At 63.6% G+C, this 56,978-nt stretch carries 49 protein-coding genes and 2 pseudogenes (1 of these 51 running past the window's edge); 31 read left to right on the top strand and 20 right to left on the bottom strand.

What is annotated here, in order from left to right; translation table 11 throughout:
* Positions 1 to 1,218 carry the 5' portion of a substrate-binding domain-containing protein gene (locus M5B96_RS10195; RefSeq protein WP_248796554.1) on the bottom strand. 117 nt of this gene lie to the left of the window's left edge, so only the first 1,218 of its 1,335 coding nucleotides appear in the window; the start codon lies at positions 1,216 to 1,218; the stop codon falls past the left edge of the window.
* A gap of 160 nt (positions 1,219 to 1,378) precedes the next feature.
* Entirely contained in the window at positions 1,379 to 2,191 is an 813-nt protein-coding gene (gene xthA / locus M5B96_RS10190) for an exodeoxyribonuclease III (RefSeq protein ID WP_248796553.1), read from the bottom strand.
* Positions 2,192 to 2,325: 134 nt separating this feature from the next.
* On the opposite strand from xthA, the gene M5B96_RS10185 reads away from it, so the two are divergent.
* The 3 genes from M5B96_RS10185 to M5B96_RS10175 all read left to right on the top strand — a co-directional run bounded on the left by M5B96_RS10185 (position 2,326) and on the right by M5B96_RS10175 (position 8,442).
* Complete coding sequence (locus M5B96_RS10185) at positions 2,326 to 2,976, top strand: GNAT family N-acetyltransferase (protein WP_248796552.1); 651 nt, start codon at positions 2,326 to 2,328, stop codon at positions 2,974 to 2,976.
* 70 nt (positions 2,977 to 3,046) lie between these two features.
* Positions 3,047 to 4,774: an autotransporter assembly complex protein TamA gene (locus M5B96_RS10180; protein ID WP_248796551.1), complete on the top strand. Its 1,728-nt coding sequence runs from the start codon at positions 3,047 to 3,049 to the stop codon at positions 4,772 to 4,774.
* Complete coding sequence (locus M5B96_RS10175; RefSeq protein ID WP_248796549.1) at positions 4,771 to 8,442, top strand: translocation/assembly module TamB domain-containing protein; 3,672 nt, start codon at positions 4,771 to 4,773, stop codon at positions 8,440 to 8,442. Before M5B96_RS10180 ends, M5B96_RS10175 begins: the two co-directional genes overlap by 4 nt.
* Positions 8,443 to 8,522: 80 nt before the next feature.
* On the opposite strand, the gene M5B96_RS10170 is transcribed toward M5B96_RS10175, so the two are convergent.
* A complete protein-coding gene (locus M5B96_RS10170; RefSeq protein WP_248796548.1) occupies positions 8,523 to 9,518 on the bottom strand; it encodes an aldo/keto reductase in 996 nt (331 codons plus the stop codon).
* Between the two features lie 105 nt (positions 9,519 to 9,623).
* Here M5B96_RS10170 and M5B96_RS10165 point away from each other — a divergent pair, with 105 nt between their 5' ends.
* Positions 9,624 to 10,535, top strand: a complete 912-nt coding sequence (locus M5B96_RS10165; RefSeq protein WP_248796547.1) for a LysR family transcriptional regulator — start codon at positions 9,624 to 9,626, stop codon at positions 10,533 to 10,535.
* A gap of 34 nt (positions 10,536 to 10,569) precedes the next feature.
* Here M5B96_RS10165 and M5B96_RS10160 read toward each other — a convergent pair whose 3' ends face one another.
* Positions 10,570 to 10,728: a hypothetical protein gene (locus tag M5B96_RS10160; protein WP_248796546.1), complete on the bottom strand. Its 159-nt coding sequence runs from the start codon at positions 10,726 to 10,728 to the stop codon at positions 10,570 to 10,572.
* Positions 10,729 to 10,895: 167 nt separating this feature from the next.
* Between M5B96_RS10160 and M5B96_RS10155 the strand changes: the two genes are divergently transcribed.
* On the top strand, positions 10,896 to 11,084 hold the full coding sequence (locus tag M5B96_RS10155) for a hypothetical protein (RefSeq protein WP_130907255.1): 189 nt from the start codon (positions 10,896 to 10,898) through the stop codon (positions 11,082 to 11,084).
* A 2-nt stretch (positions 11,085 to 11,086) separates the two neighbouring features.
* On the opposite strand, the gene M5B96_RS10150 is transcribed toward M5B96_RS10155, so the two are convergent.
* Entirely contained in the window at positions 11,087 to 11,494 is a 408-nt protein-coding gene (locus tag M5B96_RS10150; protein WP_248796545.1) for a fe2+ zn2+ uptake regulation protein, read from the bottom strand.
* Between the two features lie 288 nt (positions 11,495 to 11,782).
* Between M5B96_RS10150 and M5B96_RS10145 the strand changes: the two genes are divergently transcribed.
* Positions 11,783 to 14,107 carry an acylase gene (locus tag M5B96_RS10145; RefSeq protein ID WP_248796544.1) on the top strand — a complete coding sequence of 775 codons (2,325 nt, stop codon included), beginning with the start codon at positions 11,783 to 11,785 and terminating at the stop codon, positions 14,105 to 14,107.
* 94 nt (positions 14,108 to 14,201) lie between these two features.
* On the opposite strand, the gene M5B96_RS10140 is transcribed toward M5B96_RS10145, so the two are convergent.
* Positions 14,202 to 15,200, bottom strand: coding sequence for a FecR family protein (locus tag M5B96_RS10140; protein WP_248796543.1), 999 nt, complete (start codon positions 15,198 to 15,200; stop codon positions 14,202 to 14,204).
* Between the two features lie 232 nt (positions 15,201 to 15,432).
* Between M5B96_RS10140 and M5B96_RS10135 the strand changes: the two genes are divergently transcribed.
* The 6 genes from M5B96_RS10135 to zapE all read left to right on the top strand — a co-directional run bounded on the left by M5B96_RS10135 (position 15,433) and on the right by zapE (position 20,514).
* The gene (locus M5B96_RS10135; protein ID WP_248796542.1) at positions 15,433 to 16,359 is read left to right on the top strand and encodes a carbon-nitrogen hydrolase family protein; all 927 of its coding nucleotides are present in this window, start codon (positions 15,433 to 15,435) and stop codon (positions 16,357 to 16,359) included.
* A gap of 190 nt (positions 16,360 to 16,549) precedes the next feature.
* Positions 16,550 to 17,323 carry an OmpA family protein gene (locus M5B96_RS10130; protein WP_248796541.1) on the top strand — a complete coding sequence of 258 codons (774 nt, stop codon included), beginning with the start codon at positions 16,550 to 16,552 and terminating at the stop codon, positions 17,321 to 17,323.
* A gap of 15 nt (positions 17,324 to 17,338) precedes the next feature.
* Positions 17,339 to 17,980, top strand: coding sequence for a hypothetical protein (locus tag M5B96_RS10125; protein WP_248796540.1), 642 nt, complete (start codon positions 17,339 to 17,341; stop codon positions 17,978 to 17,980).
* Positions 17,981 to 18,220: 240 nt separating this feature from the next.
* Positions 18,221 to 18,937, top strand: coding sequence for a helix-turn-helix transcriptional regulator (locus tag M5B96_RS10120; RefSeq protein WP_248796539.1), 717 nt, complete (start codon positions 18,221 to 18,223; stop codon positions 18,935 to 18,937).
* A 55-nt stretch (positions 18,938 to 18,992) separates the two neighbouring features.
* A complete protein-coding gene (locus M5B96_RS10115) occupies positions 18,993 to 19,334 on the top strand; it encodes a nuclear transport factor 2 family protein (protein WP_248796537.1) in 342 nt (113 codons plus the stop codon).
* A 49-nt stretch (positions 19,335 to 19,383) separates the two neighbouring features.
* Positions 19,384 to 20,514, top strand: a complete 1,131-nt coding sequence (gene zapE, locus M5B96_RS10110; RefSeq protein WP_248796536.1) for a cell division protein ZapE — start codon at positions 19,384 to 19,386, stop codon at positions 20,512 to 20,514.
* On the opposite strand, the gene M5B96_RS10105 is transcribed toward zapE, so the two are convergent.
* Positions 20,486 to 21,739 (bottom strand): MgtC/SapB family protein, encoded by a 1,254-nt coding sequence (locus M5B96_RS10105; protein ID WP_248796534.1) that lies wholly within the window; start codon positions 21,737 to 21,739, stop codon positions 20,486 to 20,488. The genes zapE and M5B96_RS10105 overlap by 29 nt on opposite strands.
* 262 nt (positions 21,740 to 22,001) lie before the next feature.
* Here M5B96_RS10105 and M5B96_RS10100 point away from each other — a divergent pair, with 262 nt between their 5' ends.
* A complete protein-coding gene (locus M5B96_RS10100) occupies positions 22,002 to 22,916 on the top strand; it encodes a universal stress protein (protein WP_248796533.1) in 915 nt (304 codons plus the stop codon).
* 60 nt (positions 22,917 to 22,976) lie between these two features.
* On the opposite strand, the gene M5B96_RS10095 is transcribed toward M5B96_RS10100, so the two are convergent.
* A complete protein-coding gene (locus tag M5B96_RS10095) occupies positions 22,977 to 23,540 on the bottom strand; it encodes a GNAT family N-acetyltransferase (RefSeq protein ID WP_248796532.1) in 564 nt (187 codons plus the stop codon).
* A gap of 111 nt (positions 23,541 to 23,651) precedes the next feature.
* Positions 23,652 to 24,413, bottom strand: coding sequence for a fumarate/nitrate reduction transcriptional regulator Fnr (gene fnr / locus M5B96_RS10090; protein WP_412548597.1), 762 nt, complete (start codon positions 24,411 to 24,413; stop codon positions 23,652 to 23,654).
* 184 nt (positions 24,414 to 24,597) lie between these two features.
* On the opposite strand from fnr, the gene M5B96_RS10085 reads away from it, so the two are divergent.
* The 3 genes from M5B96_RS10085 (at position 24,598) to M5B96_RS10075 (ending at position 27,642) form a co-directional block, all read left to right on the top strand.
* Positions 24,598 to 25,500: a universal stress protein gene (locus M5B96_RS10085; protein ID WP_248796530.1), complete on the top strand. Its 903-nt coding sequence runs from the start codon at positions 24,598 to 24,600 to the stop codon at positions 25,498 to 25,500.
* Positions 25,501 to 25,774: 274 nt separating this feature from the next.
* Entirely contained in the window at positions 25,775 to 26,695 is a 921-nt protein-coding gene (locus M5B96_RS10080; protein ID WP_248796528.1) for a universal stress protein, read from the top strand.
* Positions 26,696 to 26,754: 59 nt separating this feature from the next.
* On the top strand, positions 26,755 to 27,642 hold the full coding sequence (locus tag M5B96_RS10075; protein ID WP_248796527.1) for a universal stress protein: 888 nt from the start codon (positions 26,755 to 26,757) through the stop codon (positions 27,640 to 27,642).
* A gap of 74 nt (positions 27,643 to 27,716) precedes the next feature.
* Here the strand turns inward: M5B96_RS10075 and M5B96_RS10070 are convergent, their stop codons facing one another.
* Positions 27,717 to 29,192, bottom strand: a complete 1,476-nt coding sequence (locus tag M5B96_RS10070; protein ID WP_248796526.1) for a basic amino acid/polyamine antiporter — start codon at positions 29,190 to 29,192, stop codon at positions 27,717 to 27,719.
* A gap of 265 nt (positions 29,193 to 29,457) precedes the next feature.
* On the opposite strand from M5B96_RS10070, the gene M5B96_RS10065 reads away from it, so the two are divergent.
* The 8 genes from M5B96_RS10065 to nudC all read left to right on the top strand — a co-directional run bounded on the left by M5B96_RS10065 (position 29,458) and on the right by nudC (position 40,342).
* Positions 29,458 to 29,949, top strand: coding sequence for a GNAT family N-acetyltransferase (locus M5B96_RS10065; RefSeq protein WP_248796525.1), 492 nt, complete (start codon positions 29,458 to 29,460; stop codon positions 29,947 to 29,949).
* Positions 29,950 to 30,056: 107 nt separating this feature from the next.
* A complete protein-coding gene (locus M5B96_RS10060; protein ID WP_248796524.1) occupies positions 30,057 to 30,212 on the top strand; it encodes a hypothetical protein in 156 nt (51 codons plus the stop codon).
* 98 nt (positions 30,213 to 30,310) lie between these two features.
* Positions 30,311 to 35,098, top strand: coding sequence for a hypothetical protein (locus M5B96_RS10055; protein WP_248796523.1), 4,788 nt, complete (start codon positions 30,311 to 30,313; stop codon positions 35,096 to 35,098).
* Positions 35,099 to 35,213: 115 nt separating this feature from the next.
* The gene (gene gnd, locus M5B96_RS10050; RefSeq protein ID WP_248796522.1) at positions 35,214 to 36,194 is read left to right on the top strand and encodes a phosphogluconate dehydrogenase (NAD(+)-dependent, decarboxylating); all 981 of its coding nucleotides are present in this window, start codon (positions 35,214 to 35,216) and stop codon (positions 36,192 to 36,194) included.
* Positions 36,191 to 37,714: a glucose-6-phosphate dehydrogenase gene (gene zwf / locus M5B96_RS10045; protein WP_248796521.1), complete on the top strand. Its 1,524-nt coding sequence runs from the start codon at positions 36,191 to 36,193 to the stop codon at positions 37,712 to 37,714. The genes gnd and zwf overlap by 4 nt, the downstream gene beginning before the upstream one ends.
* Positions 37,711 to 38,535 carry an HAD family hydrolase gene (locus tag M5B96_RS10040; RefSeq protein ID WP_248796520.1) on the top strand — a complete coding sequence of 275 codons (825 nt, stop codon included), beginning with the start codon at positions 37,711 to 37,713 and terminating at the stop codon, positions 38,533 to 38,535. The genes zwf and M5B96_RS10040 overlap by 4 nt, the downstream gene beginning before the upstream one ends.
* 143 nt (positions 38,536 to 38,678) lie before the next feature.
* Positions 38,679 to 39,491: a crotonase/enoyl-CoA hydratase family protein gene (locus M5B96_RS10035; RefSeq protein ID WP_248796519.1), complete on the top strand. Its 813-nt coding sequence runs from the start codon at positions 38,679 to 38,681 to the stop codon at positions 39,489 to 39,491.
* A 20-nt stretch (positions 39,492 to 39,511) separates the two neighbouring features.
* The gene (gene nudC, locus M5B96_RS10030; protein WP_248796518.1) at positions 39,512 to 40,342 is read left to right on the top strand and encodes an NAD(+) diphosphatase; all 831 of its coding nucleotides are present in this window, start codon (positions 39,512 to 39,514) and stop codon (positions 40,340 to 40,342) included.
* Positions 40,343 to 40,632: 290 nt separating this feature from the next.
* Here the strand turns inward: nudC and M5B96_RS10025 are convergent, their stop codons facing one another.
* Together M5B96_RS10025 and M5B96_RS32710 are read right to left on the bottom strand one after the other, a co-directional pair.
* The gene (locus M5B96_RS10025) at positions 40,633 to 41,412 is read right to left on the bottom strand and encodes a TSUP family transporter (protein ID WP_248796517.1); all 780 of its coding nucleotides are present in this window, start codon (positions 41,410 to 41,412) and stop codon (positions 40,633 to 40,635) included.
* 85 nt (positions 41,413 to 41,497) lie between these two features.
* Positions 41,498 to 42,353: pseudogene (locus M5B96_RS32710) on the bottom strand (hypothetical protein).
* A 238-nt stretch (positions 42,354 to 42,591) separates the two neighbouring features.
* Here M5B96_RS32710 and sfnG point away from each other — a divergent pair.
* A pseudogene (gene sfnG, locus M5B96_RS10010) lies at positions 42,592 to 43,539 on the top strand (dimethylsulfone monooxygenase SfnG); the annotation flags it as partial.
* A gap of 14 nt (positions 43,540 to 43,553) precedes the next feature.
* On the opposite strand, the gene soxR reads toward sfnG, so the two are convergent.
* Positions 43,554 to 44,015, bottom strand: a complete 462-nt coding sequence (gene soxR / locus M5B96_RS10005; protein ID WP_318654832.1) for a redox-sensitive transcriptional activator SoxR — start codon at positions 44,013 to 44,015, stop codon at positions 43,554 to 43,556.
* A 94-nt stretch (positions 44,016 to 44,109) separates the two neighbouring features.
* On the opposite strand from soxR, the gene M5B96_RS10000 reads away from it, so the two are divergent.
* A complete protein-coding gene (locus M5B96_RS10000) occupies positions 44,110 to 44,469 on the top strand; it encodes an antibiotic biosynthesis monooxygenase (RefSeq protein ID WP_248796815.1) in 360 nt (119 codons plus the stop codon).
* Here the strand turns inward: M5B96_RS10000 and M5B96_RS09995 are convergent.
* From M5B96_RS09995 to msuE, 4 genes are all read right to left on the bottom strand, one after another.
* Positions 44,466 to 45,569 carry a sigma-54 interaction domain-containing protein gene (locus tag M5B96_RS09995; RefSeq protein ID WP_248796516.1) on the bottom strand — a complete coding sequence of 368 codons (1,104 nt, stop codon included), beginning with the start codon at positions 45,567 to 45,569 and terminating at the stop codon, positions 44,466 to 44,468. The genes M5B96_RS10000 and M5B96_RS09995 overlap by 4 nt on opposite strands.
* Positions 45,570 to 45,577: 8 nt before the next feature.
* A complete protein-coding gene (locus M5B96_RS09990; protein WP_248796814.1) occupies positions 45,578 to 46,792 on the bottom strand; it encodes an acyl-CoA dehydrogenase family protein in 1,215 nt (404 codons plus the stop codon).
* Between the two features lie 99 nt (positions 46,793 to 46,891).
* Positions 46,892 to 48,037 carry an FMNH2-dependent alkanesulfonate monooxygenase gene (gene ssuD / locus M5B96_RS09985; protein ID WP_248796515.1) on the bottom strand — a complete coding sequence of 382 codons (1,146 nt, stop codon included), beginning with the start codon at positions 48,035 to 48,037 and terminating at the stop codon, positions 46,892 to 46,894.
* Between the two features lie 9 nt (positions 48,038 to 48,046).
* Positions 48,047 to 48,610: an FMN reductase gene (gene msuE, locus M5B96_RS09980; RefSeq protein WP_248796514.1), complete on the bottom strand. Its 564-nt coding sequence runs from the start codon at positions 48,608 to 48,610 to the stop codon at positions 48,047 to 48,049.
* A 399-nt stretch (positions 48,611 to 49,009) separates the two neighbouring features.
* Between msuE and M5B96_RS09975 the strand changes: the two genes are divergently transcribed.
* From M5B96_RS09975 to M5B96_RS09960, 4 genes are all read left to right on the top strand, one after another.
* On the top strand, positions 49,010 to 49,279 hold the full coding sequence (locus M5B96_RS09975; RefSeq protein ID WP_248796513.1) for a hypothetical protein: 270 nt from the start codon (positions 49,010 to 49,012) through the stop codon (positions 49,277 to 49,279).
* 105 nt (positions 49,280 to 49,384) lie between these two features.
* Positions 49,385 to 50,011, top strand: a complete 627-nt coding sequence (locus M5B96_RS09970; protein ID WP_248796512.1) for a LysE family translocator — start codon at positions 49,385 to 49,387, stop codon at positions 50,009 to 50,011.
* A 236-nt stretch (positions 50,012 to 50,247) separates the two neighbouring features.
* Positions 50,248 to 51,417, top strand: a complete 1,170-nt coding sequence (locus M5B96_RS09965; protein ID WP_248796511.1) for a cysteine desulfurase family protein — start codon at positions 50,248 to 50,250, stop codon at positions 51,415 to 51,417.
* A 46-nt stretch (positions 51,418 to 51,463) separates the two neighbouring features.
* On the top strand, positions 51,464 to 53,272 hold the full coding sequence (locus M5B96_RS09960) for an aminopeptidase P family protein (RefSeq protein ID WP_248796510.1): 1,809 nt from the start codon (positions 51,464 to 51,466) through the stop codon (positions 53,270 to 53,272).
* 51 nt (positions 53,273 to 53,323) lie between these two features.
* Here M5B96_RS09960 and M5B96_RS09955 read toward each other — a convergent pair whose 3' ends face one another.
* A complete protein-coding gene (locus M5B96_RS09955; protein WP_248796509.1) occupies positions 53,324 to 54,211 on the bottom strand; it encodes a LysR family transcriptional regulator in 888 nt (295 codons plus the stop codon).
* A gap of 113 nt (positions 54,212 to 54,324) precedes the next feature.
* On the opposite strand from M5B96_RS09955, the gene M5B96_RS09950 reads away from it, so the two are divergent.
* Positions 54,325 to 55,323, top strand: a complete 999-nt coding sequence (locus tag M5B96_RS09950) for a zinc-dependent alcohol dehydrogenase family protein (protein ID WP_248796508.1) — start codon at positions 54,325 to 54,327, stop codon at positions 55,321 to 55,323.
* A gap of 98 nt (positions 55,324 to 55,421) precedes the next feature.
* On the opposite strand, the gene M5B96_RS09945 is transcribed toward M5B96_RS09950, so the two are convergent.
* Together M5B96_RS09945 and rhtA are read right to left on the bottom strand one after the other, a co-directional pair.
* Positions 55,422 to 55,745, bottom strand: coding sequence for a hypothetical protein (locus tag M5B96_RS09945; RefSeq protein ID WP_248796507.1), 324 nt, complete (start codon positions 55,743 to 55,745; stop codon positions 55,422 to 55,424).
* Positions 55,746 to 55,911: 166 nt separating this feature from the next.
* Entirely contained in the window at positions 55,912 to 56,799 is an 888-nt protein-coding gene (gene rhtA / locus M5B96_RS09940; RefSeq protein ID WP_248796506.1) for a threonine/homoserine exporter RhtA, read from the bottom strand.
* Between the last annotated feature and the right edge of the window lie 179 nt (positions 56,800 to 56,978).

The following is a 56,978-nucleotide window of genomic DNA, read 5'->3' as shown; positions in this document are numbered from 1 at the left end:
CACCAGTTCCCGCCGTACCGCCATGGCCCGCAGCTTGGACAGCAGGGCGGCGCGGGCCGGGTCGTTCTTGGCGTCGCCAAAGCCCACCAGGGTCACCTGTTTGTTCAGCTTGCCCTCGGTGTGCAGGTAATCCAGGACCCGCAGCACATCCTGGCGGGCCTTGTTGTCCAGGCTGGCGCTGCCTTCCTCGAAGCGAAAATTCACTGATAGCCGCTGTGCCTCCCTGGCCAATGCCTGGTATTCCTCCGACATCTCCGGGCCGGGCGTCACCGGCATGGCTTGCACGGTCTGCGCGACAAAACCGTTTCCGGCGACAATCGCCTGGCCCGCCGGGCTTTGCGCGAAACGTACCAGGGACGCGGCCCAGGGATTCTGGCGGTTCGGCGGCAGGTAGAAGAACAGTCGTCGCGACAACGGATAATCCTCGGTGGCGATCAGGCTGGCGAGGGGCAGCATCGCTTGCGAATCACCGTCGACAATGGCCACGGCCTTGGCCTGGCGGACGTAGGGCAGGCCGATAAAGCCGATCCCCTGGTGATCCTGGCTGACCGCATCGGACAGCTGTTCGCTGGATTCGAAACGCCTGGTGCCGGCGGCCAGGGACTTGCCGTGCCGTGCCAGGACCAGGTCCTTGAAGGTGTCCCAGGTCCCGGATTTTTCATCACGGGCGTAGAGGTGAATGGCGCCGCCGATCCCGCCCAGTTCTTCCCAGGTTTTCACTTCACCGGAAAAGATTCGCGCCAGGTCGTCGGTGTTCAGGCGGGTCAGCGGGTTTTGCGGGTGCAGGATGATCGCCACGCCGTCGATGGCGATCACTTGCTCGGCGTCGGGGCTTTTCAGGTCGCCTAGGCCGGCAAGGTCTGTCAGTTCAGCGTCCTTGATCGGGCGTGAGGCGGCGGCGAGGTCCGCGGTGCCGGCTTTCAGGGCGCTGAAACCGGTGCTGGACCCATGGGCGGCGACTTCGACCCGCACCCGGCGGCCTTGCTCGGTGGTGGCGAGCACGCGCTGCTCATTGTCCTTGCCGGTATTGGCCAGGTGTACGCCATGCAGGCCTTGCTCCTCGAGCCAGCCCTTGACCAGGGCCGGCCCGAGGTCGGCGCCGATGGTGTTGGAACCCTGGATGCGCAGGGTCGGGCCGTCGTCGGGCGGCTCGGGCAGGGCCGCCAGGGTCAGGGCGGGCAGGCCGCAGAGGATCAACAGTGAGAGCGCGCGCAGCATGGGGCCTGCACCTTTAATGGGCCGAAGTGCTGCAAGAATAAGTCAGTCGGGTTACAGCTAAATGACAGGGTGGGGTGAGCAGTCTGTAGCGGTGCTGGTGTTTGTTCTGGCCTCTTCGCGGAGCTTGCCCGCGAAGAGGCCCTCAAGCCCGAACGCCGGATCAGCCCAGTTCCAGCCAGATCGGCGCATGGTCGGAAGGCTTTTCCATGCCGCGCAATTCATAGTCGACCCCGCCGGCCTTGACCCGTGGCAGCAAACCGTTCGAGGCCAGGATCACGTCGATCCGCAACCCGCGCTTGGGCTCGTCTTCGAAACCACGGCTGCGATAATCGAACCAGCTGAAACGGTCGTTCACCTCGGGGTACAGGTGCCGGAAGCTGTCCACCAACCCCCAGTTCTTCAAACGGGCCAGCCATTCGCGCTCTTCCGGCAGGAAGCTGCACTTGCCGGTTTTCAGCCAGCGCTTGGCGTTGTCGGCACCGATGCCGATATCGCAGTCCTCCGGGGAGATATTGATATCGCCCATCACCACCAGCGGCTGGTCATGTTGGAAGCGGCTTTCCAGCAGATGTTGCAGGTCTTGGTAGAAGCGCTCCTTGGCCGGGAACTTGGTCGGATGGTCGCGGCTTTCGCCCTGGGGGAAGTAGCCATTCATGATGGTCACCGGCGTGCCGTTTTCATCGGCGAAGCTGCCCCAGATAAAACGCTTCTGGGCTTCCTCATCGTCGCCGTCGAACCCCTTGTGCAGGCTCAGTGGCGCCTGGCGCGACAGCAGCGCGACGCCGTAATGGCCTTTCTGGCCATGGAAATGCACGTGGTAACCCAGGGCTTCGACTTCGGCCTGGGGGAACTGGTCGTCGGAGACCTTGGTTTCCTGCAGGCCGATGACGTCCGGTTGGTGTTTCTCGATCAGCGCCGCCAGCTGATGGGGCCGGGCGCGCAGGCCGTTGATATTGAACGAGACGATTTTCATGGGCGGCAATCCTGGCAAAACAGCGATGCTAGCCGACAAGTCCGGCGACGGCCAGCGTGGCGGGAGTACCGATGCACTGCTAACGTTCTCTCAGATCGTTGCGGCAGGCGCCGCGGCCAGGGAGGTTGACCTTCATGCCGGATATGCCAGAGATCACTGCCCAGATCCATCTGCTCGACAGTGGTTATTCACGCGAAGCACGTTCCCTGCTGTACCAGGCCTATCGGCATGAACCGACCTTCGCCTATCTGTTCGAGGCCGAACGCCCGGGCTACGAACAGCGGGTCCGGGCCACGGTGCGCGAGCGGGTCAAGCAGCATTTTCTCGAGGACCTGCCGGCCATCGGGCTGTTGGTCAACGACCGCCTGATCGGCATCGCGCTGATCGCCCCGCCACAACGTCGCCTGGACATTACCGAAAGCTGGGCCTGGCGCATGCGCATGGTGCTGAGCACCGGTTTTCGCTGTACCCGGCGTTACCTGGAGTACCAGCAGGCGGTGCTGGCCTGTCTGCCGTCGGATTCGGTGCATGTGCTGCCGTTGCTGGGCGTCCATCCGCAGTTCCAGGGCCAGCAGTATGGCGAGCAACTGCTGACGGCGGTGCACAACTGGTGCGCCGAGGACCCGCATTCCCAAGGCGTGGTGCTCGATAGCGGTAACCCGCGCTACCTGGAGTTCTACAAGCGCCAGGGCTACGAGGACATCGGCGAGGTGGCGGTGGGACCGATCCGCGAGCACGTGTTTTATCACGCCAACCCACAAGTGTTACAAACAGCAATGGCTTGACTGTCGAACTTTCCGGTCGGTTTCGCGTTCTATGACGGCCCTAACCCAGCCCGTGATAGCATCCGCGCCTATGATGTTTTCCATAAGATTGACCGGCGGTTTGCTCTTGCTTTGTTGCAGCATGGCGGCCCTGGCGCAAAGCGAACTCGATGTACGGGTCAAGCCGGCGAATGACGAGTTGAAGGCCAATGTGGAGGGCTACATTGGCAGTCTCGGTAATCGTGGCGAAAATGCCCTGCGGCGTTTCAGCCGCGGCGCGCAGGAGCAGGCGCGCAAGGCCGCCCAGGCGCTCGGCTATTATCAGCCGCGGATCGAGAGCGAAGTCGAAGCCGGCAAGACCCCCAGGCTGATCCTCACCATCGACCCCGGCGAACCGGTGCACTTGCGCAACGTCACCGTGCGCATCGACGGTCCCGCCGCCAACCTCAAGGCCTTCCGGGTGCCCAGGAGCGACACCCTGAAACCCGGGGCCGTGCTCAACCATGGGCACTACGAGGACGCCAAGCGCCTGATCCTCAACCAGGCCTCGCGCTACGGATTTTTCAGCGGACGCTTTACCCGCCAGCAGTTGCTCGTCGATCCCCAGGCGGGTGTCGCCGATATCGAGCTGATCTATGACAGCGGTCCGCGTTACTCCCTGGGCCCGGTGCATTTCGCCGGCGACACGCCCTTCGACGAGGACCTGCTGCATCGCATGGTGCCGTTCAAGGCCGGTACCCCTTACGATTCCGAACTGATCGCCGAGCTCAACCAGGCCCTGCAATCGAGCGGCTACTTCGAAGGCGTGCGGGTCGACGCGGCACCGATGGCGGCGAAGGACCAGGTGATCCCGGTGGCGGTCCAGCTCGACACTCGCAAGCCGCGTACCATGGGCCTGGGCCTGGGTTATTCGACCGACGTCGGACCCCGCGTCAAGGCCAACTGGACCCGCCACTGGGTCAATGCCCAGGGCGACAGCTACGGTATCGAAAGCGAGATTTCCGCCCCGCGGCAAAACATCGGCATCTGGTATGACCGGCCGCTGGACCCGCCGCTCACGGACAAGCTGCGCTGGGCGGCCGGCTACCAGTATGAAGAAATTGCCAACACCGACAGCCTGAGTAAATTGCTCACCGTCGGCCCGGAATGGCACAGCAAGTTGCCCAGCGGGTGGCAGCGGGTGATCTCGCTCAAGTGGCAGCACGAGGAATATCGCCTCGGCGAGGATACCGGCATGAGCACCTTGCTGATGCCGGGCGTCAATTACTCCTATCTGCGCAGCGACAATCGCATCGATCCACATAACGGCTATCGCCTGGAGTTCGACGGCAAGGTCGCCAAGGAGGGCCTGGCCTCGGACAATAACCTGTTGTACGGCACGGCCACCCTCAAGGGCTTGACCACGGTGCGGGATAACCATCGCTTCCTTGGCCGGATCCAGTTCGGTGGCAGCGCCACCAACGGCTATCGGAACGTGCCGCCGTCCCTGCGTTTCTTCGCCGGTGGCGACCAGAGCGTGCGCGGCTACGACTACCAGAGCCTGTCGCCGGAAAACGCCGAGGGTGACCGCGTCGGTGGGCGCTATATGGTGGCCGGCAGCCTTGAATACCAATATTCCATTGCCGAGAAATGGCGGCTCGCGACTTTCGTCGACCAGGGCAACTCGTTCAACACCCTGGACTTGCCAAGCCTCAAGACCGGCGTCGGCATCGGCCTGCGCTGGGTCTCGCCGGTGGGGCCGATCCGCCTCGACCTGGCCCATGCGCTGGACGATCCCGGCGGTATCCGTTTGCACTTTTCCATGGGGCCTGAGTTGTGAAGCGTGGTTTGAAAATACTCGGCCTGGCGGTTGTCCTGCTGATCCTGTTGTTGCTGGTGTCGCTGGGTCTGCTGCTGGGGACCCAGGCCGGCAGTCGGTGGGCGTTGGCGCAAGTCCCGGGCTTGAGCGTGGAAAATTTCCAGGGCCAGTTGGGGAGGCGCTGGAGTGCCGATCATCTGCTCTGGCAACAGGCCGGCAATCGGGTTGAATTGCAGCAGCCGCGCTTCAATTGGTCGCCGCTGTGCCTGACGCACTTTGTGTTGTGCATCGATCAACTGGAAGTCGAGCGGGTCGACCTGCGCTTCGAACCGGGTGCGCCTGCCGAGAGCGGGCCGCTGAGTCTGCCGACACTGAAACTGCCGCTGGCGATCGAGTTGCGCCAGGTGCGTATCGGCAGCCTGTGGCTCGATGGCAGCGAGCAGCTCAAGGAACTGCAACTGGCCGCGCACTGGACCGCGACGGGCTTGCAGATCGATACCCTGCACTTGCAGTACGACGACCTGCGCCTGGACCTGTCCGGGCTGCTGCAACCGAGCGGCGACTGGCCGCTGACGGCCGAGGGCAAGCTGCTGTTGCCGGCCCCGGGCGCTGTGCCCTGGGCCCTGGCACTGGAGGTGCGCGGCGATCTGCTCAAGACCCTCAAGCTCAAGGCCAACAGCAGCGGTTATCTGCAGGGCCAGCTAACCGGCGAACTGGAGGCCCTGGCCGAGCACTTGCCGGCCCGGGTGCGGATCAGCGCCGATGCTTTCAAGGCCAGCGCCGAGCTGCCGGACACCCTGCAACTCAATCAACTGGAACTCACCGGCGGCGGCAACCTGAAAGACGGTTACCAGCTCCAGGGCAAGGCCGTGCTGCCGGCCGAGCAAGGTCCGGTCGAGCTGAACCTGCGAGGTCGGGTCGATGCCCAGGGCGCGCAGATCGCCGCGCTGGACCTGACGGCCGATGCCAGGCAGCGCCTGAAACTCAGCGCCGAGCTGGACTGGCAGAAGGGCTTCAGTGCCGACGCCAAGGTCGACTGGCTGGACTTCCCCTGGCATCGCCTGTACCCGTCGATCGAGGAACCGGTGGTCAAGGCGCGGACCCTGGTCGGCGAAGTGCATTACCGCGACGGCAACTACCTGGGCTACGTCCAGGCCGATCTCGACGGTCCGGCGGGCAAGTTCAGCCTGTTGACGCCGTTCAGCGGCGACCTGAAGCAGGTCGCCCTGCCACAGCTCGAACTGACGGCGGGGCAGGGCAAGGCCAGCGGGCACCTGAACCTGCGGTTCGCCGATGGTCTTGCCTGGGACACCGCGTTGGACCTCAGTGCCCTCAACCCGGCGTACTGGTTGGCGGAGTTGCCCGGGACTTTGGCCGGGCCGCTACGCAGCAAGGGCGAGTTGAAGAACCAGCAGTTGAACCTGGAAGCCACTGTCGACCTCAAGGGCAAACTGCGCGGGCAACCGGCGCTGCTCCAGGCCAAGGCCGGCGGCCAGGGCGGGCAATGGACCCTTGGCGCCCTGGACATCCGCCTCGGCGACAACCGCATCCAGGGCCGCGGCAGCCTGCAACAACGCCTGGCCGGGCAGCTCGATCTCAACCTGCCACGCCTGGGCCAGCTCTGGCCGCGGTTGCGCGGGCAACTCAAGGGCCGGGTCGATCTTGCCGGCAGCCTCAAGGCGCCGCAAGGCAAGGTCAGCCTGCACGGGCAGCAACTGCTGTTCGCCGATAACCGTCTGCAGGCCCTCAGCCTCGAGGCCGATCTCGACAGCACCCAGCGTGGACGGCTCGACCTCAAGGGCGACGGTATCCAGGTCGGCGACACCGCCCTGGGTAGCCTGGCGTTGCACGGGCAGGGCGATCTCAAGCGCCAGCAAGCGCAACTCGATCTGCAAGGTCCGCTGCTGAAGCTGGCCCTGGGCCTGGAGGGCGTGCTCGACAACGGCAACTGGCGCGGGCGCCTGGTCTCCGGCGAGGTACAGAGCGGCGGCCAGGACTGGAAGCTGCAGAGTCCGGCCAAACTCGAATACCTCGCCGATGGCCGGCTGAACTTCGGTAGCCACTGCTGGTTGTCGGGGCCGGCCAGCCTGTGTGGCGAGGACCAGCGGCTGATGCCCGAGCCGCGCTTGCGTTATCACCTCAAGCAGTTTCCCCTGGAAAGCCTGGGGCAATGGTTGCCCCGCGACTTCGCCTGGCAGGGCCGACTGAATGCCGACCTGCAACTGGACCTGCCGGCCAGCGGCCCCAAGGGCCAGATCATGATCGATGCCAGTGGTGGCACCCTGCGTATTCGCGAACGGCGCAAATGGCTGGATTTCCCCTACGAGACCCTCAGGCTGAGCAGCAACCTGAGCCCGCGGCGGGTCGACACGCTCCTGGATTTTCACGGTGGCAAGCTCGGCGAGCTGGTGCTCCAGGCGCAGATCAATCCCCTGGCGAAGAACAAACCCCTGAGCGGCGACTTCCGCCTCAGCGGCCTTGATCTCAGCGTCGCCCGGCCATTCGTGAGAAAGGTCGAGACCCTGGCCGGGCGCCTGGATGGCAGCGGACGCTTGTCCGGCGGCTTGCTGGCGCCCAAGGTCAACGGCAACCTGACGCTGAGCGGCGGCGAGGTTTCCGGGGCGGAAGTGCCGACCACGGTCAAGGACCTGCGGGTACAGGCGCAGATAGCCGGGGAAACCGTCCAGCTCAACGGTAGTTGGACCGGCGGCGACGCCGGGCATGGCAATTTGACCGGGCACATCGACTGGACCAATGCGCTACAGCTGGAGTTGGCGATCAAGGGCTCGCAGTTGCCGGTCAGCGTCGAGCCGTATGCGACGCTGGAAGTCGCGCCGGACCTGAGGGTGTCGATGCACGGCGAGCAACTGGCGATTGCCGGCAAGGTCCATGTGCCCAAGGGCGCGATCGTCGTGCGCGAGCTACCGCCATCGACGGTCAAGGTCTCGGACGACACGGTGATCGTCGGCCAGCAGAGCGTGGAGGGCAAGACGCCGCTGGCGATGTCCATGGATATCGAGGTGCTGGTGGGCGAGGACAAGCTCAGCTTCAACGGCTTTGGCTTGAGCGCCGATTTGCAGGGGCAGGTGCATATCGGTGACAACCTCGACACCCGTGGCGAGTTGCGCCTGAATGACGGGCGCTACAACGCCTATGGCCAGCGCCTGACCATCCGCCGGGCGCGGTTGCTGTTCGCCGGGCCGATTGACCAGCCTTACCTGGATATCGAGGCGATTCGCCAGACCGGTGACGTGATCGCCGGTATTCGCCTGAGCGGCAGCGCTGAGCAGCCGACCACGCAGATCTTCTCGGAGCCGGCCATGAGCCAGGAGCAGGCGTTGTCCTACCTGGTACTGGGGCGACCGTTGAGCACCACCGGCGAAGACAGCAATATGCTGGCCCAGGCGGCGTTGGGCTTGGGTTTGATGGGTAGTTCCGGATTGACCGGTGACCTGGCGAAGAACCTGGGTATCGAGGACTTTGCCCTCGATACCCAGGGCAGCGGCAGCACCACGTCGGTAGTGGCCAGCGGCAAGATCACCGAGAAGCTGAGCTTGCGTTATGGGGTGGGGGTGTTCGAACCGGCCAATACCATCGCCTTGCGCTATCTGTTGAGCAAGCGCGTGTATCTGGAGGCGGCGAGTGGCGTGGCCAGCTCCCTGGATATTTTCTACAAGCGCGATTTTTGAGAAGCAGCGCCGGAGGAAGCTCCGCTCCCACATCAGGTGTTCCGTTGTGTTCTCGGGATCAGGCGGCGGCAGCCGAGTCTTCAACGATTAAGGCCCTGCATCACCGCTTCCGGATAGCGCAGCCCGGCCGTCGCACCCGCTGGGAAAATCGCCTCCAGGGCCTGCAACTCGGCGGGGCTCAATTTCACCTGCAGCGCCGCGACGTTCTCTTCCAGGTATTTGCGCTGCTTGGTCCCGGGAATCGGGATCAGGTAGTCGCCCTGGGCCAGGACCCAGGCCAGCGCCAGTTGCCCGGCCGTCACGCCTTTTTCCGCGGCCAACGCCTGCACCTGTTCCACCAGCCGCAGGTTACGGGCGAAGTTCTCGCCCTGGAAACGCGGACTGAAACGGCGATAGTCGTCGGCGGCGAAATCCTCCGGGCTCTTCAGCGCGCCGGTCAGGAAACCGCGACCCAACGGGCTGTAGGGCACAAAGGCGATCCCCAGGCGCTGGCAGGCGGCCAGGCAGCCGTTGTCCTCCTGGTCACGGCTCCACAATGAGTATTCGCTTTGCAGGGCGCTGATCGGATGCACCCGATGCGCGCGCTCCAGGGTTTCGGCCGAGGCCTCGCTCAAGCCCAGGTAACGGACCTTGCCGGCCTTGACCAGCTCGGCCATGGCGCCGACGGTTTCCTCGATGGTCACCTGCGGGTCGATGCGGTGCTGGTAGTACAGGTCCAGGGTTTCCACGCCGAGGCGCTTGAGGGTGCCGTCGATGGCCGTGCGAATGTACTCCGGCTTGCCACTGACCCCCCGGTACGCCGGGTTGGCCGGGTCGCGCAGGATGCCGAACTTGCTGGCCAGGAACACCTGCTCGCGTTTGCCGGCAATCGCCCGGCCGATCAGTTCTTCGTTGCTGTGGGGGCCATATATGTCGGCGGTGTCGAGCAGCGTTACGCCCAGCTCCAGGGCCCGATGCAGGGTCGCGATGGCTTCGCGGGTGTCGCTGCCGGTGGTGTAGAAATCGGTCATGCCCATGCAGCCGAGGCCGATGGCGGAGACCTGTGGACCGTTCTTGCCGAGTTGACGGGTGTGCATGGTGTGGCTCCTGTGGGATTTGCGACAGTGTGGACCTCGACAAAAGCGTGATAAACCAGCTAAAAGCACTATCACTATTCGTAAATTCCAAATAATGGAGGGCCGATGGATCGCTTCAACGCCATGCGGGTCTTTACCCGGATCGTCGAACTGGGCGGTTTCGCCAAGGCCGCCGACAGCCTGCAACTGCCTCGCGCTTCGGTGACAGTGCTGGTCAAGCAACTGGAAGCGCATCTGGGCGTGCAGTTGCTGCACCGCACCACCCGCCAGGTCAGTACCACCCTCGATGGCGCGGCCTATTACCAGCGCTGCGTGCGGTTGCTGGCGGACCTTGAGGAAACCGAGGCGGTGTTTTCCACGGCCCGGCAGAATCCGCGCGGTACCCTGCGGGTCGATATGCCGGCGGGTATCGGACGCTTGATCGTGATCCCGGTATTGCCTGAGTTCACCGAGCGTTATCCGCTGATCGAGCTGGAAATCGGCCTGAACGACCGGCCGGTGGACCTGATCCGCGACGGTATCGATTGCGTGCTGCGCGGTGGCCTGGCCCTCGACGATTCGCTGGTGGCGCGGCCGTTGGTGCTGGTCGAACAAGTGACCTGTGCCAGCCCGGCCTATATCGAACGCATGGGCATGCCGACTTCACTGGCGGACCTGGCGGGGCATCGGATGGTCGAGTATTTTTCCAGTGTGACTGGCAAGCGCTTCGGGCTGGAGTTCCAGCAGGGCGGGAAATTGCAGGCGATCGACCTGCCCAAGCATCTCTCGGTGAGCAGTGCCGACGGTTACCTGGCAGCCTGTGAGGCTGGCTATGGGCTGGTGCAGATTCCCTATTACCACGTGACCGAACAACTGCGCAGTGGTCAGTTGTGCGAAGTGTTGCGCGATTATCCCGCGCCCGGATTACCGTTGAACGCAATGTATCCGCCGCACCGACAGATGTCGGCGCGGGTACGGGTGTTTGTCGATTGGCTGGTGGAGATCTGTACCCGACCGGGTACCGGGTTTCGGCGCTGAGGGGACGGCTGATCACCATCCCCGACAGCCGTGATCAGCGGCGGTAGTAGTGCTCACCACCATAGTAACGATGGTCACCATCATAGTAACGATGGTCATGATCGTGCCAGCCGCCACCATGGGGAAAGATGATGCAACCGCTCAGGGACAGAATGATCAGCAGGGGAATCAGCAGTGTGATTCGACGAAACATGGATAGATCCTCATGGGTGAAGCCGGGAAGCTAAAACATTTCCGCGGCTGTAATATGAGACCCCGTTTGTGTCGTTTCATTCATCGACCTTTGTAGGTCATTGGTATGTATTCTGATACAAGCTGGATACATTGACCGCTTCAGGCTTTAACTTTCAGGAATACCCAATGACTCAATCGCAGCGTCTGAAATACTCGATTCTGATTTCCCTGGTGGTGCTGGGGATCATGTTCGGCCTGTCCTATCTGCAAAACACCGGGGTCATCAGCGAGAAGTTGTTCCAGTACATCGCCATTGGCGTGGCGGTGGTCGTGGTGGTGATCAACGGTGTGATGCGGCGCAAGGTCAAGCCCTGAACTCAGTTGCCGAGGTCCGCGGCCTGCGGTGTGGCGTCCTGTGACTCGAGGATCGCGGCCGCATCCGCGTGCAGGCTGTAGCTCTTGTCCGCGTTGAGCACCACGACACCCTCGCTGCACAGGCGCTTGAGCACCTCGCGCACGCTGAGGAAGGACAAGGGAATGCCCAGCTCCAGCAAGTGACTGTGAACCCCGCGCACACCCAGCCGACGATCGTCTTCACCGGCACTCAACAGTGCATCGATGACTTTGAGCCGGATCAGGCTGGTGCGCAAACCGAAGTGTTTGAGCAACTGACGGATGCGGTTATTGCCGCCGCGTTCGGCAGGTTTGGCCAACATGGCGCCCGAGCTGTAGGAAGGATCGCGTTGCAAAGAATTACCGTCCGTTGACCTGTGCTGGTCGTACATGCAAAAACTCCTTTTCAGAGCCTGATCAGGAATGTGATGTCAGCTCTCGTTGATAAGAACGAGCGAGACGGATAAATCATGAAGCCTCGAATGTAGAAAATTTGTCGGTATCAAGTCGCAGACAAGTGATAGCACCTGTATAGGGCTAAATTTTCATGTTCAGGCTCGTCTTTATGGGCAGGCATCGGCCCTCCCTGGTTTATTTCGCACGGTGGCCGCTTTTCCGGGCTGCCGCTGCGCTGTCGCATGCAAGGTCGCCTGGTGTTCGATATTCCATCAGGAGTCAGTGTGATTATTTCCCGCTCGCTATCCAGGTTGTGCCTGGCGACGTTGCTGATCGGCCTCGGTACTCATGCCATGGCCCGCGAGGGCGGCGAATCGAGTCGCGCCCTGAGCGCCGAGATCCGCCGCACCAGCTTCGGCGTGCCACATATCCGCGCCAGTAACGAACGCGGGCTGGGTTACGGCATCGGTTATGCCTATGCCGAGGACAATCTGTGCCTGCTGGCCAACGAAATCGTTACGGTCAATGGCGAGCGTTCGCGCTACTTCGGCCCCGGGCAGATGACCTTCGAGCAGCGCGACAACCTTACCAGCGACCTGTTCTTCAACTGGCTCAATGCGCCCCGGGCGGTGGACGCTTTCTGGCAGGCGCAGACCCCGCAGGTCGTGCAGTTGATCGAGGGTTATGTCGCCGGCTACAACCGCCAACTCAGCGAGCGCCAGGCCAAGGGCTTGCCGGAGCAATGCCGGGCGGATTGGCTACGTCCGATCACGCCCCGCGACCTGGTCAAGCTGACCCGGCGCTTGCTGGTGGAAGGCGGTGCCGGGCAGTTCGCCGAAGCCCTGGTCGCCGCCACGCCACCGCGCCAGGCCGCCCAGGTATCGAATGCGTCGTTCCAACTGGCGGCCGAACGCCTGCAACGTTTCGCCCTGGAGCGTGGCAGCAACGCGGTGGCGGTCGGCGGCGAGCGTTCGTTCAATGGCCGTGGACTGCTGCTGGGCAACCCGCATTTTCCCTGGGTCGGTGGCCTGCGCTTCTACCAGATGCACCTGACCATTCCCGGCCAGCTCGATGTCATGGGCGCGGCCTTGCCGGGCTTGCCGATGATCAATATCGGCTTCAACCGGCACCTGGCCTGGACCCACACGGTGGATACGTCCAGGCATTTCACCCTCTACCGGCTGCAACTCGATCCCAAGGATCCGACCCGTTACCTGCTCGATGGCCAGTCCACGGCGCTGGACAAGCGCCTGGTCCAGGTCGAGGTCAAGCAGGCCGATGGCGCCACCCGGACGGTTGAGCGGGTGCTCTACAGCTCGGTGTTCGGGCCGCTCGTGCAATGGCCCGGCAAGCTCGACTGGAACCGTGACGTGGCGTTCAGCCTGCGGGATGCCAACCAGGACAACGATCGGGTGTTGCAGCAGTGGTATGCGATGAACCATGCCGACAACCTCAAGGCATTGCAGGCGTCGGTGCAGCGGCTCCAGGGCATTCCCTGGGTCAATACCCTGGCCGCGGATGACCAGGGACGGGCGCTGTACCTGAACCTGTCGGTGGTGCCTTATGTGGATGCGGCCAAGCTGGCCCTGTGCGGCGATCCGCGAGGTAACGGGCCGCTGGTGGTGCTCGACGGTTCGCGCAGTGCCTGCGCCTGGAGCGTGGCGGCGAATGCCGCGCAGAAGGGCATCTTTCCGGCGGAGCAGCTGCCACAACTGGAGCGTGGCGACTATCTGCAGAACTCCAACGATTCGGCCTGGATGGCCAATCCGCGGGCGCCGCTCAAGGGCTTTTCGCCCTTGGTCAGTCGTGAGGGCGAACCCCTCGGGCCACGGGCGCGCTTTGCCCTCGAACGCCTGGCGCGGCTGGACCGGCCCGCGGCGATCAAGGTCGCGGACCTGCAAGCGATGGTGATGGACGATCAGGTCTACCTGGCCGGCCTGGTGCTACCGGACCTGTTGCGCTTCTGCGCGGGCGAGCAGGGCAGCGATGCCCTGGCGTTGGCACCAGTGTGTGCCAGCCTAAAGGGCTGGGATGCCCATGCGAACCTGCAAAGCGGCCTGGGCATGGTGCATTTCCAGAACATCATGGCGCGCTTGGCCGAAGGGGAAAACTTCTGGCGGGTCAGGTTCGACCCGGCGGATCCGCAGCACACTCCACGTGGCCTGGCCTTCGAGCAGATCAAGGTGGCCAGGGCGCTGCGCGCGGCGATGCAGGCGTCGCTGGAGCAAGTGAAGGCGGCGGGCCTGACGGCCGATAGTCACTGGGGCGATGTGCAACAGGTCAGCCGGGGCGGGCAGCCGGTCCCGGTGCACGGCGGCCCGGCGACCCTCGGTGTGTACAACGCGATCCAGAGCGTGCCGGGGCAGGGCGGCAAGCGCGAAGTGGTGGGCGGCACCAGCTATCTGCAAGTGGTGAGTTTTGACGACAAGGGGCCGCAGGCCCTGGGATTGCTGGCGTTTTCGCTGTCCACTGACCCGACGTCGGCGCATTTCCGCGACCAGACCGAAGCGTTCTCGAAGAAGCAGTGGAGTGTGCTGCCGTTTACCGAGCAGCAGATCAAGGCCGATGCCGAGTATCGCGTGCAGGTGATTCGCGAGCCGCAACAGTAACACTTGTGGCGTCCCGACAAGCCCGCTCGCCACAAAACCGCGTCCGGCGACACATTTCCCTGGCTGAACGGTATCAGCATCACAGGTAGGCCGATCAGCCCTTTGGGGTGTCTCGGGGAATCGCGTTGATCACCGCCTGGCCTTCCTTGTTCTGCGTCAGGTACACCGGCAGTACCTTGGGCAGCGAGGTCAGCAGCCGTTGCACTTCTCCGGTGCTGTAGATCCCACCGATGCGAATCGACCCGGTGGCATTGTCGGCCAGCAGTGCCGGACGTTCCAGGTAGCGGTTGATCAACGGCAGGGCGTCGCTCAGCGGCAGGTTGTCGAGGACCAGCTTGCCGTTGCGCCAGGCCAGGTCGGCGTCTTGCGCATGGGTCTGGCTGATCTGCGGTTCGTAATCGCCGGATTTGTAGCGTGCCTGCATGCCCGGGTCGAGGCGATAGCCGTCACCGGGATGGGCACTGCTGCTGACCAGCACCGAGCCTTGCAGCAAGGTCACGCGGACCTGGTCCTGATACATCCAGACATTGAAGCGGGTCCCGGTGACCTGTACCTGGCCCTCGGCGGCTTTCACCACGAAGGGATGCCCGGCGTCGTGGCGCACCTCGAAATAGGCCTCGCCCTTTTTCAAGGTCACCCGGCGTTGATCCTTGTAGTTGCTGTAGGTCAACTGCGTCCCCAGGTTCAACTCCACCTGGCTGCCGTCGGCGAGGGTGACCTGGCGCAACTGGTTCGAAGTCTCGAAGCTCTGGTAGGTGCTCGGAATCCAACCGAGGCTCCAGCCCAGGTAACCGGCGACGGGCAGCGCCAGCAGGCCGATGGTCGCGGCCATGGCGTAGCGTTGCCAGCCACGCCGCTGGGGGGCCGGGGCGAGCACCCGGGGCGTGGCGACCGGTGGTAGCTGATCGGCCACGTCCCAGATTTCCAGCATGGCTTCGTATTCGAAGGCATGCAGCGGGTCGGCCTTGAGCCAGGCGGCGAAGGCCTCGCGTTCGGCGCCGGTGCAATCCTCTTCATGCAAGCGCATGCACCAATGCGCGGCTGCGTCGGTGATGGCGTCGTACTCGGCTTCTGAAAGGATCGGTTCGCTCATGAATTCTTCCCTGGTTTCGGCCATTCTAACCTTCGGCAGTCCCTGTCGAGAACAGCAGATAGCAAATGCCTATCAATTCGCGGGGGTATACAAGGCTGCCAAAACCTTGGCCGGGTAGGGCGTTATTGAAGATGATATTTATGTAGTTCATATCACTCAGTTCTGAAGGTGGCTTTATGCATGATGCCGAGCGCCATGACAATCGGCACCACACCTTCATGGAGTTCACGTCATGCCCAAGTCCATCGTTGCCGCGTTGCAAATCGGTTCCCTGCCAGGCGGCAAGGGAGACACCCTGGAACAGATCCTCGGTTACGAGCGCTCGATCATCGAGTCCGGCGCCTGCCTGGTGGTGATGCCCGAAGCCTTGCTGGGCGGCTACCCCAAGGGTGAAACCTTCGGCACCCAGTTGGGTTATCGACTGCCCGAGGGGCGCGAGGCCTTCGCCCGTTATCACGACAACGCCATCGACGTGCCGGGCGCCGAGACCGACGCCCTGGCGCAGTTGTCCGCCCGCACGGGGGCGAGCCTGGTGCTCGGGGTCATCGAGCGCGCGGGGCACACCCTGTATTGCACGGTGTTGTTCTTCGAGCCCCAGGGCGGCTTGGTGGCCAAGCACCGCAAGTTGATGCCCACCGGTACCGAACGGCTGATCTGGGCCAAGGGCGACGGCTCGACCCTGCCGGTGGTAGAGGGCAAGGCCGGGCGGATCGGTTCGGCAGTGTGCTGGGAAAACTACATGCCGCTGTTGCGCACGGCGATGTACGCCAAGGGCGTGGAAGTCTGGTGTGCGCCAACGGTGGATGAGCGGGAGATGTGGCAGGTCACGATGCGCCATATCGCCTGTGAAGGCCGTTGCTTCGTGGTCACGGCCTGCCAGGTCCAGCCTTCGCCAGAGGCATTGGGCATCGAGGTGGCCAACTGGCCGGCGCAGCGGCCGTTGATCAACGGTGGCAGCCTGATTGTCGGGCCGATGGGCGAGGTGCTGGCCGGGCCGCTGGTCGGTGAGGCCGGCCTGCTGACCGCGCAGATCGACACCGAGCAACTGGTCCGCGCCCGCTATGACTTCGACGTCACCGGCCATTACGCCCGCCCGGACGTGTTCGAGTTGCAGGTGGACGAGCGCGCCAAGCCTGGAGTGCGTTTTATCCAGGATTGATCAGTGCCACTCCACGCGGCGCCCGACGGTCGTCAGGACCTCGGCTCCGTGTCGAGTGGCATATTTTTTTGACTCTTTTGCTTAGAGTCGCCGTTATATTGACGCTTCGCCACTATTACCTACACTTTACTATCACCTGCTACAGCATTTTTCGCAGTCCGTTGGTTTTTCTACGTTAAGGAGAAGACAAATGGCTCGCTCGAAAAAATGGTGGTGGGGTTTACCGTTACTTGCTTTGCTGTGGTTGGCCGCTCTTTGGATAACAACGCCTGAAGTCGAACAGGATTTGCAGACCCGCGTGGGGAGTGCCATTGATAGTGCTCCCGTTGCTGTCGCAGGACGTGACGTGACCCTGCCCAATGCAACATCAAAAATCCGTGACACGGCCGATCGAACCCCTGGTGTCAGACAGGTGATCGGCACCCTCGGCGATCAGCCCGTGACGCCGGTCGATAGCGATATCGGCCGCACTCCCGAAGTTGTCCCGGCCGCGCCGCCGGCACCGACACCCAAGGCTGTCGAGGAACCCCAGGTCAATCCACAGGGTTCGGCCGCTGTTGTTGATGCCAAGGCCTGCGAACAACAGTTTGTCGCGGCGTTGAATCAATACAAAGTGCTGTTCGATACGGCCCAGGACATTCTCTCAGCGGCCTCGCAAACAGCGCTGGATGCCTTGGTGGCTACCGCCAAACAGTGTCCCGACGAACAGTTCGAAGTCGATGGCTACACCGACAACACCGGCACGGCGGACTTCAACCTGGCACTTTCCACGCGTCGGGCCGAAGCCGTGGTCAGCTATCTGGCGCAACATGGCGTGACCCCGGAACACCTGAAAGCCGCGGGATTTGGCCAGGCTAATCCGGTGGCGTCCAACGATACGCCGGAAGGTCAGGCACAAAATCGTCGGATAGAAATAAAGGTAGTGGATGACAACACTGTGAGCGCCCCGACTGAGGCTAAATAACCAGGAGCAACCATCATGAGTTATTTACTTGAACAGTATTGGGGCTGGATGCTGCTGGCCGGGATTCTCGGTTTGCTGGTGGGCTGGCTCGCCAGTCAGACCGCGCCGCATGTCCGCTGGGTTGCCGGCTGGTTGCATGCGGCGTTATGGATCTTTGCCGTCGGCGTGGTTGTCGCCCTGCTCAAGTTGTTACCGGGACGTGCCGGGTTATGGCTGGAAAGTGCCTTGCTGTTGTTCGCGGCTTACCTGGTCGGTTGCTGGCTCGGTGCCTGGATTCGCGCCATGCTGGCGGCCGATGCCGCCACCAGCGCCGCCGGTTCGAGTCCGGCAACCCGCGCGGCGGTCACCGATGCCGCTGGTATAGGCAGCCGTCCGCTGGTCATGGAAAGACCCACGGGGACGCTCGATAACCTGAAGTTGATTTCCGGGGTGGGCCATAAAAATGAAGCCGTGTTGCACGAACTGGGCATTTACAGATTTTCCCAGATCGCCCAATGGACGGATCCGCAAGTGCACTGGATAGAGCATTACTTCAGCTTTCCAGGGCGGGTCGAGCGCGAGGACTGGCGAGGTCAGGCACGGATACTGGCGCAAGGCATTGAAACCGAGTTTGCCAAGCGGGTGAGAAGGGGCGAGGTCGATACTTCCGAAGATTGATGCCCCGAAGCCCCTGTAGATACCGGCTTGCCGGCGCTGACGTCGGCATAGACAGCGCAAGACTCAAGGGTCTCCGCGCCGGCAATCGAGCGCCGGCCGGCGGCTCCCGCAGGTTGTGCGCCCGGCCTTGATCAGGGTGAAAGTCGTCAAGCGGGTTTCCCGGATCGTTGCGCTCCTGACAATTGCTGACAGGAGGCTCTGCTAAGCTGCACGCCTCCATCCCGCCAGAGCTCGTCCAGCGTGTCCCGCACTTCGCGTCTACTGACCCTGCTCCAAGTATTGCGCGCCAAGAGCCGTCCGACCACCGCCGCGGCGCTGGCTTGCGAGCTGGAGATTTCCGAGCGCACGGTCTATCGCGATATCGCCGAGCTCACCGCCCTCGGCGCGCCGATCCAGGGCGAGGCGGGGGTCGGCTACGTCTTGCGCAGCGGTTTGTTCCTGCCGCCGCTGATGCTCAATGCCGACGAAACCGAGGCCATTGTGCTCGGCCTGCAATATGTCGATCAACGCGCTGACGAGGTGCTGGGCAAGGCCGCCGCCGATGCCTTGGCCAAGATCGCCGCGGTGCTGGCGCCGGCCGCCCGGGAGGCCCTGCGCAATCCGACCGTGCTGCCGGGGCCGCGCGGGTATGGTTATCCGGACAATGCGGTGTCGTTGAATGTGTTTCGCCAGGCCATTGCCGACCAGGCCAAGCTGCACATCGACTACGCCGACGTGAACAAGGTCCCCAGCCAGCGCCTGATCTGGCCTTTGGCCCTGGGCTTCATGAACTCGGCGCGGGTGGTGGTCGCCTGGTGCGAGTTGCGCCAGGCCTTCCGGACCTTTCGCACCGATCGTATCGCCTCGGCCCGGGAGCAGGGCGAGCGTTATCCGGGTCGGCGCAGCGACCTGCTGCGGCAATGGCGCAAGCTGTTCGACCAGGATGAACACGAGCGTTTCACTCCTGACAAGAACTGACGGACGGGTGTTCTAGGATGGCTCCACCTTCCACCAGCAAGGAGCTGTGAACAGCATGACCACTCAAACTTCGTTGCTCGCCCCGGCCATCGAAGCCTATATCAGCGCCGCCAATGCCCGCGACAGTTCGGCGGTGGCGAGTTTCTTCGCCGAGGACGCGAATGTCTTCGACGAAGGTCATCACCGCGTCGGTACCCTCGCCATCGCCCAGTGGATGGATGAAACCGCGCGCAAATACCGGCCACGGGTCGAAGTCCTGGACGTGGCGCAACGCACCGGCAAAGTGCTGGTCAAGCAAAGGGTCTCGGGGACCTTTCCCGGTGGCTCGGTGGAGTTGCGCTACGTATTCCGGCTCGACGCGCAGGGCAAGATCGCCCGGCTGGATATTTCCCTCTAGGACAAGCTGGCATACTGCACGGCCCCCGGTTGCGAGCCTGCACGACGCCATGACTGTCGATTCTCCCCTGAGTGCCTACCGCGCGGCTGTCGAGCAGCGCGGTTTTCTCCATGACCAGGCCCAATGGCTGGCGGTGCAGGCCTTGCAGCGCTGTCATGAGGCGTTGCACCAGGGCCGGGTGCCCAAGGGCGTTTACCTCTGGGGACCGGTCGGGCGCGGCAAGACCTGGTTGATGGATCAATTCCAGCAGACCTTGCGCGTGCCGTCGCGGCGCCAGCATTTCCATCACTTCATGGGCTGGGTGCACCAGCGCTCGTTCCAACTGAGCGGCATCGCCGACCCGCTGCGGGCCCTGGCCCGAGAGCTGGCCGCGGAGATCCGGGTGCTGTGTTTCGATGAGCTGTTCGTCAGCGATATCGGCGATGCGATCATCCTCGGGCGGCTGTTCCAGGTGATGTTCGACGAGGGCGTGGTGATTGTCGCCACGTCCAACCAGCCACCGCGCAAGCTCTATGCCGATGGCTTCAACCGCGAACGTTTCCTGCCGGCGATCGCCGCCATCGAGCAGCACATGGAGGTGGTGGATGTCGATGGCGGCGAGGATCATCGATTGCATCCGGGGGCCGGAGTACAGCGTTACTGGGTTGACCCCGAGGGGCGGTCGGCGGCGTTTGCCGAAGCGTTCAAGGCGTTGAGCGTCGGGCAGCCGCTGTCTGCCGAGCCGGTTGCCATGGGCTATCGGACTTTGCCCGTGGTGCAGGCGTCGCCGAGCGTACTCTGGTGCCGTTATGCCGAGCTGTGCGAGCAACCGCTGGCGGCCATGGATTTCATGGCGCTGTGTGACCGCTATACGGCGATTTTCCTCAGCGAGGTGCCCAACCTCAGTGCCCGCCAGCGTCCCGGGCGGATCGCCCGTGGCACCGAGGATGCGGCACAACGTGTCGCTGCCGGCGACCGCGAGTTGCCGCAACTGTCGGTACATGACGATAGCGTACGGCGCTTCATTGCCCTGGTGGACGAGTGCTACGACCGCAAGGTGCCGTTGTACATCGCCGCCCAGGTGCCGCTGGATGAGCTGTACACCGAAGGTTACCTGGCGTTTCCGTTTCGCCGCACCCTCAGCCGTTTGCGCGAGATGCAGTTGCAGCGCTTCACCCCGGTATCAGCCAGCCCTGAATAAGCGCGCCGGCCCACAAGGCCAGCAGGATCAGCAGCTGGGCCGGCACCACCCGGCGGGCGAAGGCCGTGCCGCCACTGGACCAGGCCATGACACATTTGGACAGGGTGTTGGTACCGAAGGCCGCCAGAATCGGCCACCGGGCGCTTTCGGCCAACAGTTGGCCGGATTTGACCAGCGCGGCCACCGAGGCCGAGGCCGAGTGGACATCGGCCAGGCCGCCGAGCATCGAGGCGGCAAACAATCCGGAGATACCAAATCGGGCCTGCAGGGCGCTGGTCACGAAAAACAGGCTTGAGATGCCGGTTGCGACCATCAGCGTCAATTTGAGGTTGAAGGCATGCCCGACATTTATCGGCTGGCCGATCTGCGTGTCGCTGGGTTTCATCAGCCGCAGTGCATAGGACAAGGTCACCGCGCTGCCCAGCAGGAAGGGTAACCAGAGCCGGACAAGAGTGGTCGGGCTGATGGCGCTCAACACCAGGCTGAGCAAGATGGTGGTGGCCAGGTTCGAGAGGATCGCCGCAGTGGCGACCTGTTGCATGAGCTCGGGTTGCTGGCGCGCGCGGCTGCCCATGGCGGCGATGGTCGCGGTACCCGATACAAAGCCGGAGGCGATTGCGGCCAGGCTCAGCCCATACCGGGCACCCAGCAGCCGGATGGCGACATGTCCCAGGGCACTGACACCCATGATCAGTACCGTCAGCAGACAGATCGAGCGGGGGTTGATGGCCTGATAAGGCCCGATGAAGGCGTCGGGAACCAGGGGCATGATGACCAGGGCCGCGGTGGCCAGGATCAGCCCATCCTTGACTTCGGTTTCGCTCAGTTGATTCAGGGCGAAGCGGTGCAAGCTCTGGCGGAAATTCAGCAGCAGGGTCAGAACCACCGCCAGGGCCACCGCCAGCCCCGCCTTGTTGTTGCACAAAGCGCCCAGGAGCAGGACCAGCAGCAGGGCGACCCCGGTGGTCATGCCGGGGTCCTCGCTGCGCCGTTTGAAGTAGGCCATGCTGGCGAGCATCGCCAGGGCCAGGGTCAGGGCGCTGAGCAGCAAGGGGCCGCCGAGCAGCAGGCCGACATAACCGAGCAGGGAGGTCAGGGCGAAGGTGCGCAGGCCGGCGAAGCGGCGGTCCGCGCCCTCGCCTTTCTTGCGTTCGCGCTCGAAGCCGACCAGCAGGCCCAGGCCGAGGGCCGAGGCCAGGTTGGTGGTGTGAGTCAAGGTTTCCATACTGCGGACCCCTGTGTGTCAGCTCAGGGTGGGGGCTGTCGGACATCGGGCGTTTGATATTCATCAAGGCGGTTGCAGGACCAGGTCGATTTTGGCTCGTCTTGTCAGTCCGAAGGACCACCTTGACGTAAATCAAACCGGTAAAGCAGGGGGGCTCCATCATGAATGCAATGTCCCGATCTGCCGATGACGGCGAGATTTGCCCGGTGCTCTTCAACCAGTGCCACTGTGGGCTGGGAACCTGTTGCTCCAGAGGTGCGCCATGTCCGACTACCGCCGTATTCTTTTGCTGGCTCCCGCCGAGATGAACCGCAGCCCCGCCTTCGAGCGGGCCACCGAGCTGGCCCTGTCCACCGGGGCCGCCTTGCATATCCTGGCGTTCGATTATGTGCCGACCCTTGACGTGGCCACGCTGTTCGACCAGAAAGCCATGACCCAGGCCCGCGAAGGCTACCTCGACCTGCATCGCCGCTGGCTGCATCAGGAGGCGGATCGCCTGCGCGGCCACGGCCTGGATGTGAGTTGCAATATTTTCTGGCGCCATCATCCGTTGCAACCGATCATCGAGTACGTTCGTGACCTGGGCATCGACCTGCTGATCAAGGATGTCCATCTGGAGTCGGGGCTCAAACGCCTGTTCGCCACCCCGCTGGATTGGCAGCTGTTGCGCGATTGCCCGGTTCCCGTGCATCTGGTGACCGGTGGTTCCCGGTCGTTGCCGCACCATGTCCTGGTGGCGGTGGATCTAGGCGGGGAAAGGGCCGAAGAGTGCTTCAACGACAGGCTGGTCCAGGCCGGGCAGGCGTTTGCCCGGCAATGCGCGGCGACGTTCAGCCTGGTGCATGTGCATGACAAGTCCCGCTCCTATATCCACGAGATGGGCTGGGGCACCTTGCCGATGGCCGAGGGCCTGGAAATGGCCAGCCGTGCCAATGAGCAGCAGGGATTCAAGGCCCTGGCGGAGCGCAACGGGGTCGAGAAGAACCAGCGGCATTTCCTCACGGGGGCGGTGATCGAGAGCCTTGGCGCTTTCGTCGAGCACAACGCGGTGGATGTCATGGTGATGGGCACCCGCCACTCCCACGGCCTGGACAGTATCCTCGGCAGCACGGCGGAAAATGTCCTGTATCGCAGTACGTGCAGTCTCCTGACCCTGAGTCCGGAGTGCCAGGGCTGAAAAAAAAGCCCCTGGCGCGGACCGGAAAATACGCTCCGCGCCAGGGGCTCTCGTTCAGTCTTACAGCGACAGCCGATGAATGACCTGGGTCGCGTCGTCGGGGTCGCGTTCGCGGCTGAAGTGCAGGTCGTCGGCCAGTTGGCGCATGTGCACGTTGGACGCACTGTCGATGGAGTACATCTGGGTAAAGTTGTTTTTCCGCGCCGCTTCGATCAGATGCTTCATCAGGAGCGTGCCCAGGCCGCGGTGTTGCCAGTCATCGGCGATGGTAATGGCACACTCGCATTCGTGCTCGGCGCCCGAGGCGGCATAACGGCTGATCCCCACTTCACGCAGCTGGCCATTGTCATGGACCAGGGCCACGTAGGCCACGCGGTTGTGGGTGTCGACATTCATCAGTTGGTTCATCAGGACCGGGCTGGGATCGACGATTTCGCCGAGAAAGCGCTGGTGGCGCGATTCCGGGGACAGTCGCTGGATAAAGGCTTTTTCCCGCTCGCGGTCCTCGGCCCGCAGTGGCCGGATCAGGACATGGGTACCGTCCTGCAGGCTTTCGATCCAGTGTTCGCCTGTCACCGAGGAAAAGTCGGGCAGGTTCAGGATGGGGCTATTGAGGTCGGGCATGATCAGAACTCCTCGAACAGGTATGGTCGTGGGCCGGTATCGGTGTTCTGTTTTTACGCCACGGCGGGTGCCCGCGTTTGATTCAAGTCAAGCACGGGCATAACTGCCCGGTTACAGCGGGTTAGCGTGCTGGCCACAACCGGCGATCAGCGCCTTCAAGCCTATCGGGTCAAGGATCTTTACTTCCCGTGCGTGCACTTCCAGCAGATTCAGCTCCCGCAGCCGGGCGATCCCGCGGCTGATGGTTTCCAGGCGCAGGCCCAGGTAGGAACCGATTTCTTCGCGGCGCATGCGCAGGATGAAGCTGTATGGCGAGTAACCGCGCAGGGACAAGCGTTGCGAGAGGTTGAGGAAGAACGCCGCGAGGCGCTCGTCCGAGTTCATATTGCCCATCATCAACAGCAAACTGTGGTCCCTGACGATTTCCCGACTCATCAGTTTGTTCAGGTTGTGCTGCAGGGAGGGCAAGTCCCGGGACAAGCGTTCCAGCTGCGAGAAATGGATCGGGCAGACTTCGCTGTCCTCCAGCGCCACCGCGTTGCAGGCGTGGCGGTCTTCGCTGATGGCGTCCATGCCGAGCATTTCCCCAGTCATTTGAAAGCCGGTGACCTGCTCGCGGCCATCCTCCGAGGTCAGGGTGGTCTTGAAAAAGCCCAGGCGTACGGCATACAGGGCGTGCAGCGGATCGCCCTGGCGGTAGAGGGTGTTACCTTTCTTGATCTTGACGCGCTGGACGATCAGGTCGTCCAGGCGTTTGACTTCGGAGTCGTTCAAACCCAGGGGCAGGCACAGTTCCAGAACGCTGCAATTGGCGCAGGCGGATTTCAGGCCCAAGGGTTTGAGATTGAGCTTGAGTTTTTCGCTATTGTCCACGGGAGTTCCTCTGTGTCGGCGGTTAGAGGGCATCCAAATCGGAGAGGAACACCGATAAAACAGGTGCCTGTAGGCTCAGGTTAGCAGGTGTAGCGGGTTCTTTGAGATAAATCAAGCGCGTGGCTCGGCAGCGGAGCGAAGGTAAAACGTGGATTGTCCATCGTCCCCCCTTGGAGCCCGCGTCATGAGCAACTATCAACGTATTCTACTGATCACCGATACCCACTGCCAAGCGACTCCCGCCCTGCATCGCGCGGCTACCCTGGCGCGAGCCTGCAAGGCGGGGGTGCACCTGGTGCTCTTCGACTTTGTCGAGTCCATCGCGGCGATGACCCTGTTCAACCACGGCGCCGGCACCCTGGCCCGGGAAGGTTACCTGGACAAAAAGCGTGAAAAACTCGCCGAACTGGCTCACAGCCTCACCAACCAGGGGTTGGAGGTCAGTTACGACGTGGTCTGGTCGCAACATCCGCATGCGGCCATTCGCGACTACGTCAAGGACATCGAAGTCGACCTGGTGGTCAAGGACCTGCAGGTCGAGTCGCAACTCAAGTGTGCACTGCTCGGCCCCACCGACTGGCATCTGGTGCGCCAGTGCAGCAAACCGGTGATGCTGGTCCGCCACGATGCGCCGCCGCGGCCGAAGAATTTCGTCGCGGCGGTGGCCCTGGAGAATATCGGCGACGGCGAGACCACCCGCGACGACCAGGTGATTCAGCTGGCCGGCGAACTGGCGATGATCTGCGACGCGGACCTGGAACTGTTGCATGCCTGCGATATTCTCGCCGGTTATGAGTTGATGCAGGAATACCCATGGGATTCGGATGCCGCGGTAGCCTTGCAGAAATTGCGCAGCCAGGCCTTCGACGACCTGGCCAGGGCACATCAGGTACCCGGTCGCCGCCGCCATTTCCTGTTGGGGCAGGCGATCCAGCGGGTGGAGGAATTTGTCCGCGAACGTGAGGTCGATACCCTGGTCATTGGCCGCTCCCAGGCCGATGCCTTTCCCTGGCTGGGCAGCTTTGCCGAATCGCTGTTGTCACAGCCCCCTTGTTCCGTACTGACCCTCGGTACCGACTCGCTGTGAGCCTTGCATCCCGCGCCCGCCGACCGGAGCGCCCCGGCGGCGGGCGATGTTTCGGCGGGCCTTGATCGGGTCGACGCCGATGAGGCTGCTGGCGATCATTGGCGAGCACGCGGGCAAGCCATCGGCGCTTGATGTAAATCAAGGACCTGCCGGCCGGGCACCGCAGAATTGAAGCTGACCGATTCTTTTTCGGGTGGCCACCTTCAATCCTTGCCTTGTGAAGTCGGCGCCCGCTATCCGGTGCGCTCTACAGGGCGTGCCTTGGAGGTGTCCCTTGTCTTCACGTCCACGCTTACTGCTGGTTGCACCGGCCGAGATGACCCACAGCCCGGCCTTCGACCGCGCCGTGGCGCTGGCCAAGGCGATGAACGCCACGCTGAGCCTGGTGGCCTTCGTTTATCTCGATGTGTTGCAGCAGCTCGATCTGCTTGACGCCGACCGCCAGGAGGAGATTCGCGAGGTCTATCTGCAGCGCTATCGCCAATGGCTGGAGCAGGAGGCCGAGGTCATGCGTGGCGAGGGGCTCGAGGTGACGACCGAGGTCAAGTGGGACTTGCCGTCGCTGAATGCCTTGTCCGCTTATGTCCGTTCGCAGCATCCCGATCTGCTGATCAAGGATGCCCATCAGGAGTCGGCCCTCAAGCGGATTTTCTTCACGCCCCTGGACTGGCGTTTACTCTGCGACAGCCGGGCACCGATCCACCTGGTCACCGCCCAGGGCATGCCCATGCCGCGCAAGGTGCTGGCCTGCGTCGACGTGCTGCGCGACGACGCGGCGACGCGCGAGCTCAATGACCGCATCATCGACCAGGCCGCCCGCTTCGCCGCGCACTGCAAATGCCCGTTGCACCTGCTCGGGGTGTATGACTGGACGGCCCTGTATGTCGCCGATATCGGCATCGGCAAGGTGCCGGTTTCGGTCAGCCCCAGCTATGACGAGCGCAAGCTGAAATTCCTCCACCTGGCCGACAAACATGCCCTGCACAAGGACAACCGGCATTTCATCGTCGGTACTCCGGGAAAGGCCATTGTCGAGTTTGTCGGCCAGGATGTCTTTGACGTGCTGGTCATCGGCACCGTGACCCACCGTTCGTTCAACAAGCTGTTGGGCAGCACCACCGAAAGCCTGTTGTATCAACCGCCCTGCAGCCTGCTGGTGATCAAGCCGCTCGAACTGCCGGATTTCGCCCAGTAAATCGATGCACGACGAGCGGCTTTACGGCGCTCCGAATATTCTGTCCGTGGAGGTCTTTCATGAGTCAATACCAGCGTCTGTTGCTGATCACCGATCAGCACCTGCCCCATTCCCCGGCGGCCAGGCGGGCCGCAGCCCTGGCGGCGGCCAGCGGCGCGGCCTTGCATATCACCGCGCTGGTCCAGCCGCCTCCGCGGGTTCATCTGATCGAGGCGAGCATGGATCAACCGGCTCGCGCCGCCTACATGGACAAATACCGGGTCTGGCTGGAAGGCGCGACCGAGAGCTTGCGTAGCAGTGGTCTGCAACTGACCACCGAAGCGCTGTGGACCACCCAGCCCTTGCGCGACATCCTGATCCACGCCCGCGAGATCAAGCCCGACCTGTTGATCAAGGATGTTTATCTGGAGCCGTTGCTGCGCCGGGTCTTCACCACACCGCTGGACTGGCAGTTGCTGCAGGACAGCCCGGTGCCGGTGCACCTGGTCAACCAGATCGCCTCGGCATTGCCTCGGCGCGTGGTGGCGGCGGTCGATACCTCTACCGCAGACGAGGGTATCACCGAGTTCAATCGCAAGATCATCCGTGAGGCCGAGGCCCTGGCGCTGCAATGCGATGCCGAGCTGCACTTGCTGTATGCCTACGATTTGTCACCGGCGTTCATGGCCGATCCCAGCGTTACCGTGGTCTGGATCGATGAGCTGCGGGCCGCTTTGCTCGAACCGTTCGCCCGGCTGGCGGACGACTATGGCGTACCGGCCGAGCGCCGGCATTTCCTGATGGGCTCGCCAGTGGGGGTGATCACTGACTATGTGCAGGACAATGAGATCGACGTGGTGGTGATGGGGTCGGTCCAGCCCAAGGGCCTGGGCAAGCTGATCGGCGATACCACCGAGCGGACCTTGCTGATTCCCGAATGCAGTGTGCTGACGGTCAAGCCTGACTGAGCGCGAGGCGGAATCAAAAAGCCCCTTGCCGGTGACCGGCAAGGGGCTTTTTCATGACGTCGGAGTCGTGCGTATTAGAGGCTCAACAGGCCTTGCCAGAGCATCCAGGCGGCCACTGCCGCCGCCAGCCAGATCAGTACCAGCAGGCCCTTGGCGAAACCATTGAGCGGCTTGCGCTGTGGGGTCAGCAGATAGATCAGCGAGCCGGGAGCGTAGAGCAGGGCGCTGAGCAGCAGGTACTTGGGACCGGCCGCGTACAGCAGCCAGAAGCAGTAGACGCTGGCCACCAGGGAAATCGCCAGGTCGCGACCACTCAGGCTGTCGTGCGCGTCCTGGCCACGGTCCAGCCAGCTGACCTTGAGCGCATACAGGCCACTGAACAGATAGGGCAGCAGGATCATCGAGGTGGCCAGGGAAATCAGCGCCAGGTAGGTGGCGTTGGCATACAGCGTGAGGATCAGGAACAGCTGGATGCAACCGTTGGTGACCCATAGTGCATTGGCCGGTACGCCCTGGCTGTTTTCCTTGGACAGGACCGCAGGCATTACACTGGCCTTGGCCGGGCTGAACAGGGATTCGGCCGAGAGCAGGGTCCAGGCCAGCAGGGCGCCGCCCACGGAGACCATCAGGCCCAGGCTGATCATCATGCCGCCCCATGGGCCGGCGATGGCTTGCAGCACACCGGCGGTGGAGGGGTTTTTCATGGCCGCCAGTTCGGGCTGGCCAAGGATGCCCAGTGACAGCAGCGAGACTGAAATCAGCAGCAACAAGGTAATGGCAAAGCCGATGATGGTGGCCCGGCCGACGTTGACCCGTTCCGCCGCCCGGGCGGAATAGACGTTGGCGCCTTCGATACCGATAAAGACCCAGACGGTGACCAGCATGGTGCTCTTGACCTGGTCGAGGATCGAGCCCAGGGCCGGCGCACCCCAGAAGCCGGCAACGAAAGTGGCGGGACGAAAGGCGATCGCGGCGCAGCCGACAAACACCAGGATCGGTACGATCTTGGCGATGGTGGTGATGGCGTTGGCCCGTGCCGCGGTGCGGATGCCGCGCAGGATCATGAAGTGCATGGCCCAGAGCAGCAGCGAGGCGGCGATGATCGCCACCTTGTTGTTACCGTCGCCGAAGGCCGGGAAGAAATAGCTGGCGGCGGCAAACAGGATGACCAGGTAACCGACGTTGCCGATCCAGGCGCTGATCCAGTAGCCCCAGGCCGAGTTGAAGCCGACAAAATCGCCGCCCAGGGCCTTGGCGTAGGCGAACACGCCGTTGTCCAGTTCCGGTTTGCGATTGGACAGCATCTGGTAGACCAGGGCCAGGGACAGCATGCCGACCCCGGTGACCAGCCAGCCGATCAGGATCGCGCCGGCGCCGGCGCCGGCCGCCATATTCTGTGGCAGGCTGTAGGCGCCGCTGCCGATGATGGAGCCCACCACCAGGGCGATCAACAGGCTCAGGGACAAGCGTGCCGCCTGCGCGACGGTCGCCGGTTTTGTCGAGGGTGCGGTCGTGCCGGGGGATGAACTCTGTTGCAAGGGCGTTGCCATGATGACACCTCCAGAATCGTGACAGAACGGGACGTCCGAGTGCACCGATCAGCAACGGTGCCTCGGTCTGAACGCATGGAGTGAATGTCTGCCCATGCGGGCCCGAAGCTGTTGATCTTTATCAAGGCATGAATGGATAGGTATTCCGCTACCGCGCGGCAGGGGCCTGGACATGAATTTTCTTCCTTTTCCGGCGCCGGGCGTGGTTACAATCAGCGCTCCCGAGATACAAGAGCTCCCTTTAATGGTTTCGCCGAGGACTGACATGGACGTTGCCGACATACTGGTATTGCAAGCGAGCTACACCAACCCGGTGCACGCCGAGGCGATCGGGCTGGTGCTCAATCACTATGCCGAAGACCCGATGGGCGGCGGCCAGAGCCTGGCGCCGGATGTACTGCAACAGCTGCCCGGCGAACTGGCCAAGCGCCCCCACGCCTTCAGTGTACTGGCCTTTGTCGGCGGCGAGCCGGCGGGCCTGGTGAACTGCTTCGAGGGCTTTTCCACCTTTGCCTGCCGGCCCCTGGTGAACGTCCATGATGTCGCGGTGCTGAGCAAGTTTCGTGGCCTGGGGCTGAGCCAGAAGATGCTGCAGAAGGTCGAGGACATTGCCCGCCAGCGCGGTTGCTGCAAGATCACCCTGGAGGTGCTGGAAGGCAACGCCGTGGCCCAGGGGTCCTACCGCAAGTTCGGTTTCAGTGGCGCGCAGCTCGATCCGGAGCACGGCCAGATGCTGTTCTGGAACAAGTACCTCTAGCCCCGCCGCAGCGCCCATGGCCCTCTGCCGCAAGAGGGCCATCCATCTACCGCACACGACGCCTGCCGGCAGGTTTGAATTCTTCGGGAGTCGTGGTCGGCAAGCCGATGCGTCAGGTAACGACTCGTTCCTATCATTCGAACGAGGATGTCAACGGCAGTCGCCTGCTCCCGAAGGGCGGCAGCGCCCGCCTGGCGTTGCAGATACATCGCGGCGTCATCGACCTGGCTTCTGTGCAGAAGCACTTTTTTCCGCTGTCGTGAAGCCTCGCGCCGGGCCCTTGCTGTCGTATCCCGATACCGCCAGGAGGGCCGGGCGTTGGCGTTAGCTGGTGGCTTTCCCTGTGCCAAGGATGCGCCCCATGCCCCCTCAGTCGACCGCTTTGGATACTTTGCTCCAGCATTATCGAAACACCGTCCAGGCGCTGTTCGCCGCTCGACCGACCCCGTTGTCGGTGGCGCAGTCGCTGGTCCAGGCTGCGCTGGACCAGCACACGCCGGCACTCAGGATCGCGGGGCGGGCGCCCAAGGGGGCCGATCTCTGGCTGGGCGAGCGGGAGCAAGGATCGACCTATCGCTACACCCGCTTGGCCGAGCTACTGTTGCGCCGCTTCAGCGAGGGGCTGAATCCCGCTTACGCCGATCCCGCCGCGGTGCTGGTGCGCCGGGCCGCGGGCGCCTCGCTCAATGTCGCCATCTCCCCCGCGGATCTGCAGCGGCTGGGAACGGCAATCAACGACTGGGGTGACGCGCTGCTCGAAGTGTTCAAGGCGCAACTGGTGGCGTTCTGGAACGAGGCGCTACCCGATTGGGCCGGCAAGGTGCCGGGCTCGGACGCCTGGGTGCCGGGCTGGGACCGGCATGCGCCGCGCACGCCTTCACGCTGCGCGGCGCTGTCCAACCTGTTGTTCGTCTCGATGTACGGTGCGGGGACCTCGCCCAATAGCCTGGCGTTCCAGGCCAGCCAGGTACTGCCCAAGGCACTGGTCACTGAAGACAAGGCGACACGGGACAGTCTGCTCGGTGAACAAGCCCTGGTTCCCTACCTGCTGTACGCCAAGGGCAAGCAGGCGCCAGTGGGCAGTACGCCGGTGGTGGTGCTGTTCGCGCGGCAACTGTCGCCGCGCACGCATGCCTACCTGCTGCTCAGGCCGGGCCATGATGTGCACCGCTTGCGCGACCTCGATGAGCTCTGGACGCTGTTGCGCGGCGACCTGCCGGAGCCGGGAACCCTGGACCTGATCGCCTCGCAGGTGAATGTCTTCGACAACCTGGCCGGGGCCTTGCTGGAAAACCAGCTGCGGGTCCTGGACCGTTTGCCGCGCGGCGGCGTCAACGAAGTGTCCTGGGCCGCGCGGGTCGAGCAAGTCAGCGACCCGCGGCAGTGGTTCGCCGCGCCCATGCCCGTGCCGCTCACCGCCCTGCAACGGCAGGTGCGCGCCGCGGCGCCGCTGTGGTTGCTGAGCGCCGCGGACCCGGATCGGCGTACCTATGCCGCGGGGTTGTCGGCGTTGCTGGCGGCGCAGGGCAAGTTGTCATCCCACGATCTGTTCGACGACGTGTTCCCCCTCTCGCGCTTCTGCCGGGCGACGCTCAGGGCCGAGATGGTCCGGCGGCATCCGCAGATGCCGGATATCCGGATGCAGGATATCCGGCTCAGCGTCGAAAAGTACCGGCGCAAGCCGCTGTTGCCGGACCTGCTGGGTGACTACGAGACGGTCCGGCTGACGCTGCCCGAACTGGCCCTGGAAAATCTCGACGACTTCCGTTTCGGCGCAAGGCAGATGCAGGTCCGGCTCCACGGTGATACGCCGATACCGGACTGGATGAGCGCCGACTATCTACTGGAGCTGGTCACCTCGGTGGATATCGGCGCGCGTTATCCGGCTTATCTGCGCGAGCGCCTGACGGACGACAAGCGTTCCGCGCCGTTTCGCCAGCAACGCTTTGCCCGGCAACTGCGCGCGCAACTGCCGCTGGTGGCCCTGGAGCTCAAGCTCCGCACCGAGCAGGGCCTCAGCGAGGCGGGGTATCACCTGGTCTGCGCGGTGTTGGCGTTCGATGCCCATGAACGCCAGGTTGATGGGCGACCGGTGGTTCTCCGGACCCTGGCGTTGCGGGCCAGCCCGGGGGCGAGCCTGGACACGGTGCGGGGGATGTTCCTGATCGAGTCGCAGGACATTGCCCAAGGCCCTCACGTGCTTTATCGACCGCTGTTCGATCCGCCCCTGAGTGAGTACGCCAGTCGCCAGGCGCTGCTGGAGGCGATCGCGCAGGTGGGAGCCTTGCAGGACAGCGTGCTGGCCTGGCTCGCCGCCCCAAGGAAAGCGGTCTATGCCAATGGCGGCTTCCAGCATCCCCATCTCGGCACCCTGTTGCCAGGCGATGAAGCCGCGCCGCTGCCGCCGTTACCGGCGCCGGCGACCCTGGACAGCGAGGACGTCAGCGGGGATTACCTCGATCAGCTCTTTCACGCCTCTATCGACGCGCTCATCCAGCAGGCCGATATCCAGCTGCTGTCGAGCGCGGAAAAGCGCTGGGCCCGCTTGAAGGACTGCGGCTGGCAATTGTTCAATTCATGGCTGATGTTTGCCAGCGGCCCGTTGGCCCAAGCCGGTTGGCTGATTCAGTTGTATCGCGGGGTGCGCCAGGATCTGCCGGCATTGCAGGGCAGCGACGAGGAGACCCGGGCCCAGGGTTGGGCCGATCTGTTGAGCAACCTGGCGGGGTTGCTGTTGCATGAGGTGATGGCGGGCGCACGCGAAGCCGTGCCGAAATCTTGCGCGGCACTGCCGGTGTTGGCACAAGGGCAGCCCCTGGCGGTCGAGACGCTTGCCCCGCTTGAGCGCATTGGCGTTCCCCTGGCGGCCGACGACCTTTGGCTTCCGTTCGACCGCTCCTGGTCGAGCCCGCGCCACAGCTTGTCGGCGGCTTCCCGACAGGCTTTGCAGAAGTTCAGGGTCAGGACGTTCGAGAAGCCCCCGGAGCGACTCGACAGCCTCGGTACGCTATCGCCGAGCGGGCCGAAAAAAGGCCTGGTGTATCTCGCGGGACCCGAGGACAAGGGCTGGCACGCACTGATCGAGGACGCCCTCTATCCCGTGGCCTGGTGCGAGGACGGCCCGCGGATTGTCGACCGCTCGGGCTCCGCGGGGCCCTTTGTGGAGCAGGATGAGCAAGGAGGCTGGCGCCTGGACCTGCGCTTGCGCTTGCGCGGCGGCAGCGGCCGCGACACCGTGCAGGCCCGTCTGCAGCGCAAGCTGCGCGAGCGGGCCAGCGCGTTGCACGGAGAAGTGCGGCAGGCGACGGCGTGTATCGACGCGCTGGTCAATGAGGCCGATAGCCTGAACAAGCGCCTGGAAACCATGAGCCAGGGCAAGACCGCGCGCAACTTCAGCGATCGGCAGCGTAGCGCCAAGCGCCGCGAGTACTTGGGCAAGCTGGAGGACTTGCAGCTGGCCCTCGAAGAAAAGATCCGCCTGATCAGGCTGTTCAATGACAATCGCCAGGTGGTGCCGAAGCCGCAGACGCTCGCGGCGACCCTGGCCGACAGTGTGCGCAATTGCCGGACGCTGTTGAATGTGTCCCTGGCGGTGGGACGCGAGGGCAGCCTGAGTGCCGGGCAGATCGGCGAGATGATCGCCGGGACCACGGACGCCCGGTATGCCCAGGTGGTGGCCAACCTGAAGAACAATGTCGACATCAGCGACCGGCAGATCTCCTGGAGCACCCGTGAATACGCCGCGCTCGAGGAGTTGCGGACGATTCCCGAATGGGGCCCGGCGCAAGCCGCCGCGCTGGAACAGGCGCTGGTGCGGCACTTCACCCCGTTGGACTGGCAGGCGGTGCAGTTGCCGACCTTGCTGGCCCTGACCCTGGACGAACTGCCCGTGCAGATCACCTTGCAATTGGACGATCAGGTCTTCGCGGCGATCAAGGACAGTGCCGAGCAAACCAAATATGTGACCAATACGATCAATCGCCTGAATGCCGATGATCCGCGCCAGGATCGGATCGATGCCTTGCTCACGGCCATCAGTCGTTACGACGAGACCCGCGATCTGCTGAACTACTTGCAGAGCCTCATGCCGCGGCAGCGCCTGCTCGAATATGCCACGCGCCTGTCAGGCTTGCTGGCGCAGTTGCGCGAAGGCGCGCTGAGCAGCCTCTCCGATCTGTGGGACGAGACTGCCTCGGCTACACCTGCACCCGTAGCCAGGCCCGGCCCGGCGAGTGGCGCGCGGAAGAAGTTTATCCGTACGCGCAACCGCGAGGTGTTTGTCGGCCGGGTGCGCGAGCGTACCCCCGAGCAGGAGGACGAAATCGTCGAGATCACCGATCCCAATGGCGGGCTGGTGTCGGCCTTCAAGGAAAACAAGGAGGATGCCCAGGACAGCTTCTGGGAGGAGGTGAAGGCCAAGCCGGCGCCCGCCCCGGCGAGCCAGCGCAAGGTCGGACTGTCCAGGCTGGTGACCCAGGCGCAGGCCGAGCGCGATGGCGTCGAGGGGTTGATTCGCCAGGTCATGGCGCTGACCGCAACCTCCAAGGAGCCCCGCGACCTGCAGGGCATCCTGGAGCTGAAGGCAGAGAAACTGAAGGCCCTGGCGGATGACATCCAACAGGCACTCAGTGATGGTGGCGGGGTATCGGCGCCGGTGCAAACCGCTCAAACGCTCAAGGACAACCTTCGCCATGCCGCCACCCGGCTGATCGCCGAAGGGCGCAATGCGCGTATCGCCGCGATCAAGCGCAATGTGCCGCAGTTGGCGCGCCTGCAGTACCTGAAGGAACAGGACCAGGTGGATATTCACCGCGCCGGCGGGCGCCAGGCCGAGGACCTGGGTGGTTTCCAGCAAGAGTATGTGATCAGCCACAAGGATGGCCGTCCACTGTGGTACGCGCACTTCCATTACCCGGCGGCCACCACGGCGGATAGCGAGTTTGTCAGCGCGCACCTGAAGACCCTGGCGCAACGCCGTCTGGGCGGCAAGGCCCAGGCCGCGGCCCGGCAGCGGGCGGCGGCGCGGATCCAGGCCGGGCAGGGCGGTCGGGCGCAGCTGACCCTGGATATCCACCGTGGCCAGATTCTCGACAAGCGCGTGGCCCAGGCGCTGTTTTTCAATACTGGCGAAGTGGATACGAGCGCTTGAAAACGCGCCGCCTGGCGTCTGCAATCGCCGTCTCAGCCGATATCGAGACAGACATCCGCGTGCCGCTGGGCTAAGGTGTGACAGAGTTTTTTCATCGATATCGGGAGTACCCTGCATGCAACTGGGAATCATCGGACTGGGCCGCATGGGCGGCAATATCGCGCGGCGCCTGATGCTTGATGGCCATCAGACAGTGGTGTATGACCGCAATACCGACTTCGTCGCCGCCCTGGGCAAAGAGGGCGCCAGCGGCGTCGCCGACCTGGCGGCGCTGGTGGCCGGCCTGGACAAGCCGCGTGCGGTCTGGGTGATGCTGCCGGCCGGTGCGCCGACCGAGGACACCATCGCCGAGTTGAGCCAACTGCTGGACGCCGGCGATGTGATCATCGACGGCGGCAACACCTTCTACAAGGACGATATCCGCCGTGGCCAGGAGCTGGGGCAAAAGGGCATCGACTATATCGATGTCGGCACTTCCGGCGGGGTCTGGGGCCTGGAGCGCGGTTACTGCATGATGATCGGCGGTGACGCCAAGGTCGTCGAACGCCTCGACCCGCTGTTCGCCAGCCTGGCTCCGGGAATCGGCAGCATTCCCCGGACCCGCGACCGGGTCAGCGCCGACGAGCGTGCCGAGCGTGGTTATATCCATGCCGGGCCACCGGGCGCCGGGCACTTCGTCAAGATGATCCACAACGGTATCGAGTACGGCATGATGCAGGCCTTCGCCGAAGGCTTCGATATCCTCAAGACCAAGAACTCGCCGAGCCTGCCCGAGGACCAGCGTTTCGACCTCAACCTGGCGGATATCGCCGAAGTCTGGCGGCGCGGTAGCGTGGTCTCCTCCTGGTTGCTGGACCTGACTGCCGACGCCCTCGCCAGCGATCCGAAACTCGACGGTTACAGCGGTGCGGTGGCCGACAGTGGCGAAGGGCGTTGGACCATCGAAGCGGCCATGGAGCAGGCGGTGCCGGTGCCGGTGTTGTCCAACTCGTTGTTCGCGCGTTTCCGCTCCCGCCAGCAAAGTACCTACGGTGACAAGCTGCTCTCGGCAATGCGCTTCGGCTTTGGCGGCCATGTGGAGACGCCGAAAAAATGAATGCTTCCCGTACCAAGCGCAAGGTCGAGCCCGCGCCGCCGACCACACTGTTTCTGTTCGGTGCCCACGGGGATCTGGTCAAGCGCCTGCTGATGCCGGCGCTCTACAACCTGACCCGCGATGGTCTGCTGGGCGACGGCTTGCGCATCGTCGGGGTCGATCACAATGCGATCAGCGATAGCGACTTCGCCAAGAAGCTGGAAGACTTCAGCCGGGCCGAAGTCGCGGCGAAAACCGGCAAGGTCCCCGAAGAAGCCTTGGATGCCGAGCTCTGGAAGCGCTTGGCCAAGCACATCAGCTATGTGCAGGGCGACTTCCTCGATGACGCGACCTATGTCGCCCTGGGCGAGAAGATCATCGCCAGCGGTACCGGCAATGCGGTGTTCTACCTGGCCACCGCGCCGCGCTTTTTCAGTGAAGTGGCACGGCGCCTGGGCGCGGCCGGCTTGTTGGCGGAAAGCAGCGGGGCGTTTCGCCGGGTGGTGATCGAAAAGCCCTTCGGTTCCGACCTGGCCACCGCCGAAGCCTTGAACGAGCGTCTGCTCAAGGTGATGAGCGAGAAGCAGATCTATCGCATCGACCATTACCTGGGCAAGGAAACCGTGCAGAACATCCTGGTCAGCCGCTTTTCCAACGGCCTGTTCGAATCGTTCTGGAACAACCATTACATCGACCATGTGCAGATCACCGCCGCCGAAACCGTCGGCGTCGAGACCCGTGGCAGTTTCTACGAACACACCGGCGCCCTGCGGGACATGGTGCCCAATCACCTGTTCCAGTTGCTGGCCATGGTCGCGATGGAACCGCCGGCGGCGTTCGGTGCCGATGCGGTGCGCGGTGAAAAGGCCAAGGTGGTCGGCGCGATCCGTCCCTGGACGGTCGAGGAAGCCCGGGCCAACTCGGTGCGTGGCCAGTACTGCGCGGGTGAGCTGGGCGGCAAGGCCGTGCCCGGTTATCGCGAAGAAAACAACGTGGCGCCGGACAGCAACACCGAGACCTATGTCGCGCTCAAGGTGATGATCGACAACTGGCGCTGGGTCGGCGTGCCGTTCTATCTGCGCACCGGCAAGCGCCTGAACGTACGCAATACGGAAATCGCCATCTGTTTCAAACCGGCGCCCTATGCGCAGTTCCGCGACACCGAGGTCGAGCGCCTGCAGCCGACCTACCTGAAGATCCAGATCCAGCCCAACGAGGGCATGTGGTTCGACCTGCTGGCCAAGCGTCCGGGGCCGGCGCTGGACATGACCAATATCGAATTGGGTTTTGCCTACAAGGATTTCTTCGAGATGCAGCCGTCCACCGGTTATGAAACCCTGATCTACGATTGCCTGACCGGTGACCAGACGTTGTTCCAGCGCGCCGACAATATCGAGAACGGCTGGCGGGCGGTGCAGCCGTTCCTCGATGCCTGGGGCGAGGACGATCAGGTGCAAGGCTACAAGGCCGGGGACAACGGCCCGCCAGCCGCCGACGAGCTGCTGTCCCGTGACGGCCGTGTCTGGAACAGCCTCGGATGAAGGTGGTGGCGCAGTATCCGATCCGGTTGTTGCTCAGCGATATGGATGGCACCTTGTTGTGCCCTGATCACAGCCTCAGCCCGCGTACGGTCGAGGCCGTGCGGGCGTTGCGCGCGGCGGGGGTGTTCTTCAGCCTCGCCAGCGGGCGCCCGCCACGGGCCATGCGCGAGCAGATCGAGGCGCTGGGGGTGGATATTCCCACCGCAGCGTTCAATGGCGGTACCCTGGTCAACCCCGACGGCAGTTACCTGGTGACCCACTACATTCCGCGTGAGGCGGCGCTTACCACCCTGGAGCTGTTGTCGCGGCATGAGGCGGTCGAGGTCTGGGTGTTCGCCGACAACCATTGGCTGCTGCGTAATCCCCACGGCACCATGGTCCCTCGGGAGCAGCAGGCGCTGGGTTATGCGCCGACGGTGGTGGAGGATTTCACGCCGTACCTCGAGCGCATCGACAAGATTGTCGGCGCCAGTGGCGACGGGCAACTGCTGATCGACCTGGAAGCGGTGTTGCAGCCGCTGGTGGCGGACCAGGCGCTGGCCAGTCGTTCGCAGCGTTCCTACCTGGATATCACGGCGATGCAGGCGAACAAGGGCGAGGCATTGCTGACCCTGGCGAAATACCTTGGCGTGGCGCTGGCGCAGACGGCGGCCATCGGCGATGGCGGCAACGACCCGGCGATGTTCCACCGCGCCGGCCTGGCGATTGCCATGGGCCAGGCGGAGGAGGTGGTCAAGCGCCAGGCCGACCTGGTCACCGGCAGCAACAGCGAGGACGGCGCGGCGCAGGCCATCGAGCAGTTGATCCTGGCCAGGCAATGAATCTGCTGTGGATGGCCGCAGGCGGCCATCCATCGCGGTCTTGCGATGTATCGTCCGGCTTTTGGCACATCCGCTTCCTATAGCCCGAGGCGGGCCCTTGCTATAGTGGCGAATCTCTTTTCGCCCCGCCAAGGATGCCCGTCATGTCCGAATACCAAGCCTTCCACGTCGAACTGGTAGACAACATCGCCCATGTCCGGATCAATCGCCCGGAAAAGATCAATGCGATGAACGCGGCCTTCTGGAGCGAAATCGTCGAGATTTTCCAGTGGATCGAGGACACCGACGCCGTGCGCGTGGTGGTCATCAGTGGCGCCGGCAAACACTTCTCTTCCGGGATCGACCTGATGCTGCTGGCCTCGGTGGCCAACGAGCTGGGCAAGGATGTCGGCCGCAACGCCCGCCTGCTGCGGCGCAAGATCCTCGAACTGCAAGCCTCCTTCAATGCCGTCGACAACTGTCGCAAGCCGGTCCTGGCGGCGATCCAGGGCTACTGCCTGGGCGGTGCCGTCGACCTGATCGCCGCCTGCGACATGCGCTACTGCGCCGAGGACGTGCAGTTTTCCATCAAGGAAGTGGATATCGGCATGGCCGCCGATGTCGGCACTTTGCAACGTTTGCCGCGTATCATCGGCGATGGCATGTTGCGTGAGCTGGCCTACACCGGGCGGCAGTTCGGTGCCGAGGAAGCGACCCGCATCGGCCTGGTCAATCGCGTCTATCCCGATCATGCCGCCTTGCTCGAGGGCGTGATGGCGATCGCCGGGGAAATTGCCGGCAAGTCGCCGATTGCGGTTACCGGGACCAAGGCGATGATCAGCTATATGCGCGACCATCGGATCGATGACGGTCTGGAATACGTTGCCACCTGGAACGCCGCCATGTTGCAATCCACCGATCTGCGCGTCGCCATCGCCGCGCACATGAGCAAGCAGAAAGCCGAATTCCCTGATTGAAGCCTGCCAAGGACTCTCCGATGACTCAACGCTGGACCACCGCAGTACTGGATATCGAACAGCTCGGCGGCTGGGCCGTGGCCCATGGCCCCGAGGGCTTCCTGCTGGATGACAATGGCGTGCTGTTCCCGCGCGAGTGGCTCAAGCGCCAGGAGCTGTCGATCCTCGCCGAGCACGGCATCGGGCATTTCAATGGCGAGCCGGTCTACCTGCTGGAGCTCAAGGCCACGGCCCAGGTACCGGGTTGCCAGTGGCGGGGCTTGCGCAGCTTCATGCTCGAGGGTGATCACACGGTCTACCGCATGCTCGGTTACGCCGCACAGATCGGTACCTGGGCCCGTGAGCACCGTTTCTGTGGCAGTTGCGGGCAGCCGATGCTGCAGGTCCTGCGTGAGCGGGCGATGTACTGCCAGGACTGCGATGTACGGCACTATCCGCGTATTTCCCCGAGCATGATCGTGTTGGTGACCCGTGGCGACGAGGTGTTGCTGGCCCGCTCGCCGCGTTTCGTGCCGGGTGTCTACAGCACCCTGGCCGGTTTCGCCGAACCGGGCGAGTCGGCGGAGGAGTGCCTGATTCGCGAAGTGCGCGAGGAAGTGCAGGTCGAGGTCAAGAATATCCAGTACATGGGCAGCCAGTGCTGGCCGTTCCCGCACTCGATGATGCTGGGCTTTCACGCCGAGTATGCCGGCGGCGAGATCGTCCCGCAGCCGGATGAGATCGAGGATGCGCAGTGGTTCAGCATCCACAATATGCCGCCGTTGCCGGCCTCGCGGTCAATCGCCCGTTACCTGATCGACCTGTACCTGGCCAGGCGGCTGGGCTACGCGGAACCGTTGCTGCCGGTCTAGGCCTTGTGGGAACCGGGTTGCCGGCGATGAGGCCCTTGAGTCTTGCGCTGTCCCTGCGTACGCCATCGCCGGCAAGCCGGTTCCTGCAGGTTATCTAGGGGCTGTACGAGAACTCGCCGAGCGGCGATCAGGCAAGGCAGAAAAAGGCGAGGAAGCGCAGTTTAGTCCACTAAATGAGCATCACTCACTTCGCTCGCCCTTCAGGCCGTCCTTCGGACGTTCTCACTTCGTTCGTCCGAGCCTGTTTTTAACGCAATATGATCGTCGCGCAGGCAGTTATCGCACAGAGCCTAGGCCAGGCTGAACCAGTGTTGCCAGGCCAGGCGCACGGTCAGGCCGAGGACCACGGTGATAAACACCGGGCGAATGAACTTCGCCCCGCCGCTGATGGCGGTGCGCGCACCGAAGAAGGCGCCGACCATCACCGATACCCCCATGCAGAGGCCGATCACCCAGTCCACCTGGCCGGAAAACACGAACACCGACAGCGCGGCGGCATTGCTGACGAAGTTCAGGCTGCGCGCCACGCCGCTGGCCTTGACCAGGTCGATGGGGTAGAGCAACAGGCTGCTGACGGTCCAGAAGGCACCGGTGCCGGGACCGGCCACGCCGTCGTAGAAACCCAGGCCAAGGCCCTGGGGCAGTTGCCACTTCTTTTTGATCGGCGCGTTACTGTCCAGCGGCGCCTTGGGCGTGCCGCCGAACAGCAGGTACAGGCCGCAGGCGAAGACAATCACCGGGAGCATCTTGTTCAACCATTCTGCCGGCATGAAGTGCGCGGTCACAGCGCCGATCAGCGCGCCAACGAAGGTGCCGAGGATTGCCAGTTTCCATTGCCCCGGTTGAAACAACTTGCGCCGATAGAAGGTGAAACCGGCGGTGGCGGAACCGAAGGTCGAACTGAGTTTGTTGGTGCCCAGCACCAGGTGCGGTGGCAGCCCCGCGGTGAGCAGGGCCGGAGTGGTGAGCAGGCCGCCGCCGCCGGCGATGGCGTCGATGAAGCCGGCGATAAAAGCAACAACGGTAAGAATGGCGAGGGTGGTCAGGTCTACGCTGAGATCGAAAGGCATGGGCTCGGCTTAATATCGGCAGGGAGCGCGGCAAGGCCGCGTTGAAAGGCCGCCATCTTACCCATTACCGAATGTTGCTGCGATCTTATCCGGCTGTTGCGGTTGTGGTGTATGGGCTGACGCCTTCGCGGCGGTGCGGCGTCCCGACAATCCGCGCCTTGTAGATCAGCGGATTATGCGACGACACCGTCCGCGCATTGCGCCAATGCCGGTCCAGCGCCTTGCCCTGGCGTACATCCGAAGCCCCCAGGGCGTTGAACAATTCGCTGGTGGCCCGCTGGATCAACTCGGACACCACCACCTGGGCGGTGGCCGACTCGATTTCCGCGTCCACATTGGCTTGCCGTTCCACCTCGCTGTTGCCGCCAAACCGTGCGATATAAGCCCGCTGCGCCGGGTGCGCGGCCCGTACCGCGCTGGCTTCGGCGGCATACACCAGGGCGGCGACTTCACCCACCACCTGCTGCACCTGGGCATCCTCGCTGGAGCGCTGGGCATTGCCATGGCTGTAGATCCGCTTGCGCTCGCGCACCTGCCGGGCCACATCCTTGAGGGCCGAACGGCCGATCCCGGCCAGGGTCGCCAGCAGCACCAACTGATAGAATGCGGTCTGGTATTTGAAGCGCGTGGCGAAGTCGATCACATGCCCGGCTTCCACCACGGCATCGACAAACCGCGAGGTCCCGCTGCCAGTGGTGCCGATCAGCAGTTGGAACAGCTGGGGCAGGGAGGCGCCGCCGCCGCCATACTCCACGGGGACCCGCACGGCGCCGAAGCCGGCCTGCTTGAGCCATTGGATCGGCTCGTGAGGCAAGCTGCGGGACTGTTCCCGTTCCAGCGCCCCGGGCGGCGATGCGGGAAAAGATCGGCCGAAAGCGTTCGGCCAGGGATTCGTAGTCGACGCCAAGGGACAGCGGGTTGATCACCTGCTGTTCGGTCATGGGACAGCTCCTTGAGGGCAGGCACAGCGATGTGCGGTTGCCAAGGGCGGTTGCACGGTCCATGCCGAGGGCGCTGGCCCCGGCGGGGCGGGGGTTGTCGGCACTGACTCCGCAACGAACTGTTGCCTGGCGGACAGTGCTTCAGCAAATCGTCCTGGCACACCACAAACCTCTCTGTGTACCCCACCCTGTAGGAGCCGGCCCTTGCTGGCGATGGCGGCCGATCAGACGACGGACTGAATCGGTGGCCTTCAGCCACGCCCTGCTGGCCGCCACCAGCAAGCTGAAAGTGATCGCCGCGATCCTCCCCGGCCCCTGGCAACCGGCGCTGGCGGCCAAGCAACTGGCGACCATCGATCAACTGACCGGGGGCCGGATCGCCGTCAATATCGTCAGCGGCTGGTTTCGTGGCGAGTTCCACGCCATCGGCGAACACTGGCTGGAGCACGACGAGCGTTATCGCCGTTCCGAAGAGTTCATTCGCGCGCTGAAGGGTATCTGGACCGAGGATCAGTTCACCTTCAAGGGCGACTTCTACCGCTTCAACGACTACAGCCTCAAACCCAAGCCCCTCAGCCAGCCGCACCCGGAGATCTTCCAGGGCGGCAGTTCCCGGGCGGCGCGGGACATGGCGGCGCGGGACATGGCGGCGCGGGTCTCGGATTGGTATTTCACCAACGGCAACACGCCCGAGGGGATCAAGGCCCAGGTCGACGATATCCGCGCCAAGGCGGCGGCCAACGGCCATTCGGTGAAAGTCGGGGTCAACGCCTTTGTCATCGCCCGCGATACTGAGGAAGAGGCCCGCGCGGTGCTCGCGGAAATCATCGACAAGGCCGATCCCGAGGCCGTCGGCGCGTTTGGCGATGCGGCGAAACAGGCGGGCAAGTCGTCGCCGGAAGGCGAGGGTAACTGGGCCAAGTCCAGCTTCGAGGACCTGGTGCAATACAACGACGGCTTCAAGACCAACCTGATCGGTACACCGCAGCAGATCGCCGAACGCATCGTCGCCTTGAAAACCGTGGGCGTGGACCTGGTGCTGGCGGGGTTCCTGCACTTCCAGGAAGAGGTGGAGTACTTCGGCAAGCGGGTCTTGCCGCTGGTGCGCGAGCTGGAAGCGAAGAAGGTCGCTCGGACTCAGGCGGCGCTCCCACAGAGATGCACTTCAGCAGGCCTGTCCTTGTAGGTCCGTTGCCCTGTTCAGCGCGGCTCCAGCAGCCGCGCCCCTGTCCCATGGACGCCCAACATATCGCCATAGTTGCGCAGCGGGCAGTTCTCCATCGACAGACAGCCGCAACCGATACACCCATCGAGCTTGTCCCGCAGTCGGGTCAACTGGGCGATGCGTTCGTCCAGTCCGGTCCTCCACTGTTCCGACAACTGCTTCCAGTCCGCCGCCGTCGGCGCGCGGCCTTCGGGCAGTGCCTGCAAGGCCTGGTGGATCTCCGCCAGGGCAATGCCCAGACGTTGGGCGACCTTGATCAAGGCCACCCGCCTGAGCACTTCGCGCGGATAGCGGCGCTGGTTCCCGGCATTGCGATAGCTCTGGATCAGCCCCTTGGCTTCATAGAAGTGCAGGGCGGTCACCGCCACGCCGCTGCGGGCCGCCAGTTGGCCGACCGTCAGAGCCTTGTCCGTGGGCAGGGGCTTTTGCATTGCCATGGCGAGAAATCTCTTGACCTTGAGTTAACTGGAGGTTTTACCCTGCATGGCCTCGGATCACAAGATCCTGTCCGACTTCCTGGGGAGCCTGTTAATGCCGTCGACAGAACAAAATCGCAGTTTTACCCAATTGATCCAGTTCGAGATCGAGCCTGTCCAACTGGAGGCACTGGTGTCTGCCTTGTCCCGGCAGACCGAGCGGCTGGCCCGGGTCGAGGGTGGTTTTATCAGCGGCACGGTGCAGGCCAGCGACGATGGCCGGCGCGTGCTCAATGCATTGCAATGGCGTTCCAGGCAGGATGGCGAGGCGGCATTCGCCCGTTTCGAAAGTGGCGAAGAGGATTTCTGGGCACTGATCCGCGCCCACCACGCCAAGGCGGTGAGCTTCGACTCATTCCAGGTGCTGCGCAGTATCGAGCGCAGCCAGGACGACGCCCTGCAGTGTGCGGGCTAGATCGACAGTTGCAGCATCCGCTCGCCCTGGACGTTCTCGCCCGCCCGGCGCTTGTTCACCGCCAACTCGCCGATCTTGATCAGCCGCGTGCGCGTCACATTGCGGCTCAGGCCCAGCAGGCCGGCGGTGTGCACCTGGTTGTAGTGACTGAAGCGATAAGCGGCGCGCAGCAGCGCGTCTTCGACCTTTTCGTGCAGCGCGCCGGCCTGTTCCTCGAAGAGTTTCTGGAAGGCCCGGTTGAGCAAGGCCTCGGCCGAGTCATCGGGAGCGCTGCCGCTGTCGTCCTGGCGTTCGATGCGCAGATTCGACAGGCGCAGGTCATCGCGCTCGATCACGCCGTCATGGCAGATCAGCAAGGTGTGGTGGATGACGTTTTCCAGCTCGCGGATATTGCCCGGCCAGCCATAACCCCTGAGCTTCTGTTCGGCGCCGGGGCTGATGCGGATATCGCCGTAGCCCAGGCGCAGGCTGTAGCTCTCGATAAAGTGCCGGGTCAGCGGCAGGATGTCGCCGGGGCGTTCGCGCAAGGGGCTGAGCTCCAGGCTGACGACGTTGAGGCGGTAGTACAGGTCCTCGCGAAAATGCCCGGCGTTGATGGCTTTTTCCAGCTGCACATTGGTCGCTGCCAGGACCCGCACGTTGATCGGGATGCTTTTGCGCGAGCCCAGGCGTACCACTTCGCGTTCCTGCAGAACCCGCAGCAGCTTGACCTGGATCGGCATCGGCAGGTCGCCGATCTCGTCGAGGAACAGGGTGCCGCCGTCGGCTTCTTCGAACCAGCCGGCCTTGGCGCTGAGGGCGCCGGTGAACGCGCCCTTTTCATGGCCGAACAGCTCGGCTTCCACCAGGGATTCGGAGAAGGCCCCGCAGTTGACCGCGACAAACGGGCGGTTACGCCGGGCGCTGAGGTTATGGATATGCCGGGCCACCAGCTCCTTGCCGGTGCCGGTTTCACCGATGATCAGCACGCTGGCTTCGCTCGGTGCCACTTGTTGCAGGTGGGCGAGCAGGGCCTGGGACTTCGGGTCTTCGAAGACCTGGGCGGTGGCGCGGATGGAGGTGGCCAGGGCCGGCGAGGGCGGTAACGTTAGCAGCTGCATAGGCTTCTCTAGGAATAAAAAGTGGGGATCGGCAGCGTCTGGTTCAGGGCCCAGTCGCCGAGTTCCTGGAGTTTGTAGTCCAGCGGGTCGTGCAGGCTCTGGGTCCGCAGGTTGCGCCAATGGCGATCCAGGCGCAGGGAGGCGTGGGTCGAACGGGCACCGGTGACTTCGAACAGCTTGCTGCACAGGGCCAGGCCTTCGCGGTTGGCGGCGACCTTGGCGGTGGCGATGGCTATCGCCAGGTTTCCACGTTCTTCGCCGCTGAGGTTCTGGCCCTTGGCCCAGGCCCGGTCCAGCAGCCCGGCGGCGCGTTCCACCAACAGGCGGACACTTTCGAGGGCGACCCAGAAGTCGCCGTAGTGGTTGAGCACGTAAGGGTCCTGGCGAATATCCCGCGCGGTGGATTTGAACCAGGGCCGGGTTTCGTCGAGGCTGTATTGCCGGGCCTCGGCGAAAGCGCCTTCGGCAATGCCGAGGAACATATGGGTCAGGGTCAGTTGTGCGATCAGTGGCCGCAGGCAGGCAAAGGGCGTGCTCAAGGGGCCGGGATCGAGCAGCAGCTCGGATTCCTCGACCCGCACCCGCTCGAAGCTGGCGCTGCCACTGTCGGTCTGGCGCTGGCCCATGTTGTGCCAGTCGTCATGCAGGGTGATGCCGCTGCGCCCGCTGGGGATGGCGGCAATCAGCAACTTGCCGCCGGCACTTTCGTCCACCGCCGAGGCGATCAGCATTTGCGAGTCGCTGGCGCCGGAGCAGAAGCTTTTCTTGCCGGAGAACTCGCGCCAGCCACCGAGGTTGCGCACCACCGTGCGGGTGTCCAGCGGATTGAGGGCATTGCCCCAGAACCAGTTCTTGCGCGCGGTCTGTTCGAACCAGGGTTGCCATTGTTCCGGACGCGAGAACAGGCGCACGGTGGCCAGCATCAGATGATGGAAGCCGAAGACATGGGCAATCGAGCTGTCGACCTTGGCGAATTCGCGGACCACGTTCAGCGTCTCGCTCCAACTGGCGCCGAGGCCGCCGTACTGGCAGGGGATGCTCAGGGCCAGCAGGCCGCTGTGACGCAAGGCGTCACGCTCGGCTTTCGGCGTGCCGCCGCGTTCGTCGCGCTCGACGGCGGTCAGGGCAAATTCGGCGGCCAGTTGCCGGGCAGTTTGCAGGGGGGGCAACAGGGCGTTTTGCGGTTGAGCCGTCACGCAGTGTTCCTCGAAATAGATGACCATTTCCTTGTGTGGGCGCGGAGCTTGTCGGATCGCCGCACCGCCGCGAAGGGGCATGTGAGGACGCCAAAAGCGTCGCGGGCAAGCTCCGCTCCCACAGGGTCAGGCGCCGGCTTGGGTCGGCAACACATCGTTGGCGATCATTTCGCCAAACGGTCCGGTCAGGTTGCTGATGCCGCGCCCGGCCAGTCTGGCATAGGGCTCGGGCAGCAGCGGGAACACCAGCTCGGCGAAGCGATAGGCTTCCTCCAGATGCGGGTAGCCGGAGAAGATGAAACTCTCGATGCCCAGGTCGGCGTATTCCTTGATCCGCGCCGCGACCTGCTGTGGATCGCCGACCAGCGCGGTGCCGGCACCGCCACGGACCAGGCCGACGCCGGCCCACAGGTTCGGCGCGATCTCCAGGTTGTCACGCCGTCCGTCATGCAGCGCCGCCATACGCCGCTGGCCTTCGGAGTCGAAGCGCGAAAAGGATTTCTGCGCGGCGGCGATGGTTTCGTCGCTGATATGTTCGATCAGCTTGTCCGCGGCTTTCCAGGCATCCTCGGCGGTTTCCCGGACGATCACATGCAGGCGGATGCCGAAGCGCACGGTGCGACCCCTGCGGGCGGCGCGTTCACGTACATCAGCGAGCTTCGCCGCCACCGCGGCCGGCGGTTCGCCCCAGGTCAGGTAGACATCGACCTGGTCGGCGGCGAGGTCGTGAGCGGCCTCGGACGAGCCACCGAAATACAGCGGCGGATAAGGTTTCTGCACCGGCGGGTACAGCGCCTTGGCGTTCTGCACGCGCAGGTGCTTGCCTTCGAAGTCCACCGCTTCGCCTTGCAGCACCCGGCGCCAGATCCTGAGGAACTCGTCGGTCACTTCGTAGCGTTCGCCGTGGTCGAGAAAGCTGCCGTCGCCACGGTTCTCGTCGGGGTCGCCGCCGGTCACCACGTTGATCAGCAAGCGACCGTTGGACAAGCGGTCGAGGGTCGCGGCCATGCGCGCCGAGACTGTCGGCGAGATGATCCCGGGACGGATTGCCACCAGGTAACGCAGGCGTTCGGTCAGCGGCACCAGGGCCGAGGCGATGACCCAGGAGTCCTCGCAGGAGCGGCCGGTGGGAATCAGCACGCCGTGGTAACCGAGGTTGTCGGCGGCCTGGGCCACTTGTTTCAGGTAGTTGAGGGTGACCGGGCGGGCGCCCTGGGTGGTGCCCAGGTAATGGCCATCGCCGTGGGTCGGGAGAAACCAGAAAACATCCATGACAGTTCCTCAGGCGATTTTCAGCAGTGGCTTGGGGTGTGCGCCGAACAAGGCGGTGGCGCGCTCGGCGGCCAGGCGGATGCGCGCCCTCAAGGGCTCGCTGATGATTTGGTAGTTGGCGAAGTCGGCCTCGGTGGCGTAGACGCCGATGGGCAGGGTCAGCGCCTGGAAGAAGCTGAACAGCGGCCGCAGTTGGTGGTCCAGCACCAGTGCATGACGTTCACTGCCGCCAGTGGCGGCCAACAGGACCGGGGTGTCGATCAAGGCATTGAGCTCCACCAGGTCGAACAGGTGCTTGAGCAGGCCCGGGTAGGAGCCGCGATAGACCGGCGCGGCGACGATCAGCAGGTCGGCGTTCTCGATAGCTTGCAGTTCGGCCTCGACCTCGGCGCTCAATTCGGCGCGGGAGAGCGCCGAGCCGAGCGGACGGGCGATATCGCCCAGCTCGATCAGCTGGCTTTCGATGGGCAGGTGTTGCCCCAGCTCGGCCAATACGGCCTGGGTCAGCACCAGGGTCCGGGAGGGGCGGTAGGTGCCGCCGGAAAGAGCAACGACTTTCAGTGCGCGAGACATGATCAGTTCCTTTTCAAACAGTTGCTCAGCGAGCAGGGTCAGTGACAGGGCTTGAGCAAGAGCTGTACCAATAGACCAGGTCCCGTATTTGCGGGCCCCAGGCCGGGTGGGCCAGGTGTCGGGTGCTGGCTGACGGACTGTTTTGTTGATCGACTGTTGGCCGGCGAACAGTTGCCCGGGCAACAGCGGATTGGCTGTGGGAGCAGTTGTAAGGGTTTTTTGATATTCCGTAAATGAACGTATTTCTATATTTATAGTTCTTTTTGGAATATTTGGTGTCCGAGGCCCGGAACGCCCGAGGCGATCGATAGCGACTATCGAGCGGGGTGATTTTTGCCCTGCGGGTGCGCCGGGTAGCCTGTGTCCATTGCCTTACGCCAGGTTCCCGGGAGTCGCGCCATGAAACATTCATCCATGCTCTTGTTGCTGCTCGGTGTTTCGTTGCTGGCCGGCTGTGCCAGTCCTTCGTCTCCCGAACTGCGACCCTATAGCGCCGAAGAGAGCAGGGAGCTGGCGCTGGAAGCCTTGAACCGTCGCGGGCTGTCCTTCGATGAGTACCAGCAGAAGAAGGCGCAACTGCTGGCGCAGCCCCGCAAGACCCAGGGCTTTGATGACCAGGGCGAGATCAGCGCCGATCGTGGCAGTAACAGACATAGCCCACAGAGCTGAATGGTAAAACTGTATCGGTCCAAGTTTTTGCCAACTGTGCGTGAGTTCCGCCAAGTCGGTGGGATAGGCTGAGTCCCTGACCGATCTTGTGGCTGGACGCTGTTCATGACCCTTTCGCTGGACCTGCTGCTGGGCTTTGCCCTTTTCGCCCTGGTGACTTCGCTGACCCCCGGCCCCAACAACGCGATGTTGCTGGCGTCCGGCGTCAACTTTGGTTTCAACCGTTCCATTCCCCATATCCTGGGTATTTCCTGCGGTTTTTTTGTCCTGGTACTGGCGGTGGGCCTCGGTCTTGGCGCGGTATTCGAGGCTTATCCGGTGCTCTACTCGGTATTGCGTTATATCGGTGGCGCCTATCTGCTGTACCTCGCCTGGAAGATCGCCGGTTCCGGGCCGGTCGGCGAGTCGAAGCAGGGGGCGGGCCGCCCGCTCGGGTTCTGGAATGCCGCGGCATTCCAGTGGGTCAACCCCAAGGCCTGGGTGATGGCGATCGGCGCGATCAGCACCTACACGCCATTGCAGGGCTATTTCAGCAACGTATGGGTGATCGCGGCGGTGTTTGCCCTGATCAACGCGCCGAGCGTCAGTCTCTGGGCCGCCTGCGGCAGCCTGTTGCGCAATGTGCTGCGTGATCCGCGCTGGCTGCGGCTGTTCAATATCGGCATGGCGCTGCTATTGGTGATTTCGTTGTATCCGCTGTTGCATGAGAGTGCGCGGCAACTGCTGCGTTGACCCGCCCTCGTGTATTTCCAGTCAGCCGTTGAAGCGGGCCGCCTGTTCCCGCACGATTGACACTCGCAACACTCTCCCCGGGCCTGTAAGCTGGATTTCAGGAGCGTTCCTACGCACTTTTAATGAAAGTTATCTTTCTTTAATCGTTTTCCATCGGGTATAGCTGTCCGCCCAACCACCAGGGTGGGTGATCAGCAAGGGATCGATCCGCGGGACACGCTTTATGAGTCTTTGCCATGAATGAACTTCCTCTGTATTTCGACTATGCCGCCACCACGCCGGTGGATGAGCGGGTCATCCGGGTGATGGTCGAGTGTCTCGGCTTCTCCGGTAATTTCGGCAACCCGGCGTCCAGCTCCCATGCCTTCGGCCAGCGCGCCCGGCAGACGGTCGAGCAGGCCCGGCAGCAGGTGGCGAGCCTGGTGGGGGCGAGCCCCGAGCAGATCGTCTGGACTTCCGGGGCCACCGAATCGAACAATCTGGCGCTCAAGGGGGTCGCCCAGGCCCGGGGTGTCGGCGGTGGGCATGTGGTCACCAGCCAGATCGAACACAAGGCGGTGCTCGATACCGCCCGGCAACTCGAGGAAGCCGGCGTGGCCGTCACCTACCTGGTGCCGAATGCCGAAGGCTTGATCACCGCGGCGATGGTCAGCGAGGTCCTGCGCGAGGACACCTTCCTGGTCTCGCTGATGCTGGTCAACAATGAGCTGGGTACCCTGAATGACATCGCCGCCATCGGCCAGCGGGTGCGTGAGCACGGCGCGCTGTTCCATGTGGACGCGGCCCAGGGCGCGGGCAAGGTGGTGATCGACCTGGCCGCCTTGCCGGTGGACCTGATGTCGTTTTCCGCCCACAAGGTCTACGGTCCCAAGGGGATCGGCGCCTTGTATGTCGGCCCGCGCGCGCAGCAGAAGCTGCAGGCGCAGATCCACGGTGGCGGCCATGAAGGCGGCCTGCGCTCCGGTACCCTGGCCACCCACCAGATCGCCGGCATGGGCAGTGCCTTCGCCCTGGCCACCGAGCACCTGGAAGAAGAACTCGCCAGCATCCGTCAACTGCGCCAGCGCTTGCTCGAGCAACTGGCGGATGTCCCGGGCCTGCGCCTGAACGGCAGCCCTACTGAACGCATCCCCCATACCTTGAGTCTGACCTTTGCCGAGGGCGAATTCGACGGCGTGGCGTTGGCGCGGTCCCTGGCCTACTCGGCGACGTCGGCCTGCAACTCCGCGAGCCAGGCGCCGTCCCATGTACTGCTGGCACTGGGGCACGATGCGCGCCTGGCCGGGCGGACCATCCGCCTGAGCCTGGGGCGTTTTACCTCCGAGCAGGACATCGACCGCGCCGCCGCGGCGATCAAGGCCAGCCTGAGTGCGCCGGCGCCGTTCTGGGCAGTTGCCCAGCCGTGAGAGGGCTGGATAAGAATTGAATAATAAGTGGTTAGCAGGAGACACGATGAGCACGCAGACCCCGAGTCAAGGAACCGTTTCCCAGCGGCTGGCACGTACCCGCGAACTGATGCGCCGTGAAGGCGTACAGGCCTTGCTGGTACCCTCGGCCGATCCGCATCTGTCGGAATACCTGCCCGCCTACTGGCAGGGCCGGCAGTGGCTGTCAGGCTTCCATGGCTCGGTCGGCACCTTGATCGTGACGCCGGATTTCGCCGGCGTCTGGGCAGACAGCCGCTACTGGGAGCAGGCAACCAAGGAACTGGCCGGCAGCGGTATTGAACTGATGAAACTGCTGCCGGGGCAACCGGGTCCGCTGGATTGGCTGGCCGAACAGGTACCGCCAGGTGGCGTGGTCGCGGTGGATGGCGCGGTCATGGCGCTGGCGTCGGCGCGGAGCCTGGGTGACAAGTTGCAGGCTCGTGGCGCACGGCTGCGCACCGACATTGACCTGCTCGACCAGGTCTGGGAAGACCGCGAGGCGCTGCCGAACCAGCCGATCTACCCGCATCTGCCACCGCAAGCGACGGTCAGCCGTGGCGACAAGCTCGCGCAGTTGCGCGATGAGTTGAAAAGCCGTGGTGCCGACTGGCATTTCATCGCCACGCTGGATGATATTGCCTGGCTGTTCAACCTGCGCGGTGCCGATGTCTCCTTCAACCCGGTATTCGTCTCCTTTGCCCTGATCAGCCAGGAGCAGGCCACGCTGTTCGTGTCCTTGAGCAAGGTGAGTGCCGAACTGGCGCTGGTGCTCAAGGCCGATGGCGTGACCTTGCGTGACTACAGCGAAATCGGTGCGGCGCTGGCCAGCATTCCGGCACGAGCGGGCTTCTTGGTCGACCCGGCGCGGGTGACGGTCGGTTTGCTGGACAATCTGGCTCGGGAGGTGACGCTGGTCGAGGGGCTCAACCCCACGACCCTGGCCAAATCCCGCAAGAGTCTCGATGACGCGGTGCATATCCGTCAGGCCATGGAGCAGGACGGGGCGGCCTTGTGCGAATTCTTTGCCTGGCTGGAAACCGCGCTGGGCCATGAACGGGTCACCGAGTTGACCATTGACGAGCGCCTGAGCGCAGAGCGCGCGCGGCGTCCGGGCTATGTGTCGCTGAGTTTCAACACCATTGCCGCGTTCAACGCCAACGGGGCGATGCCGCATTATCACGCCACCCAGGCGGAGCATGCGTTGATCGAGGGCGACGGCCTGCTGCTGATCGACTCCGGCGGCCAATACCTGGGCGGGACCACGGACATTACCCGGATGGTCCCGGTGGGCACGCCGACGGCCGAGCAGAAGCGCGATTGCACGCGGGTGCTCAAGGGCGTGATCGCCTTGTCCCGGGCACAGTTTCCCCGGGGCATTCTGTCGCCGCTGCTGGACTCCATCGCCCGGGCGCCGATCTGGGCCGAAAGCGTGGATTACGGGCATGGCACCGGCCATGGCGTCGGTTACTTTCTCAATGTGCACGAAGGTCCGCAGGTGATCGCCTACCAGGCGCCAGCGGCACCGCAGACCGCCATGCAGCCGGGGATGATCACCTCCATCGAACCCGGGACCTATCGTCCGGGCCGTTGGGGCGTGCGTATCGAAAACCTGGTGCTGAACCGTGAGGCGGGCAAGAGCGAGTTCGGCGAGTTCCTCAAATTCGAAACCCTGACCCTGTGCCCGATCGACACCCGTTGCCTGGAGCCGGCGTTGCTGACGCAGGATGAGCGTGACTGGTTCAACGCTTATCACGCCCAGGTACGCGAGCGTTTGAGTCCGTTGCTGGACGGTGCGGCGCTGGCGTGGTTGAACAGCCGTACGGTCGCGATCTGACGCGATCCAGTGGGAGCCGGCAAGCCGGCTCCTACAGATGTTGTGGTTTATTCAAAGTCCCCGCAGGGCATCGCTCATATAGTCGACAAATGCCTTGACCCTGGCGGACTGTCGGCGATTGGCCGGAAACACCGCATGGATCGGCAGCGATTGGGTCTGGTAACCCGGCAAAATCGCCGCGACCCGACCCGCCTCCAGATCCTCGGCAAATAGCCACACCGGCGACAGCGCAACGCCCAGTCCGCCCAGGACCATTTCCCGTATCGCCTCCGAATTGTTGCTCTGGGCATTGCCCTTGATCCGCACGCTGTAGCGCTGTCCATCCTTTTCGTAGTGCCAGAGGTTCTGGCTGCTCAGCAGATTGAATTGCAGGCAGTTGTGTTCGCTCAGTTGCCCAGGGGTTTGCGGTTCGCCCCGACGCGTCAGGTACGCCGGGCTGGCGACGGTGACCCGCCGGGTGTCGCCGATGCGCCGGGCGATCAGGGTGCTGTCGCCCAACTCACCGATGCGCAGGCTGACATCCAGGCCTTCTTCGACCAGGTCCTGGTTCTGGTCGTTGAGCTGCAGGTCGATGTCCAACTGCGGGTAGCGTGCAAGAAAGTCCGGTAGCCGGCTGGCGATCAGCAAACGCCCGAAACTCACCGAGGAACCGATGCGCAGACTGCCGGCGACCTGTTCCCGCCCCGACTGAAAACTGTGTTCGGCATTGTCCACGGCGGCGAGGATCTGTCGGCATTGTGCATAGTAGCGCTGGCCTTCATCGGTCAGTGACAACTGGCGGGTGCTGCGGGCGATAAGCTTGCCACCCAGTTCGGTTTCCAGGGCCTTGAGGATTTTGCTGACGGTCGGCTGGCTGGTCCGCAGTTCCCGGGCCACGGCGGAGAAACTGCCGCGCTCGACGACCCGGACAAAGATAGCCATTGCATTGAGTTTATCCACGGGATGCCTTATTCATGCCAAATGAGCATGATCACTATAGCAATAGCGCGTCTTATCGGCATGAGTGACGGGGCGCATGATCGGTCTCACTTCCACTGACCGAGATCGCCGACATGTCCCACTCGCATGAAATGAACGCCCTGCTGGTTGACGCCGCGGATGCACCGTTGCGCCTGGTTTCCATCGACCGTCCCGCACCGGCGGCGGGCCAGGTGTTGGTCCGTATCAAGGCCAGCGGCATCAACCCTTTGGATGCCAAGATCCGTGCCGGCCAGGCCGGTCATGCCCGTCAACCGTTGCCGGCGGTCCTGGGCATGGATCTGGCCGGGGTGATTGAAGCCTTGGGCGAGGGGGTCAGTGACTGGGCGCTGGGTGATGAGGTGTACGGGTTGGCCACCGGGATCGGTGGTGCCCAGGGTTCGCTGGCCGAGTTTGCCGCGGTCGATGCTCGACTGCTGGCGCGCAAGCCGGCCAACCTGAGCATGCGTGAGGCCGCGGCATTGCCATTGGTGCTGATTACCGCCTGGGAGGGCCTGGTCGATCGTGCCCGGGTCGGCGCCGATCAGTCGGTGCTGATTCACGGTGGCGCGGGTGGTGTCGGGCATGTGGCGGTGCAGATTGCCAAGGCCTTCGGGGCCAAGGTCTTCGCCACCGGTTCGGCCAGGCATCAGGTCGAGATCGAGAGTTTTGGCGCGACCTTTATCGACTATCGACAGCAGGGCGTGGAGGAATATGTCACGCGGCATACCGCTGGCGAGGGCTTCGATATCGTTTATGACACGGTGGGCGGCGCAACCCTGGACCAGTCGTTCCAGGCGGCGCGAACCTATCACGGGCATGTCCTGAGTTGTCTCGGTTGGGGCCAGCACAGCCTGGCACCGCTGTCCTTTCGCGGCGCCACTTACTCCGGGGTGTTTACCTTGCTGCCATTACTCACCGGTCGCGGGTGCGAGCATCACGGGCAAATACTGGCGCAGGCCGCACGGCTGATCGAAGCCGGTCTATTGAAGCCCTTGCTCGATCCCCGGCGGTTTACCCTGCAAACCGCCGAGGAGGCTTATACCTTGCTGGCCAACGGCACGGCACAAGGTCGCCTGGTGGTCGAGATCTAGGTTATTCAGTCCCGGTGCGTGGGGCGCTGGTGGTGGTGCGAAAGCGGGGAATTCCAGGGATTCAGTGCCAGGTGTTGTGATCGAGCCATGATAAAAAATCAATCGGCAGATAGCGGGGGCGCCTTGGGGGGCAGCGTGGACGGCTTGTTGCAGATGATGATCATGCTGCGGCTGGTATAGCCGGCCGGGTTGAGACCAAACGGGTAGTCGCCCGGGTCTTCCACGACGTCGCCGGATTTGGCCAGCACTCTATAGCCGTTATCGCTGCAGGAATCCGCGGCTTTGCTGTAGCACTTTTCCCAGGAGGAGGTCAGTCCGGAACAGTTGATATGCATGCCGCGCTTGCCGTATTTCATCGGTTTCGAGGTGGCGGCGCAGCCCGCAACGGCAAGTGCTGCCAGGACTATCAAAAAACGTTTCATTACCATCCCTATCTCTGCCCCCGGATCAATTCGTCCGGTTTGGCTCTTTTCGTGCCGCCTGATTCTTCCTTGATGCCCCGGTACAAAATCTTCAAGGCTGGCATTGGGTTAGGTGTAAACATGGCTTATTTGAGCGGCAAATACCAGCGCTGGCTCACACTCTGTTTCAATCGACTGCGACGGGCGGCGCGGACTCCTTGCGCAGGGTCAGGGTGGCACCGACGGAGGCGCAGATAATGCAGGCAATGGCGAGCCACTGGGCAACGGACAGGTACTCGTGCAGGAACAGCAGTCCGGACAGCGCGCCGAAAGAGGGTTCGATACTCATCAAGGTGCCGAAGGTGCGTGCGGGCATGCGCGTCAGGGCGACCATTTCGAGGCTGTAGGGCAGGGCGGTGGAGAGGATGGCGACGCCGATGGCGGTCGGGATCAGCGCCGGGGTGAGCAGGGCGGCGCCGGCGTGGACGATACCGATCGGGGCAATGAACAGGGCGGCAATCACCACGCCGAGGGCGGCGGTCTGGATGCCGTTGTCGTTGCCGGCTTTCTGGCCATAGAGGATGTACAGGGCCCAGCAGACGCCGGCGCCCAATGCATAGCCGGCGCCGAGCAGATCAGTGCTGGCGCTGGTGGCGCCGGTGGGGATCAACAGCAGGAGGCCGCTGACCGCCAGGGCGATCCAGAGAAAGTCGATGGCCCGGCGTGAGGCGTAGATTGCCACTGCCAGCGGGCCGGTGAATTCCAGGGCGACGGCGATGCCCAGGGGCACGCTTCGCAAGGACATATAGAAGAGGAAGTTCATGCCGCCCAGGGCGATGCCATAGATGATCACGGTGCGCAGGGACTTGGCGGTGAACTTGGCCCGCCAGGGGCGCAGGACCAGGACCATGATGATGCTGGCAAACATCAGGCGCAGGGTGGTGGTGCCCTGGGCACCGACAATCGGGAACATACTCTTGGCCAGGGAGGCGCCGGATTGAATCGAGGCCATTGCGATAAGCAGCAGGCCGACGGGGAAGAGTGTCGAGGCCAGGCTACGGGACGGCTGGGTCATGGGACGGTGTCATCCGGGATATATGAAGGGAGGCGGGTGTATATGATGCGGAACAAAGCATTATTGAGCAATATATTGCTCAAGGTGTTGCTGCTCTTTCTATATGGGCGCTGAGTGATACAGGTCTCCATGATTGTGCTGCTCTATATTGCGATTGTGAGGGCCGGCTGCCCGCGAAG

Origin of the sequence: Pseudomonas sp. MWU13-2105 (assembly GCF_023242315.1) — a bacterium.
Taxonomy (GTDB): domain Bacteria; phylum Pseudomonadota; class Gammaproteobacteria; order Pseudomonadales; family Pseudomonadaceae; genus Aquipseudomonas.
This window is presented reverse-complemented; position numbering and strand designations above follow the sequence as displayed.

Bases quoted from the DNA above. Each gene is read 5' to 3' on its own strand.
- M5B96_RS10025 (WP_248796517.1), bottom strand. From the start codon at position 41,412: ATGCCTTTCGATCTCAGCGTAGACCTGACCACCCTCGCCATTCTTACC.
- M5B96_RS10000 (WP_248796815.1), top strand. From the start codon at position 44,110: ATGCCGTCGACAGAACAAAATCGCAGTTTTACCCAATTGATCCAGTTC.
- M5B96_RS10075 (WP_248796527.1), top strand. From the start codon at position 26,755: ATGAGTCAATACCAGCGTCTGTTGCTGATCACCGATCAGCACCTGCCC.
- M5B96_RS09945 (WP_248796507.1), bottom strand. From the start codon at position 55,745: ATGAAACGTTTTTTGATAGTCCTGGCAGCACTTGCCGTTGCGGGCTGC.
- M5B96_RS10160 (WP_248796546.1), bottom strand. From the start codon at position 10,728: ATGTTTCGTCGAATCACACTGCTGATTCCCCTGCTGATCATTCTGTCC.
- M5B96_RS10135 (WP_248796542.1), top strand. From the start codon at position 15,433: ATGCCCAAGTCCATCGTTGCCGCGTTGCAAATCGGTTCCCTGCCAGGC.
- rhtA (WP_248796506.1), bottom strand. From the start codon at position 56,799: ATGACCCAGCCGTCCCGTAGCCTGGCCTCGACACTCTTCCCCGTCGGC.
- M5B96_RS10100 (WP_248796533.1), top strand. From the start codon at position 22,002: ATGTCCGACTACCGCCGTATTCTTTTGCTGGCTCCCGCCGAGATGAAC.
- soxR (WP_318654832.1), bottom strand. From the start codon at position 44,015: ATGGCAATGCAAAAGCCCCTGCCCACGGACAAGGCTCTGACGGTCGGC.
- M5B96_RS10165 (WP_248796547.1), top strand. From the start codon at position 9,624: ATGGATCGCTTCAACGCCATGCGGGTCTTTACCCGGATCGTCGAACTG.
- M5B96_RS09950 (WP_248796508.1), top strand. From the start codon at position 54,325: ATGTCCCACTCGCATGAAATGAACGCCCTGCTGGTTGACGCCGCGGAT.
- M5B96_RS10125 (WP_248796540.1), top strand. From the start codon at position 17,339: ATGAGTTATTTACTTGAACAGTATTGGGGCTGGATGCTGCTGGCCGGG.
- M5B96_RS10035 (WP_248796519.1), top strand. From the start codon at position 38,679: ATGTCCGAATACCAAGCCTTCCACGTCGAACTGGTAGACAACATCGCC.
- msuE (WP_248796514.1), bottom strand. From the start codon at position 48,610: ATGTCTCGCGCACTGAAAGTCGTTGCTCTTTCCGGCGGCACCTACCGC.
- M5B96_RS10095 (WP_248796532.1), bottom strand. From the start codon at position 23,540: ATGCCCGACCTCAATAGCCCCATCCTGAACCTGCCCGACTTTTCCTCG.
- zwf (WP_248796521.1), top strand. From the start codon at position 36,191: ATGAATGCTTCCCGTACCAAGCGCAAGGTCGAGCCCGCGCCGCCGACC.
- nudC (WP_248796518.1), top strand. From the start codon at position 39,512: ATGACTCAACGCTGGACCACCGCAGTACTGGATATCGAACAGCTCGGC.
- M5B96_RS10070 (WP_248796526.1), bottom strand. From the start codon at position 29,192: ATGGCAACGCCCTTGCAACAGAGTTCATCCCCCGGCACGACCGCACCC.
- M5B96_RS10040 (WP_248796520.1), top strand. From the start codon at position 37,711: ATGAAGGTGGTGGCGCAGTATCCGATCCGGTTGTTGCTCAGCGATATG.
- M5B96_RS10150 (WP_248796545.1), bottom strand. From the start codon at position 11,494: ATGTACGACCAGCACAGGTCAACGGACGGTAATTCTTTGCAACGCGAT.
- gnd (WP_248796522.1), top strand. From the start codon at position 35,214: ATGCAACTGGGAATCATCGGACTGGGCCGCATGGGCGGCAATATCGCG.
- zapE (WP_248796536.1), top strand. From the start codon at position 19,384: ATGACTGTCGATTCTCCCCTGAGTGCCTACCGCGCGGCTGTCGAGCAG.
- ssuD (WP_248796515.1), bottom strand. From the start codon at position 48,037: ATGGATGTTTTCTGGTTTCTCCCGACCCACGGCGATGGCCATTACCTG.
- M5B96_RS10105 (WP_248796534.1), bottom strand. From the start codon at position 21,739: ATGGAAACCTTGACTCACACCACCAACCTGGCCTCGGCCCTCGGCCTG.
- M5B96_RS10155 (WP_130907255.1), top strand. From the start codon at position 10,896: ATGACTCAATCGCAGCGTCTGAAATACTCGATTCTGATTTCCCTGGTG.
- M5B96_RS10140 (WP_248796543.1), bottom strand. From the start codon at position 15,200: ATGAGCGAACCGATCCTTTCAGAAGCCGAGTACGACGCCATCACCGAC.
- M5B96_RS09995 (WP_248796516.1), bottom strand. From the start codon at position 45,569: ATGCAGCTGCTAACGTTACCGCCCTCGCCGGCCCTGGCCACCTCCATC.
- M5B96_RS09975 (WP_248796513.1), top strand. From the start codon at position 49,010: ATGAAACATTCATCCATGCTCTTGTTGCTGCTCGGTGTTTCGTTGCTG.
- M5B96_RS10170 (WP_248796548.1), bottom strand. From the start codon at position 9,518: ATGCACACCCGTCAACTCGGCAAGAACGGTCCACAGGTCTCCGCCATC.
- M5B96_RS10060 (WP_248796524.1), top strand. From the start codon at position 30,057: ATGCGTCAGGTAACGACTCGTTCCTATCATTCGAACGAGGATGTCAAC.
- M5B96_RS10130 (WP_248796541.1), top strand. From the start codon at position 16,550: ATGGCTCGCTCGAAAAAATGGTGGTGGGGTTTACCGTTACTTGCTTTG.
- M5B96_RS10065 (WP_248796525.1), top strand. From the start codon at position 29,458: ATGGACGTTGCCGACATACTGGTATTGCAAGCGAGCTACACCAACCCG.
- M5B96_RS10115 (WP_248796537.1), top strand. From the start codon at position 18,993: ATGACCACTCAAACTTCGTTGCTCGCCCCGGCCATCGAAGCCTATATC.
- M5B96_RS10055 (WP_248796523.1), top strand. From the start codon at position 30,311: ATGCCCCCTCAGTCGACCGCTTTGGATACTTTGCTCCAGCATTATCGA.
- M5B96_RS09990 (WP_248796814.1), bottom strand. From the start codon at position 46,792: ATGGTCATCTATTTCGAGGAACACTGCGTGACGGCTCAACCGCAAAAC.
- M5B96_RS10180 (WP_248796551.1), top strand. From the start codon at position 3,047: ATGATGTTTTCCATAAGATTGACCGGCGGTTTGCTCTTGCTTTGTTGC.
- xthA (WP_248796553.1), bottom strand. From the start codon at position 2,191: ATGAAAATCGTCTCGTTCAATATCAACGGCCTGCGCGCCCGGCCCCAT.
- M5B96_RS09965 (WP_248796511.1), top strand. From the start codon at position 50,248: ATGAATGAACTTCCTCTGTATTTCGACTATGCCGCCACCACGCCGGTG.
- M5B96_RS10185 (WP_248796552.1), top strand. From the start codon at position 2,326: ATGCCGGATATGCCAGAGATCACTGCCCAGATCCATCTGCTCGACAGT.
- M5B96_RS09960 (WP_248796510.1), top strand. From the start codon at position 51,464: ATGAGCACGCAGACCCCGAGTCAAGGAACCGTTTCCCAGCGGCTGGCA.
- M5B96_RS10085 (WP_248796530.1), top strand. From the start codon at position 24,598: ATGAGCAACTATCAACGTATTCTACTGATCACCGATACCCACTGCCAA.
- M5B96_RS09970 (WP_248796512.1), top strand. From the start codon at position 49,385: ATGACCCTTTCGCTGGACCTGCTGCTGGGCTTTGCCCTTTTCGCCCTG.